The 57,208-nt window shown below is 61.0% G+C and carries 50 protein-coding genes (1 of these 50 running past the window's edge); 28 read left to right on the top strand and 22 right to left on the bottom strand.

Translation table 11 applies throughout. The annotated features are described in order from the left end of the window. A protein-coding gene (locus L2I46_RS03195; RefSeq protein WP_050533039.1) for an aminoimidazole riboside kinase crosses the window boundary here: on the bottom strand, positions 1-892 show its 5' portion. It extends 32 nt beyond the left edge of the window; only the first 892 of its 924 coding nucleotides appear in the window; its start codon is at positions 890-892; the stop codon falls past the left edge of the window. Between the two features lie 237 nt (positions 893-1,129). Between L2I46_RS03195 and L2I46_RS03190 the strand changes: the two genes are divergently transcribed. The 3 genes from L2I46_RS03190 (at position 1,130) to L2I46_RS03180 (ending at position 3,395) form a co-directional block, all read left to right on the top strand. Continuing rightward, positions 1,130-1,771: a Crp/Fnr family transcriptional regulator gene (locus L2I46_RS03190; RefSeq protein WP_072420810.1), complete on the top strand. Its 642-nt coding sequence runs from the start codon at positions 1,130-1,132 to the stop codon at positions 1,769-1,771. A 137-nt stretch (positions 1,772-1,908) separates the two neighbouring features. Further along, complete coding sequence (locus tag L2I46_RS03185) at positions 1,909-2,253, top strand: DUF3302 domain-containing protein (protein WP_044521392.1); 345 nt, start codon at positions 1,909-1,911, stop codon at positions 2,251-2,253. Next, a complete protein-coding gene (locus L2I46_RS03180; protein WP_023288696.1) occupies positions 2,253-3,395 on the top strand; it encodes an HlyD family secretion protein in 1,143 nt (380 codons plus the stop codon). Before L2I46_RS03185 ends, L2I46_RS03180 begins: the two co-directional genes overlap by 1 nt. Before the next feature lie 41 nt (positions 3,396-3,436). Here the strand turns inward: L2I46_RS03180 and L2I46_RS03175 are convergent, their stop codons facing one another. From L2I46_RS03175 to L2I46_RS03165, 3 genes are read right to left on the bottom strand one after another with little or no spacing between them, the layout of a single operon-like run. Beyond that, the gene (locus L2I46_RS03175) at positions 3,437-4,234 is read right to left on the bottom strand and encodes an ABC transporter ATP-binding protein (protein WP_023288697.1); all 798 of its coding nucleotides are present in this window, start codon (positions 4,232-4,234) and stop codon (positions 3,437-3,439) included. Beyond that, a complete protein-coding gene (locus L2I46_RS03170) occupies positions 4,231-5,259 on the bottom strand; it encodes a FecCD family ABC transporter permease (RefSeq protein WP_072096506.1) in 1,029 nt (342 codons plus the stop codon). Before L2I46_RS03170 ends, L2I46_RS03175 begins: the two co-directional genes overlap by 4 nt. Positions 5,260-5,319: 60 nt before the next feature. Further along, on the bottom strand, positions 5,320-6,438 hold the full coding sequence (locus tag L2I46_RS03165) for an ABC transporter substrate-binding protein (RefSeq protein ID WP_236947545.1): 1,119 nt from the start codon (positions 6,436-6,438) through the stop codon (positions 5,320-5,322). A gap of 269 nt (positions 6,439-6,707) precedes the next feature. On the opposite strand from L2I46_RS03165, the gene L2I46_RS03160 reads away from it, so the two are divergent. Both L2I46_RS03160 and L2I46_RS03155 read left to right on the top strand, forming a co-directional pair. Further along, positions 6,708-7,097: a hypothetical protein gene (locus L2I46_RS03160; RefSeq protein ID WP_023288700.1), complete on the top strand. Its 390-nt coding sequence runs from the start codon at positions 6,708-6,710 to the stop codon at positions 7,095-7,097. Positions 7,098-7,275: 178 nt separating this feature from the next. Then, the gene (locus L2I46_RS03155; protein ID WP_023288701.1) at positions 7,276-7,731 is read left to right on the top strand and encodes an RcnB family protein; all 456 of its coding nucleotides are present in this window, start codon (positions 7,276-7,278) and stop codon (positions 7,729-7,731) included. A gap of 60 nt (positions 7,732-7,791) precedes the next feature. Here the strand turns inward: L2I46_RS03155 and L2I46_RS03150 are convergent, their stop codons facing one another. Further along, positions 7,792-8,379, bottom strand: a complete 588-nt coding sequence (locus L2I46_RS03150; RefSeq protein WP_032454772.1) for a YSC84-related protein — start codon at positions 8,377-8,379, stop codon at positions 7,792-7,794. 233 nt (positions 8,380-8,612) lie between these two features. On the opposite strand from L2I46_RS03150, the gene L2I46_RS03145 reads away from it, so the two are divergent. The 3 genes from L2I46_RS03145 to L2I46_RS03135 all read left to right on the top strand — a co-directional run bounded on the left by L2I46_RS03145 (position 8,613) and on the right by L2I46_RS03135 (position 11,669). Next, complete coding sequence (locus L2I46_RS03145; protein ID WP_236947544.1) at positions 8,613-9,791, top strand: M20 aminoacylase family protein; 1,179 nt, start codon at positions 8,613-8,615, stop codon at positions 9,789-9,791. Positions 9,792-9,810: 19 nt separating this feature from the next. Beyond that, positions 9,811-10,587: a lysine/arginine/ornithine ABC transporter substrate-binding protein gene (locus L2I46_RS03140; protein ID WP_023288704.1), complete on the top strand. Its 777-nt coding sequence runs from the start codon at positions 9,811-9,813 to the stop codon at positions 10,585-10,587. A 128-nt stretch (positions 10,588-10,715) separates the two neighbouring features. Next, complete coding sequence (locus tag L2I46_RS03135; protein ID WP_050533033.1) at positions 10,716-11,669, top strand: aldo/keto reductase; 954 nt, start codon at positions 10,716-10,718, stop codon at positions 11,667-11,669. Between the two features lie 1,669 nt (positions 11,670-13,338). Here L2I46_RS03135 and L2I46_RS03130 read toward each other — a convergent pair. From L2I46_RS03130 to L2I46_RS03115, 4 genes are all read right to left on the bottom strand, one after another. Beyond that, the gene (locus L2I46_RS03130; protein WP_236947543.1) at positions 13,339-14,130 is read right to left on the bottom strand and encodes a MoaF C-terminal domain-containing protein; all 792 of its coding nucleotides are present in this window, start codon (positions 14,128-14,130) and stop codon (positions 13,339-13,341) included. Positions 14,131-14,155: 25 nt separating this feature from the next. After that, positions 14,156-14,932: an SDR family NAD(P)-dependent oxidoreductase gene (locus tag L2I46_RS03125; protein WP_165457679.1), complete on the bottom strand. Its 777-nt coding sequence runs from the start codon at positions 14,930-14,932 to the stop codon at positions 14,156-14,158. 87 nt (positions 14,933-15,019) lie between these two features. Next, positions 15,020-16,753 (bottom strand): arylsulfatase, encoded by a 1,734-nt coding sequence (locus tag L2I46_RS03120; RefSeq protein ID WP_023288708.1) that lies wholly within the window; start codon positions 16,751-16,753, stop codon positions 15,020-15,022. A gap of 43 nt (positions 16,754-16,796) precedes the next feature. Further along, the gene (locus L2I46_RS03115; RefSeq protein ID WP_236947542.1) at positions 16,797-17,984 is read right to left on the bottom strand and encodes an anaerobic sulfatase maturase; all 1,188 of its coding nucleotides are present in this window, start codon (positions 17,982-17,984) and stop codon (positions 16,797-16,799) included. A gap of 425 nt (positions 17,985-18,409) precedes the next feature. Between L2I46_RS03115 and L2I46_RS03110 the strand changes: the two genes are divergently transcribed. The 3 genes from L2I46_RS03110 (at position 18,410) to L2I46_RS03100 (ending at position 21,516) form a co-directional block, all read left to right on the top strand. After that, positions 18,410-19,093: a helix-turn-helix transcriptional regulator gene (locus L2I46_RS03110; protein ID WP_032454931.1), complete on the top strand. Its 684-nt coding sequence runs from the start codon at positions 18,410-18,412 to the stop codon at positions 19,091-19,093. A gap of 117 nt (positions 19,094-19,210) precedes the next feature. Further along, entirely contained in the window at positions 19,211-20,404 is a 1,194-nt protein-coding gene (locus L2I46_RS03105) for an MFS transporter (RefSeq protein ID WP_236947541.1), read from the top strand. Continuing rightward, positions 20,401-21,516 carry a class II histone deacetylase gene (locus L2I46_RS03100; RefSeq protein WP_023288712.1) on the top strand — a complete coding sequence of 372 codons (1,116 nt, stop codon included), beginning with the start codon at positions 20,401-20,403 and terminating at the stop codon, positions 21,514-21,516. The genes L2I46_RS03105 and L2I46_RS03100 overlap by 4 nt, the downstream gene beginning before the upstream one ends. 6 nt (positions 21,517-21,522) lie before the next feature. On the opposite strand, the gene L2I46_RS03095 is transcribed toward L2I46_RS03100, so the two are convergent. The 4 genes from L2I46_RS03095 to L2I46_RS03080 form a co-directional block, all read right to left on the bottom strand. Continuing rightward, positions 21,523-22,116: a DUF3156 family protein gene (locus L2I46_RS03095; RefSeq protein WP_085551183.1), complete on the bottom strand. Its 594-nt coding sequence runs from the start codon at positions 22,114-22,116 to the stop codon at positions 21,523-21,525. Further along, entirely contained in the window at positions 22,094-23,593 is a 1,500-nt protein-coding gene (locus tag L2I46_RS03090) for an APC family permease (RefSeq protein ID WP_032454960.1), read from the bottom strand. The genes L2I46_RS03095 and L2I46_RS03090 overlap by 23 nt, the downstream gene beginning before the upstream one ends. Before the next feature lie 306 nt (positions 23,594-23,899). Beyond that, positions 23,900-24,265 carry a cupin domain-containing protein gene (locus L2I46_RS03085; protein ID WP_002892824.1) on the bottom strand — a complete coding sequence of 122 codons (366 nt, stop codon included), beginning with the start codon at positions 24,263-24,265 and terminating at the stop codon, positions 23,900-23,902. A 13-nt stretch (positions 24,266-24,278) separates the two neighbouring features. Next, on the bottom strand, positions 24,279-25,580 hold the full coding sequence (locus L2I46_RS03080) for an NAD(P)/FAD-dependent oxidoreductase (protein ID WP_023288715.1): 1,302 nt from the start codon (positions 25,578-25,580) through the stop codon (positions 24,279-24,281). 159 nt (positions 25,581-25,739) lie between these two features. Between L2I46_RS03080 and L2I46_RS03075 the strand changes: the two genes are divergently transcribed. From L2I46_RS03075 to L2I46_RS03045, 7 genes are all read left to right on the top strand, one after another. Continuing rightward, the gene (locus L2I46_RS03075) at positions 25,740-27,224 is read left to right on the top strand and encodes an aldehyde dehydrogenase family protein (protein ID WP_085551244.1); all 1,485 of its coding nucleotides are present in this window, start codon (positions 25,740-25,742) and stop codon (positions 27,222-27,224) included. A gap of 395 nt (positions 27,225-27,619) precedes the next feature. Beyond that, complete coding sequence (locus tag L2I46_RS03070; protein ID WP_236947540.1) at positions 27,620-28,702, top strand: YncE family protein; 1,083 nt, start codon at positions 27,620-27,622, stop codon at positions 28,700-28,702. Between the two features lie 59 nt (positions 28,703-28,761). Beyond that, positions 28,762-30,960 (top strand): TonB-dependent receptor, encoded by a 2,199-nt coding sequence (locus L2I46_RS03065; protein WP_236947539.1) that lies wholly within the window; start codon positions 28,762-28,764, stop codon positions 30,958-30,960. A gap of 106 nt (positions 30,961-31,066) precedes the next feature. Continuing rightward, a complete protein-coding gene (gene pheP / locus L2I46_RS03060; protein WP_023288717.1) occupies positions 31,067-32,443 on the top strand; it encodes a phenylalanine transporter in 1,377 nt (458 codons plus the stop codon). A gap of 187 nt (positions 32,444-32,630) precedes the next feature. After that, entirely contained in the window at positions 32,631-33,836 is a 1,206-nt protein-coding gene (locus L2I46_RS03055; RefSeq protein WP_072096478.1) for an MFS transporter, read from the top strand. A gap of 16 nt (positions 33,837-33,852) precedes the next feature. After that, positions 33,853-34,875, top strand: a complete 1,023-nt coding sequence (locus L2I46_RS03050) for a sugar phosphate isomerase/epimerase family protein (protein ID WP_023288719.1) — start codon at positions 33,853-33,855, stop codon at positions 34,873-34,875. A 1-nt stretch (position 34,876) separates the two neighbouring features. Further along, entirely contained in the window at positions 34,877-36,028 is a 1,152-nt protein-coding gene (locus L2I46_RS03045) for a Gfo/Idh/MocA family protein (protein ID WP_044521461.1), read from the top strand. 33 nt (positions 36,029-36,061) lie between these two features. Here L2I46_RS03045 and L2I46_RS03040 read toward each other — a convergent pair whose 3' ends face one another. Next, positions 36,062-36,478, bottom strand: a complete 417-nt coding sequence (locus L2I46_RS03040) for an Exc2 family lipoprotein (RefSeq protein WP_023288721.1) — start codon at positions 36,476-36,478, stop codon at positions 36,062-36,064. Between the two features lie 248 nt (positions 36,479-36,726). Between L2I46_RS03040 and L2I46_RS03035 the strand changes: the two genes are divergently transcribed. After that, entirely contained in the window at positions 36,727-37,707 is a 981-nt protein-coding gene (locus L2I46_RS03035; RefSeq protein ID WP_017900840.1) for a LacI family DNA-binding transcriptional regulator, read from the top strand. Positions 37,708-37,709: 2 nt separating this feature from the next. Here the strand turns inward: L2I46_RS03035 and L2I46_RS03030 are convergent, their stop codons facing one another. Next, positions 37,710-38,954: a mechanosensitive ion channel family protein gene (locus L2I46_RS03030; protein ID WP_032454965.1), complete on the bottom strand. Its 1,245-nt coding sequence runs from the start codon at positions 38,952-38,954 to the stop codon at positions 37,710-37,712. A gap of 70 nt (positions 38,955-39,024) precedes the next feature. After that, positions 39,025-40,452 carry an MFS transporter gene (locus tag L2I46_RS03025; RefSeq protein WP_023288724.1) on the bottom strand — a complete coding sequence of 476 codons (1,428 nt, stop codon included), beginning with the start codon at positions 40,450-40,452 and terminating at the stop codon, positions 39,025-39,027. Between the two features lie 108 nt (positions 40,453-40,560). Here L2I46_RS03025 and L2I46_RS03020 point away from each other — a divergent pair, with 108 nt between their 5' ends. The 4 genes from L2I46_RS03020 to L2I46_RS03005 all read left to right on the top strand — a co-directional run bounded on the left by L2I46_RS03020 (position 40,561) and on the right by L2I46_RS03005 (position 43,597). After that, on the top strand, positions 40,561-41,427 hold the full coding sequence (locus L2I46_RS03020; protein WP_032454966.1) for a helix-turn-helix transcriptional regulator: 867 nt from the start codon (positions 40,561-40,563) through the stop codon (positions 41,425-41,427). Between the two features lie 344 nt (positions 41,428-41,771). Next, positions 41,772-42,815 carry a DUF2157 domain-containing protein gene (locus L2I46_RS03015; RefSeq protein WP_117132748.1) on the top strand — a complete coding sequence of 348 codons (1,044 nt, stop codon included), beginning with the start codon at positions 41,772-41,774 and terminating at the stop codon, positions 42,813-42,815. A gap of 184 nt (positions 42,816-42,999) precedes the next feature. Continuing rightward, positions 43,000-43,317, top strand: coding sequence for a type II toxin-antitoxin system RelE/ParE family toxin (locus L2I46_RS03010; protein ID WP_117132747.1), 318 nt, complete (start codon positions 43,000-43,002; stop codon positions 43,315-43,317). Continuing rightward, complete coding sequence (locus L2I46_RS03005) at positions 43,310-43,597, top strand: helix-turn-helix domain-containing protein (RefSeq protein ID WP_049013658.1); 288 nt, start codon at positions 43,310-43,312, stop codon at positions 43,595-43,597. The genes L2I46_RS03010 and L2I46_RS03005 overlap by 8 nt, the downstream gene beginning before the upstream one ends. 156 nt (positions 43,598-43,753) lie before the next feature. Here the strand turns inward: L2I46_RS03005 and nfsB are convergent, their stop codons facing one another. The 3 genes from nfsB to L2I46_RS02990 all read right to left on the bottom strand — a co-directional run bounded on the left by nfsB (position 43,754) and on the right by L2I46_RS02990 (position 45,476). Beyond that, positions 43,754-44,407 (bottom strand): oxygen-insensitive NAD(P)H nitroreductase, encoded by a 654-nt coding sequence (gene nfsB / locus L2I46_RS03000; RefSeq protein ID WP_023288731.1) that lies wholly within the window; start codon positions 44,405-44,407, stop codon positions 43,754-43,756. Positions 44,408-44,526: 119 nt separating this feature from the next. Beyond that, positions 44,527-44,895 carry an MmcQ/YjbR family DNA-binding protein gene (locus L2I46_RS02995; RefSeq protein WP_004202487.1) on the bottom strand — a complete coding sequence of 123 codons (369 nt, stop codon included), beginning with the start codon at positions 44,893-44,895 and terminating at the stop codon, positions 44,527-44,529. Beyond that, positions 44,892-45,476: a TetR/AcrR family transcriptional regulator gene (locus L2I46_RS02990; protein WP_023288732.1), complete on the bottom strand. Its 585-nt coding sequence runs from the start codon at positions 45,474-45,476 to the stop codon at positions 44,892-44,894. Before L2I46_RS02990 ends, L2I46_RS02995 begins: the two co-directional genes overlap by 4 nt. Before the next feature lie 179 nt (positions 45,477-45,655). On the opposite strand from L2I46_RS02990, the gene L2I46_RS02985 reads away from it, so the two are divergent. After that, positions 45,656-46,771, top strand: a complete 1,116-nt coding sequence (locus L2I46_RS02985; RefSeq protein ID WP_236947538.1) for an MBL fold metallo-hydrolase — start codon at positions 45,656-45,658, stop codon at positions 46,769-46,771. Between the two features lie 30 nt (positions 46,772-46,801). Next, a complete protein-coding gene (locus L2I46_RS02980; protein WP_004202492.1) occupies positions 46,802-47,143 on the top strand; it encodes a RamA family antibiotic efflux transcriptional regulator in 342 nt (113 codons plus the stop codon). A 17-nt stretch (positions 47,144-47,160) separates the two neighbouring features. On the opposite strand, the gene L2I46_RS02975 is transcribed toward L2I46_RS02980, so the two are convergent. Beyond that, positions 47,161-47,409, bottom strand: a complete 249-nt coding sequence (locus L2I46_RS02975; RefSeq protein ID WP_002893037.1) for a DUF1158 domain-containing protein — start codon at positions 47,407-47,409, stop codon at positions 47,161-47,163. A 501-nt stretch (positions 47,410-47,910) separates the two neighbouring features. Between L2I46_RS02975 and L2I46_RS02970 the strand changes: the two genes are divergently transcribed. Genes L2I46_RS02970 through L2I46_RS02960 form a run of 3 tightly spaced genes read left to right on the top strand, consistent with a single transcriptional unit; the run spans position 47,911 to position 54,872 of the window. Continuing rightward, complete coding sequence (locus L2I46_RS02970; protein WP_023288734.1) at positions 47,911-50,634, top strand: cation-transporting P-type ATPase; 2,724 nt, start codon at positions 47,911-47,913, stop codon at positions 50,632-50,634. Between the two features lie 52 nt (positions 50,635-50,686). Further along, positions 50,687-51,766, top strand: coding sequence for an efflux RND transporter periplasmic adaptor subunit (locus L2I46_RS02965; protein WP_110212357.1), 1,080 nt, complete (start codon positions 50,687-50,689; stop codon positions 51,764-51,766). Between the two features lie 13 nt (positions 51,767-51,779). Then, positions 51,780-54,872 carry an efflux RND transporter permease subunit gene (locus tag L2I46_RS02960; RefSeq protein WP_236947537.1) on the top strand — a complete coding sequence of 1,031 codons (3,093 nt, stop codon included), beginning with the start codon at positions 51,780-51,782 and terminating at the stop codon, positions 54,870-54,872. A gap of 241 nt (positions 54,873-55,113) precedes the next feature. On the opposite strand, the gene L2I46_RS02955 is transcribed toward L2I46_RS02960, so the two are convergent. Continuing rightward, entirely contained in the window at positions 55,114-55,833 is a 720-nt protein-coding gene (locus tag L2I46_RS02955; protein WP_065882582.1) for a phosphodiester glycosidase family protein, read from the bottom strand. A gap of 47 nt (positions 55,834-55,880) precedes the next feature. After that, on the bottom strand, positions 55,881-56,996 hold the full coding sequence (locus tag L2I46_RS02950) for a YbdK family carboxylate-amine ligase (protein ID WP_023288738.1): 1,116 nt from the start codon (positions 56,994-56,996) through the stop codon (positions 55,881-55,883). Between the last annotated feature and the right edge of the window lie 212 nt (positions 56,997-57,208).

Below are 57,208 nucleotides of genomic sequence, written 5' to 3'. Positions count from 1 at the left end.
GCAGGGCGGTCATGGCGCCTTTGGCGGTGGTGGCCAGCGCGCCGCAGGTTTGCGCCAGCGCGAGGTCCGGCGCCAGGGCGGCGAGGTTGTCAGGGATGCCGTGGGCGGCGAGCCCGGCGAGCAGCCCGGCGACAAAGGCATCGCCGGCGCCGGTGGTATCGACGGCCACTACCGGGCGGGCGGGGAAGTGGCTAACCTGCCCGCGCAGCGCGGCCTGGACTCCCGCTTTGCCCTGGGTGACCAGCAGCAGCGTCGGCTGGAAGCGGGCGTTCAGCCGGGCGATGCCGCTGACGATGTCGTCGCTGCCGCTGATAAAAGCCAGCTCCTCTTCCGACAGTTTTATGGCGTCGGCGAGGGCCAGCGCCCGGTCGAGACAGTCGCGCAGCTCCTGCGGATCCTGCCACAGGTCGCTACGGATATTGGGGTCGAAGCTGACATAGCCCCCGGCGCGCTTTATCGCCTCCATCGCCGCGAATGCCGTGCTGCGGCTCGGTTCCGCGCTGAGGGCGATAGAGCAGACGTGCAGCCACTGGCCGGCGGCGAACGGCGGAAGATCCTCAGGCGCAAGAAACAGGTCGGCGCTCGGGCGGACCATAAAGGTAAAGGTGCGCTCCCCGTGCCGATCGAGATCGACCACCACCGTGGAGGTGCGCTGCGTCGCGTCGAGGCGCATAAAATCCACATCGACCTGCTCCTGCGCCAGGGTGTGGCGCATAAAGCGACCGAACGGATCGTCGCCGACGCGGCCGATAAACCCGCTGTCGCCGCCGAGCCGCGCCACGCCGACCGCGACGTTGGCCGGCGCGCCGCCGGGGCATTGCAGCAGGCGGCCCTCTCCGTCGGGCAGGAGATCGACGACCGCATCGCCGAGTACCCAGATTTTACCATTCATAGGACAGCTCCTCTTAGCTAAACTTTGTTAAACCGGTTTAGCTAATTAAAGCACAGCCTGGCGGCAAGAGGAACGATTGGTGGACGAAAGGGCGGGGCGAGGGTAAAAAATGTGAGCCAGGCGGAATATTTCGCCACTCCAGATCTGGACTTTTCCTTCCTGACCCGCTTAGGTATAGTTCCACAGGCCGCGGTTAACCCCGCCGCGGTGATAAAAGGTGAAGGAGTGCGTAGCGCGATGAACCCCAGTTTTGGCGATATTTACGATCGGTACCAGAAGCTGTCGCTGACCACGCACCTGCCGGCGGTCATCGCCTGCAGTGAAACCCTGAGCCTGAGTAAAGACCAGCCATTTCTGCCGCAGCCGGGCTATCTCTATTTTTTGCTGCAGGGGCAAATGACGTTGGCCTTTGGTGATGAGCAGAACCTGCTCGGGATTGTTATCGCGCATATGCCGTTAGGGCTGCTTGAACATTATTGTCCGTCGGTGGCGCTCTATTATCGGTGTCTGGGCGAATGCCAGCTGGCGAAAATATCCGCCAGCGATTTTGAACGGATATTCTTTCATTCGTCGCCGGGCTATATGCAAGAGCTGACCACGATCCTGGCCTATATGGGCATATTTGCCCTTGATGCCCACTATGAACGTGGCAGCCAGACCAGCTTTCAGACCATTAAATCAATGCTGTCGCGCTATTTATATCGTGGAGGAATCGATGGTGGTCAGCATGAAAGCCTGTCGGCATTTATTATTAAACGAACCAATCTTTCGCGCAGCTATGTTTATCAGGTGCTGGCCGCCCTGCGCGAGGGAGGATATATCACGGTGAAAAAAGGCAAACTGATTTCCATCGACCGTCATATTCCTGAGAAATTCTGATTCAGGTTCGTCGGCTCCCCGACATAACGTCGCTAAAACCCGCCCGAGGAAAGCGCTACGCGCGCGTTTTCCCCCGGCCCCGTTACGCCTGAACCTGGCCGTTTTATTAATTTAACCTTTCACTCTGGAGTTATTTTATGACCCTGGACTATGTGGCGCTGGCCATTCTCATCGCCGTGGCCTTAATACTTTTTTATGGCGTGATTGTTATTCACGATATTCCTTATGAAATCGCCAAAGAGCGGCGCCATCCTCATCAGGATGCGATTCATTATGCCGGCTGGGTCAGCTTATTTACCCTGCATGCCCTGTGGCCCTTGTTGTGGATCTGGGCGACGCTGTGGCGCGAAGATCGCGGATGGGGAATGCGCCGCATCGCCGACGATCAGCAGGCCCTGCATCAGCGTCTGGAGACGGTCGCTCAGCGACTGGAGCAGGTGCAGCGCGAGGTCGAGGAACTTAAAGCGAAGGAGGCAGAATAATGGAAACGTTAATGTTGCTGACCTACGCCGCGCTATGCATCGTGGTGTTTAAAGTATTCCGCATTCCGCTCAATAAGTGGACCGTGCCGACGGCGGTGCTCGGCGGTATCGCCCTGATTGGCGCGGTGATCTTCGGGATGAACTACAACTTCCCCTATACCGACGTCGGTAATCAGGTGTTTCGCACCGTGCCGATTGTGTCGCAGGTACGCGGTCGGGTGCAGACCGTACCGGTGAAGCCTAACCAGAGGCTGCATAAGGGCGATGTGCTGTTTACTCTCGACCCGACGCCGTTCCAGGCAAAGGTGGACGATCTGCAGGCGCAAATTAAAGCGGCCAGTCAGGATGCGCTCTCCCTCAACGCCGCGTTAAGCCAGGCGGAGGCCGAGCTGAGCAGAGCGGTGGCCCAGCGCGACCAGTCGCGGCGGGAGTATGCCCGCTTTCGGGAGGGGCATGCTCAGGGCGCCTTCTCCGATCAAATGGTCGATACCCGTCTGCAGACGTGGAAAGCCGATGAAGCCAGCGTCAGCGCGGCTCAGGCGAACGTGGTTCAGGCGCGTAACGCGCTGGACTCGGTGGTGAAGGGCAAAAATACCACCGTGGCCTCCCTGCTGGCGCAGTTGCAGAAGGCGCAGTTTCAGCTGGATAACACCGTCGTCCGCGCCCCGGAAGACGGCTATGTCAGCACCGTCGGCTTACGGCCAGGCACCATGTCCACCGCCCTGGGGATGCTGCCGGTGATGACCTTTGTGCCGGTGGAGGGCGACGCCTCGCGGGAGTATGTCGCGGCATTTCGCCAGAACGCCCTGCAGCGTCTGCACAAAGGCGAGCCCGCGGAGCTGATGTTTCCGGCCATTCCGGGCACCGTCTTCCGCGGGGAAGTGGCCGACGTGCTGCCGGCGATTGGCGAGAGTCAGTTTCAGGGCCAGGGCAAACTGCTGACCACGGACGCGCTCAATACCCATGGCCGGGCGCTGGTGGTGCTGAAGGTGACCGATCCGCGATTTGCCGAATACGCCCTGCCGCAGGGGGCCACCCTCGAGGCGGCGGTCTACTCGGATCACCTGAAAGAGCTGTCGCTGATCCGGAAGATCCTGATCCGCATGAAGAGCTGGGAAAACTATATCTATCTCGATCACTAAGCCGGCGGGCGCGGGGAGACCGTACCCTCCCCGCGCCGCGGTCAGGCCTCGCTGTCCACCAGCCCGTCAATAATTACCTGCCGCACCCCCTGCGAACAGGGCTCAATACGCCCGCGCACGCCATAGACGGCCGCCAGGGTCTCGGGGGTGATGACCGCGGCCGGGGTGCCGTCGCCGAGCAGCTGGCCCGCTTTGAGCATCAGCACGTGGTCGGCGTGACGCAGGGCAATATTGATATCGTGCACCACCACCAGGGTTACGATGTTGCGCCGTCGGGTCTCCCGGCGCACCAGATCCATCACGTGAAATTGATAGTTGAGATCAAGCGCGCTGAGCGGTTCGTCGAGCAGTAGCAGGCGCGGCTGACGAATCAGCGACTGGGCGAGACCCACCAGCTGTTTTTGCCCGCCGGAGAGCTGATCGAGGTAGCTCATCGCCAGATGGGCAATTCCCAGCTGGCGCAGCAGCGCCATCACCTCCTCCTGGTGCTGCGGACTGTGGCGTCCTCCGGCGGCGCGCTGGGCCACGATAATCGACTCCAGCACATGCAGATGCACGCCGGCGGGCAGCGTCTGCGGAAGATAAACCACCTGTTCCGCGCGACGTGCGAACGGCTGCGTCAGCAGATTTTCCCCCTCCAGCAGCAGCTCGCCGCGGCAGGGGCCCAGACCCGCCATCGCCCGCATTAACGTCGATTTACCGCTGCCGTTTGGCCCCAGCAGCGCGGTGATTTTCCCCCGCGGCAGATGGGGAACCGTCAGGTTCTCGATCACCTTGCGTCTGGGGTAGCCGGCGCTGAAGTGAGACAGCGACAGCCCGGATAACGTCTGGTCGCTCATACCTGCCCCCGGTGACGTAAAATAATGCTTAAAAAGAACGGGACCCCTACCAGGGAAGTGACGATCCCCACCGGAATAATGGCCCCCGGGATCAGGTTCTTCGAGGCGATGGAGGCCAGGGAGAGCACCAGGGCGCCGATCAGCGCGCTGGCGGGCAGGTAAAAGCGATGGTCTTCGCCGAAGAGCATCCGCGCAATATGCGGCGCCACCAGGCCGATAAAGCCGATTGGCCCGACAAAGGCCACCGAAAGCGCCGACAAAATGCTGATCCGCAACAGTGTGGCCAGGCGCAGACGGCGAACGTTAATGCCAAAGCTGATGGCCCGGTCCTCGCCCAGACGCAGGGCGGTCAGCTTCCACGCGCTGCGCAGCGACAGGGGCATCACCAGCGCCAGGGCGACCAGCAGGATGGCGACTTTGCTCCAGGAGGCGCGGTCGATGCTGCCCATGGTCCAGAACACCAGCCCCTGCAGCGTGTCTTCATTGGCGATAAACTGCAGCATCGAGACCAGGGCGTTAAAGGTAAAGACCAGCGCGATGCCGAACAGAATGACGCCAGAGGTGGCCACCTGGGTCCAGCGGGTAATGCCGTCCAGCAGCAGGGCCGCCAGCAGGGCGAAGATAAAGGCGTTGGCCGAGATAAACCACTGGCCGGGAATACCGGGCAGGCCAATGCCCAGCACAATCGCCAGCGCGGCGCCAAACGCCGCAGCCGAGGAGACGCCCAGGGTAAACGGACTGGCCAGCGGGTTATTGAGGATGGTCTGCATTTCGGCACCGGCCAGTCCCAGCGCCAGACCGACGATAATCGCCATCACCGCATAGGGCAGCCGGATGTCCCAGACGATGGCGCGAGTGCCCGGATCGGCGCTGGCCGGATCGGTTAACGTCTGCCACAGGCTCTGCAGCGGCAGTCCGGAGGGGCCGAGCATAAAATCGAGCAGCAGCGAAGCGACAATCAAAAGCGCCAGCAGCAGCATCAGCAGCAGGCGGCGACGCACGATATGGCGATAATGATCCATCACGCCAGGCGTCCCGGCGGGCAGCCCGTCCAGAACGGAGTCGGAAGTTAAACGCATGCCGGATTACTCGCTCTGCTGCCAGGAAAGGACGAACGGCTGGTCCGGCAGGTCGGTGAAATGGCGCACGATATAATGATAAGTCTCATCCGGGTTGAGATCGCGGAAGGCCTGCGGATAGATATCTTTCGCCAGATACTCCATGCCGACAATATTCCACGGGTGATTATAGAAGTGGTGATAGACGCCATAGGCCCGCTTTTCCTGAACCGCCGGGATCTGGCTGACCCCTGGCCGCGCCAGCAGCGTCTGCGCCTGGGCCTTCACCGCCTCCGGCTTGACTTCATAGCCCAGGGGCAGCACCTGGCTGTTGCCACGCTTCGAGCCGGTCATGATCCAGGCGTCGGGCTTCATGCTGATGATTTTCTCCAGCGAGACGAACCCGGAGGCGCCCGGCAGCAGCTGCGAACCGATATTGTTCGCCCCGACCGCCTCCACCAGCCCGCCCCAGCCGCTGTGGCCATGAGTAAAGCAGCAGGCGTCGCTGTTGCCGGCCAGCGCTTCCACGAAGACGTTGGCCTTCGGCGTGATGGCTGCGGTTTTCTGACGAATCGTCTGCAGCTGATGGCGATAGTAATCGGTAAAGGCTTTGGCCTGGCTCTCGCGGTTAAGCACTTTGCCCAGCAGGTCGATGCTGGGGGCGGTATCTTTCGCCGGGTCGATCTCATAGTCGACAAACAGCACCGGAACGTGCAGGGCGCTAAGCTTGTCAATGACCCCGCTCTCCATCAGCGCAGGCCTGGCGCGCAGCTGGGCGATCATCAGATCCGGCTGGCGGGCGATGACGCTTTCAAGATCGACGTTCCCCTTGTCGCTGAAGCCCATGTCCAGAATCGTAGCCGACTGCGGCCACGCCGTTTTCAGCATCTGCCAGGTGGCAACATCCTGCTTTTTCGCCAGATTATTCCATGCCACCAGCCGCTTAAACGGATTGTCCCGGTCCAGCAGGGCGAGGGTCATAATGTCGCGACCATCCTGCAAAATAATACGCTGCGGCTCTTTGACCAGGGTGACCTGCCGGCCGTCAAGGTCGGTAACCGTCAGCGGATATTGGGTCGCATAGCTGAGGAAGGGCGTCGCGATCAGCGCAGTAAGCAACAGCGATCTTACTGATTTTCTTGCCATAAAAGGAGTTCCGTTTGCCAATTTATAAATATAATGATTCTGAGAATTATTCTCGAGTAAACCTCAACGGCAAGTATATCAAGGGCAAATTTCACGAAATGTAACAAACGTGTTGGAAATTATGTGAACGCCGACAGGGCGCGCGGCGGCAGCATTTTCTGCCATGATTGGAGGTCGAAAACGTTTTTCAGGCTAATTCCTAATGTCATCCCCGGTTCGCTGTGCCATCCTGAATGCGACTCATAACATGACATGTGAGAGAGGATATTATGAAAAAAGCAATGATTGCGTTATCGGCTATTCTGGTTGCGGCTCCGGTTTTTGCTGCGACAACACATGCAACAGATGATACCGTCGCGGCGGCCAATGCCAACGCCAACACCGCCAAAGAGAAGCTGCACCAGGCCCAGCACGAGGGCGAAGAGCAGCAGCTGAAGGCGAAACATGCGGCCGAAGGCAAACAGGATAGCGTCGGCAGCCAGGTGAGCGAAGGCGCGCAGAAGACCTGGAACAAGACCAAAGAAGGGACTGAGAAAGGTTGGGATAAGACCAAAGAGGTCAGCGAAAAAGGCTGGAACGCCACCAAATCCGGCGCAGAAAAGGGCTGGGATAAAACCAAATCCGGCGCTGAAGAGTTAAAAAATAAAGTGACTGAGTAAGTCCTGATAGCAGTCTGAATAAAGGTCGCGAGAGCGGCCTTTTTTATTGCTCGTCCTCCCCCATAATGCCTTCCCCGACAGCAGAAACCCCAGGTGCCAGGAATCGTCCTGGTTAAGCGGATACTCACTCTTTCTTCACATTTTCCCGTTACAAAGAACTTCAATCAGGAGGTGTACGATGAAAAAGATGATTTCTCTGGCGGTAATGTTATCCACTGTGCTGAGCGTCCCGGCCTTTGCCGATGGCCCGAACGACGGCCATCGCCCGGGGCAGCCAACGGTGTGGCAGAACGGTCCGGATCATAATGGGCATGCGCCGCAGGGCGGACCTGACGCGCATCATCAGGGTGACCATGATCAGCGTGGCCCGGATCGTGACGGTCATGACAAACGCGATCAGGCACGTCATGAGCAGGACCATTTCGCCTGGCGCGGTAACGATTTCCGCAAAGGCCACCCGGCTCCGGCGCCGTTCCGTGGCGATGAGTATCGCGTCCGTGACTGGAGCGACCGCGGCCTGCCGCCCCCGCCGGAGGGCCATCACTGGTCCTATATCGACGGTAACTATGTGCTGATCGCCGCGGCGACCGGGATCATCACCTCGATTCTGGTGAGCGGCGCCCTCGGCCACTAAATGCGCGTTTCCCAACGCCGGGCAGGGAACACCTGACCCGGCGATGGATCACTGCCGGGGCTACGGGTTCAGTTCGTCATCCGGCCAGTATTTATAGCCATTGACCATCGCCTGGGCGGCCAGCCCCTTGTCGGTGATTTCATAGACGTTCACTTTCGACGGCAGCGAGGAGGTGTCCTTCGCTACGCCGTTCGCGGAGGCGGCGATCGGCGCGATGCCTTTGTCATCATATTTCGCCGCGGCGTTCGCATCGGCGCCGACCATATATCCCTGGCGGATAAAGTGATCCAGGGCCGCTTTATCATGGAAGACCAGCACCGTGCGCTGCTGCTTGATCCCTATTCCCAGACCGGCGCCGCCCTGGGCCATTTTCATATAGGTGTCCTTCCCGGAGGCCGTATCCCGCACCACGCCGTAGCCGCTGCCAAATCCGAACAGCAGGATCTTGCTGCTGTTATTGGCGAATACCGCATAACCCTTCGCATGCTGAATATCGCTGCGGGCCTCGGGCTGCAGGGTGTACAGTTTATTGAGGGTTTCGTTGCGCATCTTCTGAATGCTGGCCCGCTGCTGGCTGGCGGTATCGCCCTGCGCGCTGCAGCCCGCCAGCGCGGTCATGGCGACGAGGAAAAGCGTCTGTAATTTCATAGAAATCTTTTTATTTAAATCTGAATATGGCCGGGGATGGTAGGGTAAATAATGGTTAATTCTCCATAAAATAAACGTTTATTTTTAAACTTCGCTGTTTTTAATGCTTATTGCACTGTTGCGAACGCATTATTAAATAAGATGCCGCCATCGCCGGTATTAGAAATCCTGCTTGCATAAAGTTTTCACCACGATACCGTGTTAAGTCCTTACGATATTTCCCGGAGAGCGGCATGAGTGATTACGTAATTCCAGAAATTAAAGCGACGGAAGCGGAAATGATTTCTCTGCGTCATTATTTACATGCCAATCCGGAATTAAGTCTGGAAGAGTTTAATACCAGCGAACTGGTTGCCGGCAAGCTGACCGAGTGGGGCTACCAGGTGACGCGCGGCCTCGGCAAGACCGGGGTGGTCGGCAGCCTGAGCAAAGGCGACTCGCCGCGCACCATCGGTCTGCGCGCCGATATGGACGCTCTGCCGATTCATGAAACCACTGGTTTACCCTGGGCCAGCACGGTGTCGGGGAAAATGCACGCCTGCGGTCATGACGGTCATACCACCATTCTGCTGGCGGCGGCGAAATATATCGCCTCGCCGGCCTGTCAGTTCAACGGCACGGTGCATCTGATTTTTCAGCCGGCGGAAGAGGCTATCGGCGGCGCCGATTTAATGATTAAAGACGGCCTGTTCGAGCAGTTCCCCTGCGAACGCATTTTCGGTCTGCACAACATGCCGGGGCTGCCGGTGGGCAAGCTGGGCTTCTACGGCGGTAACTTTATGGCCTCGGCGGACACCGTCAAAATCACCCTTACCGGCTACGGCGGCCACGGCGCCCATCCGGAGCGCACCGTCGACCCGATCGTCGCCGGCGCGGCGCTGGTGATGGCTCTGCAGAGCATCGTGGCGCGCAACGTGCCGCCGGGCGAAACGGCGGTGGTCAGCGTCGGCACCTTCCAGGCCGGTATCGCCTCCAACGTTATTCCGGAGAGCGTGGTGATGGAGCTCAGCGTGCGGGCGATGAAGCCGGAAATCCGCGACCTGCTGATCAAACGTATTCACGAGCTCAGCGAATTTACCGCCAAAAGCTATGGCGCCAGCAGCGCAGTAGAGGTTTACGACTCCTACCCGGTATTAACCAACAGCCCCGAAGAGACTGATTTCGCCCGGGCGCTGGCGCTGGAGGTGTTTGGTCGCGAGGGGGTGCTGGAGTCGGTCTCGCCGATGAACGCCAGCGAGGACTTCGCCTTTATGCTGCGCGAACGTCCGGGCTGCTACTTCCTGCTGGGCAACGGCGAGCAGGGGGAGAAGGGCGGCTGCATGGTGCATAACCCCGGCTACGACTTCAACGATGACATTATCACCACCGGCGCGACGCTGTTCGCCCGCCTGGTGGAAAAGCACTGCCGTTAACCTCTGGAGAAGAACTGGAATGAAAAAATCACTGTTGCTATGGCTGGCGTTAATGGCGTCGACGTCGGCGCTGGCCGAAGGGGGAAAGGCGATCCGCTTCGGCGTCGACCCGACCTTCGCGCCGTTTGAATGGAAGGATCCGCAGGGCAAGCTGGCGGGGTTTGATATCGATCTAGGCAACGCCATTTGCCAGCAGCTGCAGGCGAAATGCGTGTGGGTGGAAAGCAATTTCGACGGCATTATCCCGGCGCTGAAGGCGCGGAAATTCGACGCTATCCTTTCCGGGATGTACATGACCGAGAAGCGTAAAGCGCAAATTGCCTTTAGCGACAAGCTGTATAACGGGCCGGTGTTCCTCGTGGCGCGTAAAAATACCCTGCAAGGCAATACGCCGGCGCAGCTGAAGGGCAAAACCATCGGCGTCGAGCAGGGTTCGGCGCAGGAGACTTACGTCAATCAGCACTGGCGTCCGCAGGGGATCAACATTGTGGCCTACCAGGGGGCCGATAGCGTGGTGCGCGATCTGGAGTCCGGGCGCATCGACGGCGCGGTGCTTTCCGGGATGATGGCCGACTACAGCTTCCTGCAGCAGCCGCAGGGTAAGGCATTCACCTTTGTCGGCGGCCATCTGCAGGATGATACGCTGTTTGGCGCCGGGGCGGCGATCGGCTTGCGTAAAGACGATGAGGCGCTGCGTCAGGAAATAAACGGCGCGATTGCGAAGATCCTTGCCGACGGCACCTATAAAAAATTAGCCAGCAAATATTTTAGCTTTGATGTTTATTCCGGGACATAATGTCTGAGTGTACCCGCGGGCAAGGATCGCCCGCCGTAAGATTCCTTTTCTGATTATCCAATCGACCTCCTCTCCTGACCCCTGTGGTTACCTGAGGGAAGCAGAATATAAGCTAAGGAGTACTCGGCATGATGACACGTCCCTTGGGCAAAACCGGATTTTCCATCGCCCCGTTAGTGTTTGGCGGTAACGTCTTTGGCTGGACCATTGATGAAAAAACCAGTTTTGCCCTTCTTGATGCTTTTGTTGACCATGGTTTTGACGCTATCGACACGGCGGATGTTTATTCCCGTTGGGCGGAGGGCAACCAGGGCGGCGAATCCGAAACCATTATCGGCCGCTGGCTGCAGGCGCGTCCCGGCATGCGCGATAAGGTCAAAATCTTCACTAAAGTCGGCTCCGATCTCGGCCTTCCTGGCCATAAGGGACTCAGCAAAGCCTGGATCCAGCAGGCGGTAGACGACTCCCTGCGCCGCCTTAATACCGACTACATCGACCTCTACTTTTCCCACTGGCCGGATCCGCAAACTCCGGTAGCGGAAACGCTGGAGGCTTTCCACAGCCTGCAGCAGGCGGGGAAAATTCGCGCGATGGGGGCCTCTAACCTCGATGCGATGCAGCTGGCGGGGGCGCTGGAGGTGGCGCGTAAGGGCGGCCTGCCTGCCTGGCAGGTGCTGCAGCCGGAATATAACCTCTACCACCGCTCCGCCTTTGAAGGCGCGCTGTGCGATCTCTGCGTCAGCCGTGATATCGGGGTGGTGACCTACTACAGCCTGGCCTCGGGGTTCTTAACCGGTAAGTACCGTCAGCCGTCGGATCTGGCGCAGAGTCAGCGCGGAGGGGGGATTGGTAAGTACCTGAATCCGCGCGGGATGCGGATTATCGATACCCTGGTGGCGGTCGCAGAGGAGCTGGGGGCGAAGCCAGCGGAAGTGGCCCTGGCGTGGCTGATCGGCCGCGAAGGGGTGACCGCGCCGATCGCCAGCGCCACCAGCGTGGCCCAGGTGGAAAGTTTTGCCCGCGCGGCGGCGCTGAGCCTGAGCGCGGAGCAGGTGGCGCGGCTGGACAGCGCCAGCGCCTGAGTCACGCCCTCTTCCCGGCGGGGAGAGGGGGAAGGGCTATAAATGGCGCGGACCGCAGGCCGGGTAAGGCGCAGCCGGCATCCGGCAACATGACGGGTATCGAGCCTGATATCTTGCCCGGTGGCGCTGCGCTTACCGGGCCTACGAGGTATGAGCCTGTGAGTGGAGCCTCCAGGCCGGGTAAGGCGCAGCCGCCACCCGGCATAAAACGGCTCCGTGCCCGCTGTCATCGCCCGGTGGCGCTGCGCTTGCCGGGCCTACGAGGTATGAGCCTGTGAGAGGGAACTGTAGGCCGGGTCAGGCGCAGCCGCCACCCGGCAACATGACGGGTATCGAGCCTGATATCTTGCCCGGCGGCGCTGCGCTTGCCGGGCCTACGAGGTGTCAGCCAGTGAGAGGACCCTGTAGGCCGGGTAAGGCGCAGCCGCCACCCGGCAAAATAACGGCACAACCGGAAATGTCCTTGTTCGCACTGCGCCTGGCAGGGCTACAACTTCTATGTTAATTCCGGGCAGATTGCGCTCCCGGTTAATTTTCTGCGCTATGTCTCTTATGGCGCCGGGAGCGCACAGGGGGCGGCCAGTCGCCGCCGCCCCCTGTACCCCCGGGCTCCGGCCAGCAAAATCGCCGCTGCGCGGTCCCTTCGACTTATCCCTGCAGGCTTCGGGTCGGGCCGAGGCAGCGTCCATGCAAAACACGGCCCTCAGCCCGCATCCATGCGGGCTGCCCCGGCCTTCCGGGAACGTCTCAGCGATTTTGAGGCCGTCAGCACCGGCAGTTTCAGTCGCACAAGTGGGTAAATCAACGACAGGTCGCACGAACCCTCCAGGCCGGGTAAGGCGCAGCCGCCACCCGGCATAAAAGCGGCTCCGTGCCCGCTATCATCGCCCGGCGGCGCTGCGCTTGCCGGGCCTACGAGGTATGAGCCTGTGAGAGGACCCTGTAGGCCGGGTAAGGCGCAGCCGCCACCCGGCATAAAACGGCTCTGTGCCTGCTGTCATCGCCCGGCGGCGCTGCGCTTGCCGGGCCTACGAGGTATGAGCCTGTGAGAGGACCCCGTAGGCGGGTCAGGCGCAGCCGCCACCCGGCAAAATAACGGCACAACCGGAAATGTCCTTGTTCGCACTGCGCCTGGCAGGGCTACAACTTCTATGTTAATTCCGGGCAGATTGCGCTCCCGGCTAATCGTCTGCGTTATGTCAATCATGGCGCAGGGAGCGCACAGGGGGCGGCCAGTCGCCGCCGCCCCCTGTACCCCCGGGCTCCGGCCAGCAAAATCGCCGCTGCGCGGTCCCTTCGACTTATCCCTGCAGGCTTCGGGTCGGGCCGAGGCAGCGTCCGTGCAAAACACGGCCCTCAGCCCGCATCCATGCGGGCTGCCCCGGCCTTCCGGGAACGTCTCAGCGATTTTGAGGCCGTCAGCACCGGCAGTTTCAGCAACAATGGTGAATAAATTAACGACAGGTCGTACGAACGTAGGCCGGGTAAGGCGCAGCCGCCACCCGGCATAAAAACGGCTCTGTGCCTGCTGTCATCGCCCGGTGGCGCTGCGCTTACCGGGCCTACGATGTGTCAGCCTGTGAGAGGGAACTGTAGGCCGGGTCAGGCGCAGCCGCCACCCGGCAATATGACGGGCATGGTGGCTGAAAGCGTGCCCGGCGACGCCCCTTTATTCCTGATGGCGGGTGACGTTGAGGATCTTCGCGCTGGCGCCGACCGGGAAATTGCTGAGGGCGCCGAAGTCGCTGCCCTGATAGCCCATGATCTTGCCGTCGGTGCGCATTTGCTGAAGATCGATCAGGATCACCCCCAGCGTCGGAATGATTTTCTCGCGCCAGACAAACAGATAGAGATCCTCCGCCACCAGTACATAGTGGCAGCGGTCGACATCCGCCAGCCCCTTTTCCACGCCGTCCAGACACTGCCAGGCGTAAAAATTATCGTTGAGATAGATGTGCTCATAGCGCTCGGTCGGGCTGTAGGTGTACTGATTGCGCATGCCGACCAGCGCAGGAGTAAAGCCCGGCAGCGGCCCCGGCTGCGTATCCAGGCGGGCGAAGACAAAGCGCGCTTCTACCGCGGTCAGCGGCAGGCCTCGCTCCACCCGGCTGAAGGCGTCCAGCCGCGCGGCGGCTTCGTCCGGCAGCTGGCCATAGACCAGGGTAGCGTTGCGCTGCGTCAGGTTACATACCGCGCTGATGCTGGCGTTATCCCGCTCCGGGTCAAGGAAGTCGATAAACAGAATATCCGGGCGCAGGGCGGTCGCCCGCCAGGGGGCGCGCGTGCCGTTCCAGCTTAGCGTCTGCTCATCTTCGATGATCAGCTGCTGCGGCTCGCTCCCGGCGACATAAAAGGTAAAGCGCTCGCCTGCGGGCAGGCTGGCGGTGGCGAGTACATTACCGTGTGGCGCAAAACCATCGGCCAGCGCGCCGACCTGGATAAATACGGCTTCTGAAGTCATAGGGGCTCCTGAACAGAGTAGGGCGTTAGGCAAACGCCAGAGTGGGAACATCGACGATACTGGCGCCGCCGTCGGCGACCAGCGTAGCGCCGCTGATGATGGCGGCCTGCGGTGAACAGAGAAACTGACAGACCTCGGCTATCTCCTCGGGGCTGGCGGGTCGGCGCAGCGGAACGTCGCGACAGACCCGCTGATACGCCTCAGTCAGCGACAACCCTTCCGCCTGCATCAGCGGGAGCATCTCTTCATCCGCCATCGGCGTGGTGACCCAGCCGGGGCAGACGGCGTTGGCGCGCACCCCCTGCGGGCCGTAATCGCGGGCGACGGAGCGCATCAGGCCGATTAAGGCGTGTTTGGCGGTGACGTAGCCGCAGGCCTGCGGACCGGCGGCCAGCGAGGCGATGGAGGCGACAAACAGCACGTTGCCGCGGCGGGCAATCAGCGAGGGCAGGCAGGCGCGAACGCTGGCGAAGGCGCTGGTGAGATTGCCGTCCAGCGCCTCGCGCCACTGGCGGTCGCTGGTATCGGCGGCGGGGCTGTTGCCCATCCCGCCGGCGCTGCAGATGAGGACATCAATACCGCCGGCCTGGTCGAGAATGGCCGGCAGCAGCCGCTGGCGCCACGCCTCGCCGTCGGCGGCATCGCCCATCAGCGCCGTGGCGCCGGTCTCATCGGCGACCGCCCGCAATGGCGCCTCGCGCCGTCCGGTAATAAACACCCGGTCGCCCGCGGCGCGCATCAGCCGCGCGCAGGCGGCGCCAATTCCGGTTCCGCCGCCGGTGATCACCACGACTTTCGCCATTCGCTCTCTCCTGTAATAGGGTTTCCGGTTACCTTAAAAAGCGCGCCAGCTCCCGGCTATCGCCCGGAAGAACGATAGCCGGGTCGGTTAATGGAGCTCGCTCACCGGGATCGCCTGCGGCGCCGGAACCGGCTTCATGGTGGCGGGGTCGACCGCCAGATAGCGTCCGGTCTTGCTGTCGATGCCGACGTAATCGATCATTTTGCCCTGCGCCCGGGTGACCATGGTGCGTCTGGCGAACGCCTCGTAGGCTTCGCTCATCGCTTTGACCCGATCGGGGTGTTGGGCCGCGACGTCATGAGTTTCCAGCGGATCGTCGTGCAGATTAAACAGCTGCCACGGCGCGTCGCCGGCGGTGAAGCCCCGCGGCACCAGCCGCCGCAGCTTCCATTCGCCATCGACCCACGCCGCCTGATGATGCAGCTCGACGCCGTAGTTCCCGCGCGGCGGCTGCTGCACTTCGCCGGTGAGATAGCGCTTAAAGCTGACGCCAATCATCGGCAGCACCGGCTTCTTCGCCAGCGATTTGTTCGGGTCGATACCGGCGAATTCATACAGGGTCGGCGCCACGTCATACACCGCCATCGTCGAGGCGTCGATTTTACCGTGGCGGGTAATCCCGGGGCCGGCGATCATAAAGTCGGTGTTAATCCCGCCCTGAGCGCTGGTGGTTTTGTGATAGTTGGCGTAAGGGGCGTTGCTGACGTTGGCCCAGTGCGGGCCGTAGGAGACAAACGAGCCTTTGCGGCCAACGTTGTCATAGCTGTTGTCAAACTGCTTCCAGAATTCCGGGGTGGATTCGTAGTAGAAGCCCTGCGCCGGGTTGGCGCCGTTGTCGGTTAAGAACACCAGCAGGGTGTTTTTATCGCGACCGGTTTGCTTCAGCGTCTCCATCAGGGTGCCGATCTGCGCGTCCATATTGGCGATCATCGCCGCGTAGACCTGCATCACTTTCGCGGTATATTTCTGCTGCTCCGGGGTCAGCGCGTCCCACTCTTTATCCAGCTCAAGGTGCGGGAGCGGGGTGTTGTCATGGATAATCCCCAGCGCTTTCAGGCGGGCGATACGCTGGCGATAGACCTCGGCGTAGCCCTGCTCATACTGGCCTTTGAAGCGCTTGATCCATTCGTCAGGCGCCTGCAGCGGGTCGTGCGGGGCGGTAAAGGCCAGCCAGGCGAAGACCGGTTGTTCCTGCGGCGTGTCTTTAATCCAGCTGTTCATCTGTCGGGCGTAGGCCTCGCTGGAGTAGAAATCGTCCGGCAGGGAGACGCGCTCGCCGTCGCGGGTGTAGTAGGTGTGAAACGCTTCAACGGTACCCAGCGGAATAGCGTCGTTAAAATGGCTGGTGCCGCCGCCCATAAAGGCGAAAGCGTGGTTAAAGCCGCGGTCCTTCGGCGTGGCGCCGGGAACAAAACCGAGGTGCCACTTGCCGGCCATCAGAGTGTTATACCCCGCGTCTTTAAAGCGCTCGGCCATGGTGGTGACGCGGTCGGTCAGCCGCAGCTCGTAGCCCTCCTTGCCAATAGTGCTGTCATACCACCACATGCCGCCCATCCCGGCCTGCTGGTTGCTGTTGCCGGTGAGCAGCATGGAGCGCGCCGGGGCCGACATCGGCGAGGTGTAATACTGGCTCATGCGCATCCCCTGCTCGGCCATCGCCTGCAGGTTGGGGGTGGGGATCTCGCCGCCGAAGGGGCTAATGTCGGAGTAGCCCATATCATCGGCGATAATGACGATGACGTTCGGACGCTCCTGCTGCGCGGCGTGCGCGCCGCCGGCGAGGATGACACTGACCGCCGCGGCCATGGCTGTTTTATTCACAACGGATTCTCCTGTTTCAAAGGGATAGCTTCAGAGCAACGGGCTACGCCGGATGCGCGGCCCCGACAAACGCGGCCCGCCAGGCTTGCAGCCCTTCAAGGTCGCGGGAAAAGGGGCGCACGGGCGCAAGAATTTCGCTAAAGAAGCGGTAGTAGCCGCCGCAGAGGTGGTTGTTGCCCGCGGCGTTGAGATGCGCCGGACAGCCGCCCTGGCAGACCATTTTGACCGCGCAGGTCTGGCATTCGCGGCGCAGGCTTTTCTGCTGACCGAAAGGCAGTTGCACCGAGGCGTCGACCGCGGCGGCGAGCGTCTGCTCATCGAGGCGGCCCAGCCGATGCTCGGCGTTGATCAGATGATCGCAGGCGTAGAGCTCTCCGTCGGGCTCCATCACCAGATTGCTGCCGCAGCGGGCGCTGTGCACGCAGCTGCCGCTGGTGTGGGTGAAGTACTGCGCCCACGCCTGCTCGATATTGATGACAAACACCCGCCCCTTGTCGCAGCGCTTCTGCCACTGCCGCCAGATGCCGACCATAAAACGCCCCCAGTTATCGGCGCTCAGCTGATAGCCCTCGCGCAGCGCTGCGCCTTCGCTCATCAGCGGCTGAAACTGCAGATAGCGCGCGCCGAGGCTGACCACCCGGTCATAAATCGCCGCCGCGTGCGCCGCCATCTCGTTATGCACCACCACCAGCAGGTTAAACTCCACCTGATGCTGGTGGAGAAGGTCGATGCCGCGCAGCGCCGCCGGCCAGGTGGCCCGGCCGCGTTTATCCGGACGATGCTGGTCCTGTAGCGCTTCGCTGCCTTCGAGGCTCAAGCCGATAATAAAGCGATGCTCGCGAAACAGCCGGCACCAGGCGTCGTTGATCAGCGTGCCGTTGGTCTGCAGGCTGTTGCTGATGGTGACGCCGTCGGGGGCATAACGCGCCTGCAGGGCGAGCGCTTTTTTGTAGAAGCTCAGGCCGGCCAGCAGCGGCTCGCCGCCCTGCCAGACAAAGTTGATTTCCCGCGCGCCGGCGGGCTGGGCGGCGATATAGCGGCGGATAAACTGCTCCAGCCGCGCCTCGTCCATCTTGTTGACCGGCGTTTCATCCTGTGGGTAATAGCAGTAGCGGCAGGCGAGATTGCAGGCGGGGCCAATCGGCTTCATCAGAATATGAAACGGCACCGGCGAGCGCGGCTCAGCGGCCAGCGGAATTTGCTGCTGGCGCAGGGCGGCGATATTCAGCATCGGCTTATCCTCGGTTAATGACCGGCGCTGTTGATATTATTTTGGCAACAGCGGGTCAGGCGTAATCACATGATTAAGCCGCGGCGAAAATTAATTGCATCCTGTTAGAGGTATAAGTGAAAAAAAACAGAAATCCATCGTTCTTAAGGATGAGAGAGACGCGTCCGGGATAGGGTTTTTTTATCACCAGGGGCCTGTCCGCCGGGTGTTAATCTTTTTTGTTTATGTTTTAACGCCGCTATCGTAAAGCATGGCAGGTGTGTTTTTTAAATGCTTTATATAACAATGTATTGCTGAAAATTTTGTAACGGCTATCACACTGTTAATATGTTAATGATTGTGTTACTTAAATGTGAAATGTATGCTTCAATAATCGGTAGTCATTCATGTGTCATGTACCAGCACCTCGACGGGGAGGCCCTATCATGTCTGCTTTGTTAAAAGCCAGCCGTAATGATGCGATAATAGCCCGTTGTTTACAGACTATTTCCCAGTTAATTCCACTGTCTTCGGCGGTATTTTATCGAGTAAATAATCGGTTAAAACCCGAAAACTATATATTGCATAATATTTCTGATAATACGCACCAACAATATCTGGAAAACTTCCAGCCGCTGGATCCGTTGCTGCCGTCGCGCTTTAGCCACCAGAACACCACCATGGCGGCGATGACGCCGCGGCTCTGCGACCGCAACCGGCATTATTATCATGAATTTATGTTGCCGAATAATGTGCGCGACATGACCGAGATCTTTATTCGCCGCGAGCGGCGGATCGTCGCCGGTATCTCGCTGATGCGCGACGTGCCTTTCTCCAGCGAAGAGCGTCATCGGGCCCAGGCGGTGCTGCCGCTGGTGGAGCTGGCGATCCGCGACTGCCTGCAGGACGAAGATGACCTGCCCGCCATCCTGACGGCCAAAGAGCGGGAAATCGTCGGCATGGTGCGCGAAGGGGCCAGCAATAAGCTGATTGCCCGCCGGCTGGATATCTCGCTCTCGACGGTGAAAACGCACCTGCGCAATATTTTCGCCAAGACCGAAGTGGTCAATCGTACTGAACTCGTTTCCCGAACCTGGATGCCGGCCGCTCAGCGTACGCTGCATCTGTGATCTGACTATCGCATCCCGCGCGCGCCGTGGCAGCACGGCGTTTTCCTGATGCCTGTGGGTATCACTCCCTGGAGACCCCTCCGGGGGGAGGCTTTTTTGACCGGAGCACGCCCTACGATGTCGAGTACCCCTCTCACTGAACATGCGCTTTCCCGGCCCGCCGGGCTGGTCGTGTCCCTGCGTTTGCTGGCGGCGATTGTGATTTTCGCCGCTATTGCGCCGGGTATTCTGATGACCGCGCCGGCGGTGGCGGCGCAGCTGGCCAGCGAATGGCAGCTAAAACCCGGCCAGATCGGCTGGTTGTTCTCGGCGGAACTGGGGGCGATGAGCCTGGCGACGCTGCCGGCGTGGTGGTGGATGAGTCGCCTCGACTGGCGGCGGGTCGCCCTGACGGCCGGGGTCGTGTTTCTGACAGCCAATCTCGCCTCGGCGGCGGTGACCCAGTATGAGACGCTGCTGGCGGTGCGCTTTCTCGCCTCGCTGGCGGGCGGCACGCTGATGATTCTGTGCATCAGCTGCGCGGCGGGAACCTCGAACCCGTCGCGAGTCTATGCCTTCTGGGTGCTTGGGCAACTGCTGCTGGGGATGCTTGGCCTGCTGGTGCTGCCCGGGCTGTTTGCCAGCTTTGGCCTCAAGGTGGTCTATCTGATCCTCGCCGCCATTATGCTCTGCTGCCTGCCGCTGGTGTCGGCTTTCCCGCCGCGCTTTCAACCGTTGTCCGTCTCGCGCCAGCAGCCGCCGACGGCGCTGTGGCGTCAGGCGCTGGCGGTCCTCGCGGTGCTGACCTTCTATATCAGCCTTAGCGCGGTGTGGACTTTTATCGGCACCCTCGGCGCGGCGGCGGGCCTGAGCACGACGCAGGTCGGCCTGGTGCTGGCGGCGGCGACGGTGTGCGGCATTATCGGCGCGGGGGGCGCGGCCCTGCGCGGCACCCGGCGGGCCGATCGTTTGCCGGTGTGGCTGGGCTACGGCCTGCTGATCCTCAGCGTCGCGCTGCTGATCGGCCAGCCGCTGCTGGCGCGCTACGCCCTCGCGGCGCTGCTGTTTAAGTTCACGTGGACCTTCGTGCTGCCCTTTATTCTCGCCCGCGTCGCCGGGCTCGATAACAACGGCCGGCTGATGAACAGCATTAATCTGGTGATCGGCGGCGGCATGGCGGCCGGTCCGGCATTAGCCGGGGCTTTACTGCAGCATTTTGCCAGCGCCGATCCGCTGCTGCTGGCGGCAGGGGGCTGCGCGCTGCTGTCACTGATTTTGATTGCGGCGGCGTCGGCCGCCGGCAAAGGCTTAGCCAACGGGAGGATAGAGTGAAAAGAAAAACCGGTTTCTTCTTTGATGAACGTTGTTTCTGGCACAGTACTGGTCTGCACGCGGTGACGCTGCCGGTGGGCGGGTGGGTGCAACCGCCCGCCGGCGGCGGTCATGCCGAATCGCCGGAGACCAAACGGCGGATGAAAAACCTGATGGACGTCTCCGGGCTGACGCCGCAGCTGGCGCTGCGCAGCGCGGCGCCGGCAAGCCTTGCGGACCTGCGGCGGATCCATCCCGACAGCTATCTTGAGCGCTTCAAGGCGATAAGCGATAACGGCGGCGGCATGCTGGGCAAAGAGGCACCGTTGGGGCCGGGCAGTTATGAAATCGCCTGTCTCTCCGCCGGACTGGCCTGCGCGGCGGTGGAAGCGGTGCTGAAGGGCGAGCTGGATAATGCCTATTCGCTGTCGCGGCCGCCCGGACACCACTGCCTGCCGGACCAGTCGATGGGCTTCTGTTTCCTCGCCAATATTCCGATTGCCGTCGAGCGGGCGAAAGCGCTGCTGGGGCTCGGCAAGGTGGCGATCATTGACTGGGACGTTCATCACGGCAACGGCACCCAGCATATCTACCTGCAGCGCGACGACGTGCTGACCATCTCCTTGCATCAGGACGGTTGCTTCCCACCCGGTTATGCCGGTGAGGACGATCGCGGCGCGGGCGCGGGCGAAGGTTACAACATCAATATTCCGCTGCTGGCCGGGGCGGGGGACGACAGCTGGCGCTATGCGCTGGAAACCATCGTTATTCCGGCGCTGGCGCGCTTTGAGCCGGAGCTGATTATCATCGCCTGCGGCTATGATGCCAACGCCATGGACCCGCTGGCGCGGATGCAGCTGCACAGCGACAGCTTCCGGGCGATGACCGGGCTGGTGCAGCAGGCGGCGGATCGTCTGTGCGGCGGGAAACTGGTGATGGTGCACGAGGGCGGCTACGCCGAATCCTACGTGCCGTTCTGCGGCCTGGCGGTGATGGAGGCCCTGAGCGGCATTCGCACCGCGGTCCAGGATCCGCTGCTGGAATTTATTCAACAGCAGCAGCCGCGGGCGGAGTTTGCGCAGTTCCAGAGGCAGGCCATCGATCGGCTGGCGCAACGGTTTGGCCTGCAGTAAACCGGCTCAGCTTCCCCGCTGTGATGGCGGGGAAGAAAATGCTTTCTCATCTACGATTTCACCGCGCATCCACTGACTGACTGCCTGATCGATCATCGCCAGCACGCTGAGCAGCAGCATCCGCTGCTGCGCTTCCAGCCGCAGATAGCGGCGCAGCGGCGGCATTTTACAAACCACTTCGCTGGCGGCCCAGGGTTCAATACTGCAGCGCCAGCCGTTATCGTCAAAGGTCAACGAAAAGCGGCGGTAGTCCAGTTCGCTTAGGGTCTGCTGGAGATTAGGAAACCCGTTGAGATAGCCGGCGAGTTCCTCGCTGCCTTTGCCGCCGATAAAGCGGATCGGCTGGCGTTTCCACCAGCCGGATTGATGGGCGCGAATGTGACCGCGCACGGGCCGGGTGACCGGCCCTGCGATGACAAATTCGCAACTGTGAATGCTGGCCATAAACAGCCGCTTCTGACGCACGCTGAAGGTGACGGCGGTGGCGTCGTTCAATCGCAGCAGCGCGCTGCGCTCGCTCAGCTTTTCGCAGGGCCAGCCGGCCAGATCGCGCTGCACCGCGTTCATTAACGGCGTCTCAAACCAGGGGACGGAGGACATCTGGCGTCATCTCCCCGCGGGTCTGTTTTTCGTAGTTGCTGATGGCACGGTCGACCACCTCTTCCACCACCAGCGGCTTGAACGGATTGACGCGCTGTACGCACACCGTCCAGAACAGGGCGTAGGCGGCGGTCAGGCCGAGCATAATGCCGAACGGCACCAGCACCTGGCGGCTGTCCATCCCCGGCGGGGTGATATTGACGATAGCGATGATAATTCCGACGCTGGAGATAATCTGCGGCAGCGGGAACCACGGCGAGCGGTAGGCGCGCGGCAGGTCCGGGCGGCGAATGCGCAGCATCACCACCGACAGAGTAACCAGCAGATAGGCGACGCCCCAGGCGCAGACCGCGGCGAGGATCAGCGGCACGATGCGGTCCAGATCGCCGTTCAGATACCAGGCGTGCAGGCAGGGGATCGCCACCCCGATGGCGATGGCGATCACCGGCGTTTTAAAGCGCGGATGCAGCCAGGTCAGGAAGCGGGGCAGCGCGCCGTCCAGCGCCATACCGTAAATAATGCGCGGTACCGCGGCCATCAGCGTATTAATGGTGGCGCAGCCCGCCAGCAGCAGCCCGACCCCCAGCCAGTACTGGCCGGCGTGGCCCATCACCCGCTCGGCGAAGGCCGGGATCGCCATCGGCGTATCCAGCAGATGGACGTTGTTGGCCGCGTCGAGCACGGTGTTCTCCACCTGGCGGTTGATCGCCGCCCCGTAGATAAACATGCAGCTGGCGACCCCCAGCAGGCCCAGCGCCATCGCCCGCGGAATGGTACGGTGAGCCTGTTTGATCTCCGGCGCCATCGGCGTCACCAGTTCGCAACCGACGAACATAAACATCGCCATGCCGATATAGCCGAACAGGCCATGGATATCGCTGACGTTCAGCGGCGTGCCGAACCAGCCGGAAAGATGGGTGACCGGCGCCATAAAAATGCCGCACAGGCCGAAAATGGTCAGCGTGGTCCACATGCCGAAGGTCAGCACCACTTCGACCTTGCCGAAGATTTCCACGCCGATGGCGTTCAACAGGCCGAAAACCACCACCATGCCGACGCCCACCATCCAGGTGTTCTGGTGAGCGGCCATCTGGGCGTTGATCGATTCGAAGTTCACCAGCGCCATAATGCCGGCCAGGATCGTCTCCGCCGTCCCGGCGAAAATATGCACGATCAGATAGGCGCACAGCGCGCCGGTGATGGCGAAGAAGCGTCCCATGCCGCAGGAGATATAGTCGTACACCGAACCGGTGGTGGGAATGAGCGTCGCCGCCTCGGCAAAGGTGGTGACCTGCGCCTGCATCATAATAAAGGCCAGCAGCACCGCCAGCGCGAAGGTATCACCGCCCATGCCGAAGCCGCTGGTCACCGTCAGGATCACCGGGCTGGCCATAATCAGCCCGACGGAGCTGGCGAGAGTGGTCGGGAAGCCGACGACCCCGCGCTCAAGATGGCTGGCAAGTCTGTTACTAAACATAGTCAACCTCTGCACAATAGTGGGGGAGGGCAGGGAATAGCCAGCGCCACTCCCGGATAGTCATAATTTAGGCGGGCATCCTGCTCAACGAATATCGTCCGGAAGGTGGAGGGCGGCGCATGATTCTGTGACGCCGTCGATGAATGTGAGGGTGGATAAACAACATGACCCCGAAAACCGGGGCCATCCGTCTTGCCACATTGCGCCTGTTTCTGCCGGGTGGCGGCTGGCGCCTGACGCGGCCTGGCGACGGCATTCGTCCCCCAGACCCGGGCAAGCGCAGCGCCGCCGGGCAGTATCAGCACGTTAGCGCGTCTCGACGTTCGCCAGGTAGTGCTTCACAAAGCGCGGCGTCAGGATTTTCCACTCCACTTCGGTACCCTGTTTAACAAACCAGCTGTCGCCCGGCGCAAAGCGCTGCGGCTCGCCGCCGGCGACGGTCAGCTCCACTTCGCCTTCCAGCACGGTGGCGTGTTCGGTAAACGGATAGGTCATGGTAAAGCTCCCCTCAGTGGACGAAAACAGTCCGCAGGTAAAGGCATCCTGCGGCTCGCCGTAGATCATCGCCCCGGCCACCTGCGGGTCGCCGGCGGTCGGCGTCGCGCCGAGCAGGCTGACGCTGCCGATTGGCTGCAGGTCGGGCACCGGGTGTTTAAGTTTAAAAGCGTGCATAGCGTTCTCCTGGTTAACTCCGGCCTTTCCAGAAACCGGCGGTTTGATGCATCAGTTTTCCGGCAGTGACTAATAGCAAGCGCAGGCTGTCACGGCCGTGGATGGTCGCGTGGGGGATGCTGCTCAGCAGACGATAGCGGTCGGAACCGCCGTTGATCCCTTCGGCGAGTATTTTGCACACGATGTGCGACGGGGTGACGCCGAAGCCGGAGTACCCCTGGACGTAAAAGACGTTGTTGTGATCGCGTAGGGTGCCGATCTGCGGGAACAGGTTGGCGCTACAGGCCATCGGCCCGCCCCAGGCGAAATCGATCTTCACATCCTTCAAATAGGGGAAGACCTCCGCCAGCAGCGTGCGGTTCCAGGCGGCGAAATCGTTCGGCGTATACTCCACAAAGCGGGTGGCGCTGCCGAACAGCAGGCGGTTTTCCCGGGTGACGCGGTAGTAGTTAATCACCGGGCGAATATCGCTGAAGGCGCCGCGCAGCGGGCTGATGCGCTCGATCAGTTCATCGGAGAGCGGCTCGGTCGATACCTGGTAGGAGTAGGTGACCAGCGTTTTGTTGTAGATCTCCGGCTCCATATTGTTGAGGAAGCTGTCGCAGGCCCACAGCAGCTTGGCGGCTTTGACGCTGCCCATCGCGGTCCGTACCCGCACCTGTTTGCCGTAATTCACCTCCACCACCGGCGAGGATTCGAAGATCTTCACCCCCAGCGAATGGGCGGCCTGCGCCGAGCCGAGGAGCATATTGAGCGAATGGATCTGCCCGCCGCCCATATGTTTCAGCGCGCCGCAGTAGACCTCGGAGCCGACCACCTGCTGCACCTCTTTCCCGGTATACAGTTCGATATCTTCATCCGGGGTGGCGGCCTTAAACTCTTTCTCCCACTGGCGCAGCGTTTTGAGCTGCCGCTGGTTATAGGCGAGGTAGCCGTAGCCGGGGACGAAATCGGCGTCGATGTTGTATTTGCGGATGCGCTCGCGAATGATGCCTGCGCCGAGGTTGGCGATTTTAAACAGCGTCTCCAGCCCCTCTTTGCCGACGTGCTTTTTTACCGCTTCGATATCGTGACCGATACCGGCCATCACCTGGCCGCCGTTGCGCCCGGTGCCGCCGTAGCCGAGATGGCGCGCTTCCAGCACCACCACGTTAGTGATGCCCTGTTCCGCCAGCTCAAGGGCGGTGTTAATGCCGGAGAAGCCGCCGCCGATAATCACCACGTCGGCTTCAATATCTTCCCGCAGCGCCGGAAAATGGAGGTGGTATTTCTTCGTCGCGCCGTAGTAGTTCAGCGCATCGATTTTGATGTTCATCGCGTTACCCTGTGGTCTTGCCTCGCTCAAGTTCCTCATCACAGCACGCCGCGCGGGCGTTGAATATCGTCCGGAAGAATGACGTTCTTTAGAACGATGGGCGGCGGCGGGAAGCCGTGCTGTGATGGGCCAACGTTGCTGAAAAAACGGGTACTGACGATGAGCGAGATAACCTTACTGGCGGAAGTGACCGCCTTTTTACGCCAGCCGCACGGGCAGTTTATCGCCGGTGAGCGAGAGGCGGGCCGCGGCGCGCCGTTTGCGGTGATCAACCCGGCCACCGGGCGGGCGATCGCCGAGGTCACCGCGGCGGATAGCGACCAGGCGGACCGCGCGGTAGAGAGCGCCCGCCAGGCGTTTAGTCAGTGGCGCGAAATGCCGACGCTGGCGCGCGGAACCTTGCTGCTGAAGCTGGCGGATGCCCTGGCTGAGCATCGCGAAGCGCTGGCGCAGCTGGAAAGTCTCTGCTCCGGTAAGACCATCACCCTGGCGCGGATGTTAGAGCTGGATCAATCGGTCGCGTTCCTGCGCTACTTCGCCGGCTGGGCGGGAAAAGTGACCGGCGAAACGCTGGATGTGTCGCTGCCGTCGATGGCCGGGGAGAAATATACCGCCTTCACCCGCCGCCAGCCGCTGGGGGTGGTGGTGGGCATCGTGCCGTGGAACTTCTCCATTATGATTGCCGTCTGGAAGCTGGCGGCGGCCCTGGTCTGCGGCTGCACCATCGTCCTCAAGCCGAGCGAGTATACGCCGCTGACGCTGCTGCGCGTGGCGGAGCTGGCGAAAGCGGTGGGTATTCCGGACGGGGTGATTAACGTGGTCAACGGCGCCGGCGGCGAGATTGCTCAGCGGCTGATTACCCATCCGGCCTGCGCCAAGGTGAGCTTCACCGGCTCGGTGGCTACCGGCGAGAAAGTCCAGCAGTCGGCTGGCGCTTTCGGTAAACGGGTGACCCTTGAGCTGGGGGGCAAAAACGCCGCGCTGTTTCTTGACGACCTGACGCCGGAGGCGATGGTCAACGGCATTCTTGAAGCCGGCTACCTGAACCAGGGGCAGATTTGCGCCGCCGCGGAGCGCTTTTATCTGCCGCAGGGCAAACTGGATGCGGTGCTGGCGCTGCTGAAAGAAAGACTCAGCGCCTTCACGCCGGGATCGCCGCTGGATGAGCGCACGCTGATGGGGCCGCTGGCCAATCGCCAGCAGCATGAAAAAGTATTGCGGCTCATTCAGACCGCACGCGACGAGGGCGATACCATCGTCTGCGGCGGCGAAGCCCTGCCGGGGGAGGGCTATTTCCTGCAGCCGACGGCGGTCAAAGTGCGCAGTGAAGAGAGCACCCTGATGCGCGAGGAGACCTTCGGCCCGGTGTGCAGCTTTATCGGCTATCACAGTGAAGACGAGGCGCTGGCGCGGATGAATGCCTCGCCGTATGGCCTGGCGGCCAGCGTCTGGTCGGATAATATTCGCCTGGCGCTGCGCTACTCGGAGGCGATAGACGCCGGCATCGTGTGGGTCAATATGCATACCTTCCTCGACCCGGCGGTGCCGTTCGGCGGCATGAAGGGCTCGGGCATCGGTCGCGAATTCGGCAGCGCGTTTATCGATGACTACACGGAGCTGAAGTCGGTGATGGTGCGATATTAACCGCCGCTCAGCGAAATAGCGCCGGCATTTGTCGTTTTGCGCCAGATGGGCGACACATCCTGCGCCTTCTGGCCCTGAAACCGGGAGGGGGCACTGCCTCGCTTCCGGGACTCTTTTTCCCTTCGCGGAGCCTTTCTTCCCCCCGTTATCCGCCATTGCCGTAAAAAATTAGCAGATTATCTTTTTTGCCCGCCAGGGCTTGCCTGACACTAGATAATGCGTATAGTTCTCATTCTCTTTTTTATTTGCATATCGGGCAAGGTTCGAGCTGCGCCAGTGAGTCGTTCACAAAGAGTCGCGAAGGCGTAGGGTGACGTAAAGACAGCAGGCTGGAAACACACAATATCGGCCGCTGCGCGTCCATCGGGTCATTGATTTTTTATAGGGTTGATCCAATGAAATACACACTTCCGGCGTTGACGCTGGCCATCAGCGCGGCGTTAAGCGGCTGCGCGACGCATCCTTCCTCTGCCGTTTCCCAACCGGTTATCGACTCTCCAGCCCCTAACGTGGCGCAACCGCTGCAGCGCCAGCTAGCGGAAGGGCTGTACGAGATGGCGCTAAGCCCGCAGGGTGATGCGCTGTACGTCGCCAGCGCCGAAGGCTTTAAACATGTGCAGGGTGGGGCGGTCTACACACTGGATCCGCAAACCCTCAACACCATCGGCCTGACGCATACCGATCTGAAAAACTTCGCTTTACAGCTCTCTGCGGATGGTAAAACGCTTTATGTCAGCAATTCGCTGGACGGCGGCATCAGCGCTATCGACACCGCTACCGGCAAGGTCAAAAACCGCCTGCTGTTCAGCGAGCGCAATGAAAAAGGACGCCCTTATGGGGCGCGTCAGCTGCTGTTGCTGAACAATACTCTCTACGTTGGCGCGGTTGCCGACCCGGCGCAAATCTGGGTGGTTGATGCCACCTCCCTGAAGCTGAAAACACGCATTACAAATACCGGTAAATGGATGACCGGCCTGCACTACTCCGCACAAACCGGGCGCGTGTACGCCGCTAACGGCAGCGGTGAAATTCTGGTGATCAATCCCCATAACCAGCGCATTGAACAGCGCTGGAAGCCGCTGGGCGACAAGCCAGCGCTGCTCCTTAATATGGCTGAAGATTGCGACACCGGCCGCCTGTTTGTGACCGATAACTCGAAAGCGAAAACCACGCTGGTGTTGGATATCCACAGCGGCAAGCTGCTTAAACAGCTCGACGTCGGCGATTCGCTGGCGGTGCAGTTCAATAAGAAACGCCAGGAAATTTATATTTCACAGCGAGAATCCGGCAAGGTCATCAGCCTTGACGCCAGCCGCTACACGCTGAAGAAAAGCTGGGCGTTACCGGCCAATCCTAACAGTATGCTGCTTTCCGCCGATGGTCAGACGCTGTTTGTCACCGTCAAACAGCCCTTCAATAAAGACCACTCCACAAAAGGCCCGGACAGCGTCGTACGCATTGACCTGAACGCGCAATAAGAATATCGGGTCCGGCGACGGGCCCTTGGATTCATTTATCCTCATCCACGGGGCAAATTATGCACACCACGCTCTATTCATCCTTCCCGCTGCGTAAAACGCTGCTGGCCTTAGCCATCGGCGCCGCCAACCAGGCGGCGGTGGCCGCGGAAGAGACCGCCGCCACGCAGACGGGGGAAGAAACCCTTATCGTCGAGGCTAACGAAACCAGCGATTTTAAATCCGGCGGCGACCTGGTGGTTCCGGCATTCCTCGACGGGCAGATCGCCCACGGCGGTCGTCTGGGGATGCTTGGCGAACAAAAGGCGATGGACGTTCCTTTTAACGTTATCGGCTATACCTCGAAACTGATTCAGGATCAGCAGGCGAAAACCATCGCCGATGTCGTCAGTAACGACGCTGGCGTGCAGGCCGTACAGGGCTACGGCAACTTCGCCGAGACCTATCGAATCCGCGGGTTTAAGCTCGATGGCGACGACATGACCATGGGCGGCCTGGCGGGCGTGGTGCCGCGTCAGGTGATGGACACCCAGATGCTGGAGCGCGTTGAAATCTTCAAAGGGGCCAATAGCCTGCTTAACGGCGCGGCCAGCAGCGGCGTCGGCGGGATGATTAACCTTGAGCCGAAACGGGCGGAAGATCTGCCGACCGCGCGCGTTGGCGTCGACTATACCTCTGATTCTCAGGTGGGCGGCACCCTCGACCTTGGGCGGCGTTTCGGTGACAACAACCAGTTCGGCGCCCGGATCAACCTGGTGCATCGCGAGGGTGAAGGCGCTATCGATAACGATAAACGCCGTACCACGCTGGCTTCGCTGGGACTTGATTACCGTGGCGACCGTTTCCGCTCCTCGCTGGATTTCGGCTACCAGAAGAAAACGTTCCACGGCGGTACGATGGGCGTCAATATCAGCGGCGTGGATTTCGTCCCGGCGCTGCCGGACAACAGCAAAAACTACAGCCAGAAGTGGGGCTATAGCGATATCGAAAGCGAATTCGGCATGGCGAAGGCAGAATATGACCTGACCGATAGCTGGACGGTATACAGCGCCCTTGGCGGCCAGCATTCGCATGAAATTGGCACCTACAGCGCGCCGAAGCTTCTGAATAAAAACGGCGATGCCACGGTTGGCCGCCTGGATACTAACCGCATTATTGACGCCATCAGCGGCATGGGCGGGCTGCGCGGCGATTTTAATACCGGCGCGATTTCGCATCAGGTGAACCTCGGCTATGCGGCGCAGGTGCATACCGATGCCACCGCCTGGCGGATGTCGGCCAGCAACCCGACTACCAATATTTATGACAACCATGATGTGGCCATGCCGGATAACGCCTATTTTGGCGGTAACTACCACGATCCGCTGGTCACCTCACGCAGTCGTACGCAGGGCTGGCTGCTGAGCGATACCCTCGGCTTCTTTAACGATAAAGTGCTGTTGACCGCCGCCGCTCGCCATCAGAAAGTGGTCGTGCGCAACTACAGCAACGCCACCGGACTGGAAGATACTTCCTCGCGTTATACCCAAAGCCGCTGGATGCCGACGTTTGGCCTGGTGTACAAACCGTGGGAGTCGCTGTCGTTGTATGCTAACCATACCGAAGCGCTGCAGCCGGGTTCCGTGGCGCCGACGGCGGCGGCCAATGCCGGTGAGAGCACCGGTATCGCGCACTCGAAGCAGGACGAAGTGGGCGTCAAGATCGACTACGGTACGATCGGCGGATCGCTGGCGCTGTTTGAAATCAAAAAACCGAACGCCATTTCCGATACCGCTGGCAATTACGGCCTCGACGGCGAGCAGCGTAACCGCGGCGTAGAGATGAACGTCTTTGGCGAGCCGATGCTGGGACTGCGTCTTAACGCCAGCACCGTCTGGCTGGATGCAAAACAGACTAAAACCGCTGAAGGCGCAACCGACGGTAAAGATGCCGTCGGGGTGGCAAACTTCTACGCGGTGCTCGGCGCCGAGTATGACATCAAGCCGGTGGAAGGCCTGACCGCGACCGCGCGTGTCAATCATAGCGGTTCGCAGTATGCCGATGCGGCCAACACCAAAAAGCTGGATAGCTACACCACCCTGGATTTAGCCCTGCGCTATCGTATGCGTCTGAACGCCGACCAGAACGAAATGACCTGGCGCGTCGGGGTGACCAACGTGACCAACGAGAAATACTGGTCCGGCATCGACGATACCGGTACCTACCTGTTTGAAGGCGATCCGCGTACCGTTCGCGTCTCGATGAGCTACGACTTCTGAGGGTAAAACGCGGGGACGGGCGGCTGACGCTCGCCCCACGCAACTTGCGACAATCCCCCCTAAGTGATAAAAGGTGCCCCTTCGCAAAAACACACAGGGGAACGACGTGAAAGACGCGTCAACGTCGTCGGATGCCGTAGAAGAGAGCGGCCCGACGCTTCATCGCGGTTTACAGAACCGACACATTCAACTTATCGCCCTTGGCGGCGCGATTGGCACCGGCCTGTTTCTCGGCATTGGTCCGGCGATTCAAATGGCTGGCCCGGCGGTCTTGCTGGGCTACGCGGTGGCCGGGATTGTCGCTTTTCTGATCATGCGCCAGCTGGGCGAAATGGTGGTGGAAGAGCCGGTATCCGGCTCCTTTGCCCACTTTGCCTACAAATACTGGGGCCCATTCGCCGGCTTCCTGTCCGGCTGGAACTACTGGGTGATGTTCGTGCTGGTGGGAATGGCGGAGCTGACCGCCGCCGGGATCTACATGCAGTACTGGCTGCCCGACGTTCCGACCTGGATCTGGGCGGCGGCCTTCTTCCTCATTATTAACGCCGTCAATCTCGTCAACGTGCGCCTGTATGGCGAAGCGGAGTTCTGGTTCGCGCTGATAAAAGTGCTGGCGATTATCGGCATGATTGCCTTTGGCCTGTGGATGCTGTTTGGCGGCCACGGCGGCAGCAAGGCGGGTTTCGACAACCTGTGGAAGCACGGCGGTTTCTTCGCCACCGGCTGGCACGGTCTTATCCTGTCGCTGGCGGTGATCATGTTCTCCTTCGGCGGGCTGGAGCTTATCGGCATCACCGCCGCGGAAGCGCAAAATCCGGAAAAGAGCATTCCGAAAGCGGTCAACCAGGTGGTTTATCGTATCCTGCTGTTTTATATCGGTTCGCTGGTGGTGCTGCTGGCGCTCTACCCGTGGGTGGAGATCAAATCCGACAGCAGCCCGTTTGTGATGATTTTCCATCATCTCGACAGCAACCTGGTGGCGTCCGCGCTGAACTTCGTCATTCTGGTGGCTTCGCTGTCGGTCTATAACAGCGGCGTGTACTCCAACAGCCGGATGCTGTTCGGCCTGTCGGTGCAGGGCAATGCGCCGACGTTCCTCGCTCGCGTCAGCAAGCGCGGCGTGCCGGTGAACTCTCTGCTGCTCTCGGGGATTATCACCTCGCTGGTGGTGGTGCTGAACTACCTGCTGCCGCATGAAGCGCTGGGACTGCTGATGGCCCTGGTGGTGGCGACGCTGCTGCTGAACTGGATCATGATCTGTATGGCGCACCTGAAGTTCCGCGCCGCCCAGCGTCGCAAAGGGCGTGAGTCGAAGTTTAAAGCGCTGCTGGCGCCCGCCAGCAACTACTTCTGCATTGCTTTCCTTGGGCTGATTCTGGCGCTGATGTGCACGATCGACGGGATGCGCCTGTCGGCGATCCTACTGCCGGTGTGGATCCTGTTCCTGTTTATCGCCTTCAAACTGCTGCGCCGCCCGGCGTAAGCGAGATGCCCCGCCGTCCGGCGGGGCTGCCTGCCTTTTTATTGTGATCCTCTTCGCAGGTGGCGCATTTGCCTGGCGATCTTATTTTTGTAATCGATTACTTTTGTTTTGTGCGATTTTGTAATCGATTACTTTTCTGAGGGCGAGCAACATGGTCACAACAACAGAAGGTCGGGAAAGTGTCCGCGTGAGCCACCGTTTTCTGGTGCCGCGGCTGTCGTTAATGATGTTTATGCAGTTCTTTATCTGGGGCAGCTGGTCGGTGACCCTGGGGCTGGTCATGACCCGCTATGAGATGTCATTGCTGATCGGCGACGCGTTCTCCGCCGGGCCGATCGCCTCCATCCTGTCTCCCTTTGTGCTGGGGATGCTGGTGGATCGCTTTTTCGCCTCGCAGAAGGTGATGGCGGTGATGCACCTGGCCGGGGCAGCGATCCTGTGGTTTGTCCCCCAGGCGCTGGTGGCGCAGAACGGCGCGCTGCTGATTGGCCTGCTGTTCGGCTATACGCTGTGCTACATGCCGACCCTGGCGCTGACCAACAATATCGCCTTCCACAGCCTGGCTAACGTCGATAAAACCTTTCCTGTGGTCCGCGTGTTCGGCACCATCGGCTGGATTATCGCCGGGATCTGCATCGGGGTGACCGGCATCTCTGACACCACCGGCATCTTCACCCTGGCGGCGCTCTGTTCGGTGGCGCTGGCGATCTACAGCCTGACGCTGCCCCACACCCCGGCGCCGGCCAAAGGCATGCCGGTTCAGTTTCGCGATCTGCTGTGCGCGGACGCCTTCGCGCTGCTGAAAACGCGCCATTTCCTGATTTTCTCTCTCTGCGCCACCTTAATTTCCGTGCCGTTAGGCACCTATTACGCCTATACCGCGTCGTATCTGGCGGATGCCGGCGTTAAGGATGTCAGCACCGCGATGTCCTTCGGCCAGATGTCAGAGATCGTCTTTATGCTGGTGATCCCGCTGCTGTTCCGTCGCCTCGGGGTGAAATACATGCTGCTTATCGGCATGGCGGCGTGGTTTGTGCGCTATGCCTTTTTCGCCCTCGGCGTCAGCGAAGAGGGGCGCTTCCTGCTCTATCTCGGCATTTTGCTGCACGGCGTGTGCTATGACTTTTTCTTTGTCGTCGGCTTTATCTACACCGACCGCGTGGCGGGCGAGAAGGTCAAAGGCCAGGCGCAGAGCATGATTGTGATGTTCACCTACGGGATCGGCATGCTGCTGGGCTCGCAGATCTCCGGCGCGCTGTATAACCATCTGGTGGCCGGGCAGAGCGTACCGCAGGCCTGGGTGACCTTCTGGTGGATCCCGGCGGTGGCCGCCGCGGTTATCGCGCTGATTTTCCTTTTCTCTTTCCAGTACAACGAGAAAGAGCCGCACTAATTTTTCAGGAGGGGGTATGAAAACGATTAAGGGACCGGGCATTTTTCTGGCGCAGTTTATCGGCCCGCAGGCGCCGTTTAACACGCTGGAGGGGGTGGCGCAGTGGGCCGCCGGCCTCGGGTACAAGGCATTGCAGATCCCCTGCAACCACCCGGCGATTTTCGATGTCGAGCGGGCGGCGGCGAGCCAGACCTACTGCGACGAGGTCAGCGGTGTCCTGGCGGAGCATGGGCTGGCGATCAGCGAGCTGTCCACCCACCTGGAAGGACAGCTGGTGGCGGTGCATCCGGCGTATGACGCAGCGTTTGACGCCTTTGCTCCGGCGGCGCTGCATGGCGATCCGCAGGCGCGCCAGCGCTGGGCGGTGGAGAAGGTCAAGCAGGCGGCGGTGGCCTCCGGTCGCCTGGGGCTGAAGGCCCATGCGACCTTTTCCGGGGCGCTGGCATGGCCCTTTTTTTATCCATGGCCGCCGCATAATCAGCCGCTTCTGGATGAGGCCTTTGCCGAGCTGGCCCGGCGCTGGCGGCCGCTGCTGGACCTCTTCGACGAGCAGGGCGTTGATGTCTGCTATGAGATCCACCCCGGCGAAGACCTGCATGATGGCGTGACCTTTGAGCGTTTTCTCGCGCGGGTGGATAACCATCCGCGCTGCAATATGCTCTATGACCCGAGCCACCTGCATCTGCAGCAGATGGACTACCTGACCTATATCGATATCTATCATTCGCGTATTAAAGCGTTTCACGTCAAGGACGCCGAATTTCGCCGCAACGGGCGCAATGGCGTCTACGGCGGCTATCAGCCCTGGCAGCAGCGGGCTGGCCGTTTCCGCTCTCCCGGCGACGGGCAGATCGACTTCAAAGGGGTGTTCAGTAAGCTGACCGAATATGATTTTGACGGCTGGGCGGTGCTGGAGTGGGAGTGCTGCCTGAAGGACGCCGAGACCGGCGCGCGCGAGGGCAGCGAGTTTATTCGTCGCCATATCATTCCCGTTGCCGGGCGGGCCTTCGATGACTTTGCCGCCGGCGGGAGGGAATAATATGATTCAGGTCGCGATTATTGGGGCAGGGTTTATTGGTCCGGCGCATCTGGAGGCGCTGCGGCGGCTGGGGGATATCGAGGTGGTGGCGCTGTGCGACAGCAGCCTTGAGGCGGCGCAGCGCAAGGCGCGAGCGCTGAATATTGCCCATGCCTATGACAGCGTGGAGGCGCTGCTGGCCCATCCGGGGCTGCAGGTGGTGCATAACTGTACGCCGAACCATCTGCATGCCCAGATTAACCGGCAGATCCTCGCCGCCGGGCTGCACGTCTTCTCCGAAAAACCGCTGTGTATGACGGCGGAGGAGGCGCGGGAACTGGTGACGCTTGCCGCCCGGGCCGGCGTGGTGCACGGCGTCAGCTTCGTCTATCGCCAGTTCGCCATGGTCCAGCAGGCGGCGGCGATGATCCGCCATGGCGATGTCGGCAGAATCTTCGCGGCGCACGGCGGTTATTTACAGGACTGGATGCTGCTGGAGACCGACTACAACTGGCGGGTTGATGCGGCGCAGGGCGGCGCGTCGCGGACGGTGGCCGACATCGGCTCCCACTGGTGCGATACCGTGCAGTTTATGACCGGTCGGCGGATTGTCGAGGTGATGGCGGATCTGTCTATCGTCTGGCCGACGCGTAAAGCGCCAGTGAATGGCAAAGCGACCTTCAGCGCCGTTCACGAGGCGCAGGGATATGAAACCCGGCCTGTCGATACCGAGGACTTTGGCTCGGTGCTGTTGCGTTTTGACGATGGCAGCAAAGGCAGCTTTATGGTCTCTCAGGTGAGCGCCGGGCGGAAAAACCGTCTGGCGGTGGAGATTAACGGCAGCCGCTGTTCTCTGGCCTGGGATCAGGAAGTGCCCCAGCGGCTGTGGATTGGCCACCGCGAGCAGCCGGATCGGCGGCTCAGCGACGACCCCAGCCTGCTGCGGCCGGAGATCGCTGACAGCGCCCATTACCCCGGCGGCCATATTGAGGGCTGGCCGGACGCCTTTAAGAATATGATGGGCCATTTTTATCAGGCGGTGCGCGCCGGGAAGATGCCGGAGGCCGGGGCCCGGCGCTTCGCCGCTTTCGACGACGGCGCCGATGTGATGTACATCATCGAGGCGATCGTCAAAAGCCATCAGCAGCAGCGCTGGGTGAGCGTCGAACGCTGAATTCTGGCGGGGCGCAGGACGCGCGCCGCCGGGTTATTTCACCCCAAGATAGCCGTCGAGATAGGCCCCGGAGAGCTCATTGCCGAACAGGACGGCATCTTTATTTTCCATCGCATTATCCCATTTGTCGCTGGCGTTGCCGGTAAAGGCGTGCTCGGTGCGGGTGCCCTGCGCCGCCTGCTGTTTGATGGCCTCGGCGGTGCGACGGGCGTCGCTTTCGCTCATGCCAGCGGCTTTATCCTGCTGGCCGCGGGCGTACATCGCCGTGAAGGTCGGCAGGTTTAAACGGTAATTTTCCTGACGGTTGACGGTGAAGTTGCCGCCGACAAAATCGGAGCGGTGGGCGACGAACGCATAGGCGTGGCGTTCCGGTGACGATTTTGACGAGGTGCAGCCGGTGATCGTTACCAGGGCACAGCTGAGGGCGAGAATCGCGGTGGAGAGCCTCATGGGGATATCATCCTTAATCATAAAAGCACAAATGGGGCGCAGGCGGTCTGTTGCGCCTCCTGCGCTAATAAGCATATGAAACGGCAAAAGGATGCGCGTTAACGGGGCGGGAGAGAAGCCCTGATTATTAATAGTTTCCCGTGACACCGTCTTACTGAGCCGCGCTTGCGCGCCAGGCTGGCAGGCCAACCAGAGGTCATTTATGATAGCCTGCAGGATCCACCTCTATCGCAGGAAGTGCAGGGTTTATGTCTATTCAGAAAATTGCTCGTCTGGCCGGCGTTTCGGTGGCCACGGTGTCGCGGGTGCTGAACAACAGCGATACGGTAAAAGCCAAAAACCGTGAGCGCGTGCTGCAGGCGATCAAAGAGAGCAACTATCAGCCGAACCTGCTGGCGCGACAGCTGCGAACCGCCCGCAGCAATATGATCCTGGTGATGGTCTCCAATATCGCTAACCCCTTTTGCGCCGAGGTGGTGAAAGGGATAGAAGAAGAGGCGGAAAAGAACGGCTACCGCATTCTGCTGTGTAACTCCGGGTCGGATCTGGCCCGCTCGACCTCGGGCCTGCAGCTGCTCTCCGGCAAAATGGTCGATGGCATTATCACCATGAACGCGCTCTCCAGCCTGCCGGAACTGACCACCATGATTGGCGATGCGCCCTGGGTGCAGTGTGCGGAGTATGCCGACACCGGCAGCATCTCCTGCGTCGGGATTAACGACGTCGAGGCGGCCCAGGGGGCGGTGTCCCGGCTGGCCGACGGCGGCCGCCGGCGCATCGCGCTCATTAATCACGACCTCAGCTATCGCTACGCTCGTCTGCGCGAGCGCGGCTATAAAAGCGTGCTGCACGTGCACGGTCTGGCGTATCAGCAGGTAACCTACGCGCAGGATCTTAGCGCGGCGGCCGGTAAACGGGCGATGGAGCAGCTGCTGTCGCAAGATGAGAAGCCCGACGCGGTATTTGCCGTATCGGACTCCCTTGCCGCCGGGGCGCTGCGGGCGATTGACCAGGCCGGGCTGCGGGTGCCGGAGGATATCGCGGTGATCGGCTTCGACGGCACCGAGCTGGCGGAAGTGGTCTCCCCGCAGCTGACCACCGTTGAACAGCCCTCCCGGGCGATCGGCCGCACGGCGGTGGATCTGTTAATGAAACGCATCGACGATCCCGACGCCGCCGTCGAGCGAGTGATGATGGACTGGCGCGTGATCGCCCGCGCCAGCGCCTGAGGTTAGCGGGGGAAGGCCCCCGTCAGCGCGCGAATGTCGTTGCCGGTGGGCGTTTGATGAATGCGTAAGCCAAACTCCTCCACCACGGCGAAGACATGGTCGAAAATATCCGCCTGGATCCCCTCATATTCCGCCCACACCACGGTGTTGGTGAAGCAGTAGATCTCGATCGGCAAGCCGTTGGCATCCGGCGCCAGCTGGCGCACCATCAGGGTCATATCCTGGCGGATGCGCGGATGATGACGTAAATACTCCTGCAGATAGGCGCGGAAGGTGCCGACATTGGTCATTCGGCGCTCGTTGAGGACCGATTGCTCCCCGGCATACTGCTGGTTCCAGGCGCTAATCTCCTCGTGGCGCGAATCCATATAGGGTTTAAGCAACTTCGCCCGGATCAAGCGCTGCTGCTCCTGTTCATCGAGGAAATGAATGCTGGTGGTGTCGATGTTGAGGCTGCGCTTAATGCGGCGGCCGCCGGAGGCCGACATCCCGCTCCAGTTTTTAAATGAGTCGGAGACCAGCGACCAGGTCGGAATGGTGGTGATGGTGTTGTCCCAGTTGCGTACCTTGACCGTGGTGAGACCGATATCGATCACCGCGCCGTCGGCGCCGTACTTCGGCATCTCCAGCCAGTCGCCAAGCTTGAGCATATCGTTGGCCGAGAGCTGGATACCGGCCACCAGACCAAGGATCGGATCTTTAAATACCAGCATCAGTACCGCGGCCATCGCGCCGAGCCCGCTAATCAGGATCGCTGGCGACTGGCCTATCAGCAGGGAAATAATCAGGATGCCGATAATAATCGCCGTCACCAGCTTAATTCCCTGGAATATCCCCTTCAGCGGTAGCTGAGAGGCGGCGGGAAATTTCTGCGCCAGCTTTAAGATCACATCCAGCAGCGAGAAGAAGGACAGCATGGCATATATCATCACCCATAGCTGAGCCACGGTGGTTAATATTTCTGCGGCCTCGCTGCCTTTTTGCAGCCACAGCACCGCCTGCACGTTAACGATGATCCCCTGCAGGGTAAAGGCCAGTCGGTGAAAGAGTTTATTCTGCGTGATTATTTGCAACCACAGATGGCTGCTGGCCAACGCCCGTTTTTCAAAAGCGCGCAGGACCACTTTGTGCAATATCAGATGCACGACGACGGCGGTGAACAAGATAATGCCGAAGATAATCATCAGCGAGCGGGTAGGGGTTATTTCGATTCCTAAGGCGGCAATTTGCGATATTAATTCCTGCATAACGTCTCCTGAATATCCAGCGGGTATGATGACCGCTGGATAACGATTATGCAAATTACCGCCGCCGGTATTACGACGCCGCCGTCACCGGCTGTCGGTTGAGATGATGGCGCAGCCACAGCGCGATGGCCCCCAGCAACAGCATCATGGCCACCTCGACCAGCAGAAAATCAATCAGCGCCTGCGGATAGTTTCCGCCGCCGCGGCGGGCCAGCGCCAGAAACAGCGAACCGAGGATAGCCGGCCCGAGACCGAGGGTCGCCTGCTGCAGGGTGCTGAGGATGGCGCTCCCGGCCCCGGCGTCGCTGGCGCTGATATCGCGCATGCCAATCCGGTAAAAGCTGTTGACGATCAGCGCCTGACCGTAGCCGATCAGCGCCGTGGCGGGGACCAGCGTCAGGGCGGTGGTGGCGACGCCGAAGCGGGAGAAGGTGGCGCACAGCAGCAGTAGCCCGGCGATCTGCACCGTCAGACCGGTCAACAGGATCCGCCCCATGCTGTAGCGGGCGATAAGCCGCGGGGCATACAGCGCCGAAATAAAATAGGCCACGCCGAGGGCGATAAAGCTATTGCCGGACTGCCACGGCGCCATCCCCAGCCCCTCCTGCATGGTCAGCGCCATGCAGAACATAAAGCCGGACCAGGCGCTGAAGAACAGCAGAGCGATGGCCATCCCGAAGCGGATGCTGGTCAACTGCAGCAGACGCGGCGGCAGCAGGGGATGGTCGCCGCGCTGCTGCTGGCGCAGGGCGCTCTGACGCATGGCGAACAGCAGCGGCAGGACCGCCACCAGCATCAGCTGCAGCCACAGCGGCCAGTGCAGCTCCGGACCGAGGGCCATCGGGAACAGCAGGCAGCAGAGGATGAGGGCGAGGTACAGGGTACCCTGCCAGTCAATCCGCGACGGCGTCTCACGACGGGTTTCCGGCACATAGCGGCGGCTCAGGGCCAGCACCAGCAGGCAGATCGGCACATTGATAAAAAAGGCGTTGCGCCAGCCCAGCCCGGCGATATCCGCCGATACCAGCCAGCCGCCGCCCATCTGACCGACGATAAACGCGATCCCGCCGATCCCGCCATACAGGCTGATGGCCCGGGCGTGGGCCGGGCCTTTGAGGGTGACGTGCAGGGTGGCGAGGATCTGCGGCACAATCAGCGCCGCCCCGGCGCCCTGCAGGGTGCGGGCGGCCAGCAGGGCGCTGATGCTGTTCGCCATGCCGCACAGCAGGGAAGCGATGCCAAAGAGAGCGACGCCCCACATAAACAGGCGACGGCGGCCATAGTTATCGCCAAGCTTACTGCCCATCGCCAGGCAGACGGCAAAGGCGACGCCGTAGAGCGCGACGATAAGCTCCAGCTGCGTGGCGCTGGCCGCCAGGGTGTGGGTGATGGCGTCCAGCGCCACATTGGTGATCGAGGTATCAATAAGCGGCAGCATCTGGCCGCCCAGCAGCAGCCACAGACCGGCGCGGCCGGGTGAAACAGCAGACGTTTTCATGGGGTTCTCCATTGCGTCATTCAGCAGACCGACGTAGCATTACCGATAAATTAAACGGGTACCAGTTCCTGTCTATACTGGTACTGGAACTACCATGCTGGAGGGGTGATGACCACGATGCCGCAACGAGAGTCGACGTTCGCCGTGCCGGACGATCGGCGCAAACAGCTGGGGGCGTTTCTGCGCGCCCGGCGTGAGAGCCTCGATCCGCAGCGCCTGGGGTTGCCCCGGGTGGGCCGCCGGCGCACGCCGGGTCTGCGTCGGGAGGAGGTGGCGATGCTTGCCGACGTCGGCGTCACCTGGTACACCTGGCTGGAGCAGGGGCGGGAGGTGAATCCGTCGGAAGCGGTGCTGGTGGGGGTAGCGAATGCCCTGCAGTGCAGCCCGCTGGAGACCCGGCACCTGTTCGTACTCGCCGGGCTGACCCCGCCGGAAGCGACCCAGGTGACGGTATGTGAAGGCATCAGCCCCGGCACCCGGCGAATGCTCGACAGCCTGATGCCGCAGCCGGCCAGTATTCAGAAACCGAACTTTGATATTGTGGCCTGGAACGACAGCTTCTGCCGCCTGATGGGCATCGATTTCGCCACCCTCCCGGAAGAAGATCGTAACTGCATTTATCTGTATCTGACCCATGAGACCTGGCGCAGCCGGATCGAAAATCGCGATGTGCTGCCGACCTTCGTCTCCTATTTCCGCGCCGCGATGGCCGAGCACCGCGGCGATCCGGCATGGGAAAACAAACTGGCGCGCTTTTTCGCCGCCTCGCCGGAGTTTGAAGCGCTGTGGCATCAGCGCTACGAGGTGCGCGGCGTGGAAAACCAGATTAAACATTTTAACCACCCGCAGCTCGGACGCTTCAGCCTGCAGCAGATGTACTGGTATTCGGCGCCGCGCAACGGTTCGCGCCTGCTGGTCTACCTGCCGATGGACGAGGCGGGCGAGCAGGCGCTGGCGTGGCTGGACCAACATTAATCACAAGGAATCAGATGGCTGACAATGTGCCATCTTCTGGTATTGCCCGGCCTGCCGGGAACGTCTCAGCGATGTTGAGGCCGCAACACCGGCAGTTTCAGCAGCCCCAGGCCCGGCGGTGATTTGGGACCGTAGGCCGGGTCAGGCGCAGCCGCCACCCGGCAATATGACGGGTATCGAGCCTGATATCATGCCCGGCGGCGCTGCGCTTACGCGGGCCCAGGTTGCGGAGTAACAATCTGATATATAAATGGTTAGGTAGGCCGGGTCAGGCGCAACTGCCACCCGCAGAAAGGCGAGCACATTAGCGAAAACAGGTTTGTCATCAGTCTCAAGGAATGCCTATGAACGTAACCCGAAAAGAGCAGCGCATTATTCAGCGCGCGCTGAACGCCTGGCAGGCCAGCGGGGAGTTAACCCCGGCAGACAGCCAGCGGCTGGCGCAAACGCTGCGCGTCTCCCCCTTCGACTGGCGGCGTCTGAGCCGCTATGCCTTCTGGACCGCGCTGGCCTGCGTGCTGATTGCTCTGGGTAGTCTGTTCGCCGACAATGAACTGGTGGCGTGGCTGCTGAGCCTGTTCAGCCGCTCGGCGCTGACGCGGATCCTGCTGCCTGCGCTGCTGGCGGTGGCCTGCTACGCCTGGGGTTTTCGCCGCCAGCGGCGGGAAACGCAGTGGCACTACAGCATCGAGGCGATTTTGTTTCTGGGCGTTGTCTTTACCGCGGTGGCGCTATGGCAGCTTGGCGAACGGCTGGATAACGGCAGCGGCCATATCGCGCCGCTGTTTCTGGCCGGATGCGTGATTTACGGCGCTATCGGCTATGCTGCCCGCTCCGGGCTGGTGTGGCTCTTTTTTCTGCTGGCGCTGGGCAACTGGTTTGGCGCGGAAACCGGCTATATCTCGGGGTGGGGCGCCTACTGGCTGGGCATGAACTACCCGATTCGCTTCGTCCTGTTCGGCGGCGCGCTGCTGGCGCTCTGCTACGGCGCGCAGTCCCTGCTTCGCCAGCGGCAGTTGTTTACCGTCAGCAAGGCGATGGGTCTCACGTATCTGTTTATTGCGCTGTGGATCCTGTCGATTTTCGGTAATTACGACGCTGACAGCTGGTACAACGTAAGCCAGGCGCGACTCCTGCCGTGGGGGCTGCTGTTTGCCGCGGCGGCCGGCGTCTGCATTTTTATCAGTCTGAAAACCGATGACGCAATGCTGCGCGGCTTTGGGTTAACCTTCCTGGCGATCAATCTCTATACCCGCTTCTATGAGTTTTTCTGGAACGGGATGCACAAGGTGCTGTTTTTCCTGATCCTTGCCGTCTCGCTGGCGGTAATTGGCCGTTATGCCGAGCGCATCTGGCATGCGGGTGAAAGGCAGGTGGAGAACAACTAACCTCGCTTTGAGAACACTAATCACTCAGGCCGCGCTAAGTCGCGGCTTTTTTTCGTCCATGATTCCAGTTTCAGCACGTTTTTCTGCGATTGGCAGCAAATGCGCATACGCTTGCCGGGCATTGGTAAAATTAGCCTTTAAGGCAATTTGTCTTATATGCTAACATTTAGAGGAAGGGAGTCTGATGTTCAGAATGGTTGTGCACGTGGACGTTAAAAAGGAATTGCAGGCGCTTCCGGCCATTGTCCAGGCGAAGATGATCAGGCAATTAGACAAGTTACGCCAAAATCCCACCGCGCTGAGAGAACCTGATAGTAACCCGCTGGGGCAGGGGCTATTTGAAATTCGGGCGTTAGGTTCGGTACAGGGGCGAGGGATTTACGTTTTTCAGCAAGGCAAGACGCTCTTTCTGCTACGGGTTTTTGTCAAGAAAACGCAAAAAACCCCGTCATCGGAAATTCGCCTGGCGCTGAAGCGATTAGAGGAGATGCGCAATGAGTAAAAAGATCATTGACTGGGATACGTTAAAAACGGAACTGCTCAGCCAGCCTGAGGTTCAGGCTGCGTTCGATGCGCAAGAACGTCAACATCGATTACGTACTATGCTGGCGCAATGGCGCGAGCAGGCGGGGCTGACCCGAGCCCAGGTGGCGCAGAGGATGGGGGTGAGTGCGCCAACGGTCTCCAGAATGGAAGCCAATATCACCCGCGCCAGTCTGGATACCTTAACGCGATACGCGTTAGCCTGCGGTATAAAGCACCCACAAGTTTTACTGTATTAAATTAACGCGCCCGGCGGCGCTGCGCTTGCGCGGGCCTACGGTGAGGGCTAACCAGCTGATATAGAGAGGGTTATGTAGGCCGGGTCAGGCGTAGCCGCCACCCGGCACTGACAAGCGACACCACAGGCGCCCGGTTAAAGGCGCCTTGTGGGGAGATTAAATCTCGGTAATCGTCGTCGACTGCGGCAGACGCGACTTCGGCAGGGAGGCGTTAAAGTCTTCAACGCTATGATGGCCGACCGGGACCACCACCAGGCTGGTGTAGCCCTGGGCTTTCAGGTCAAATTCCTCATCAAGGATCGCAAAATCAACCCCTTCAATCGGCACGGCGTCGAGACCCATCGCCGCTACGCCCAGCAGGAAATTGCCGACGTTGAGATACACCTGCTTCGCCATCCACTGATCGTCATCCTTCAGCTCTTTGCGGTGCATATCGGCAAAGAAAGTGCGACCCTTGTGGTTAGCGGCTTTTGCGTCCGGGGTGGCGAAACGGCCATCGGCCTCTTCCTGATCCACGACGCGCTGCAGCCAGGCGTCGTCCATCGCGGTTTTCGCGCAGAACACCACCACATGCGAGGCGTCGAGAATTTTACGTTCGTTGAACACGTAGGTACCGCTGGCGGCTTTCGCCACGCGGGCTTTCCCTTCATCGGTGCTGGCGACGATAAAGTGCCACGGCTGGGAGTTGGTGCTAGACGGGCTGTACTGCAGCAGCGTTTTCAGCTGTTCCGCTTCCCCGGCAGTCAGCTTTTTCGTGGCGTCAAAGGCCTTGGTGGAATAGCGCTTCAAAGCGACCGATACGATATCCATAACTCTTCATCACAGTTTACAGCACCTTACCGGTGCGTTCAGGAGAGGAAGAGTACAGCGAAGATCGCCAAATGATAAGGGTGAAAAATGCGATAACACTTATCGCGTTTGGCTGAAAATCAGCGCGGACGCAGGCGCTGCTGGGCCTTTTTGCTCAGCTTGTTCACCACCTGATGCCATGAGTCGTCAATCAGCTCGGCCAGCAGATCCTCGCTGATATCGTCCCCCGGCACCACCGTGATCCAGTGTTTCTTGTTCATATGGTAGCCCGGTTCGATACTGCGATAAATTTCCTGATTGAGCAGCGACTTCTGCGGCTCGGCCTTGAGGTTGACCAGCGCCCGGCCGCGAATGGTCATGGTGATCATAAAGATGCGGCCGTCGACCTTAAACACGTCGTACTCCGGCCCAAAGGGCCAGCAGTGCTCGGTAAACGGGTAGGTCAGGGCGATACGGTGGGCGCAGGGGTGCAGCGTTTCCGGCGTCATTTGGCGTCCGCCTCATGCAGGGCGTTCCACATGGCTTCAAAGCCGAGGGCGATAATCTCCCGGGCGCGCTGCGGATCGTGGCTGGCGAATTCGATAGTGGTTTCCGCCAGCGACAGAAACAGGGCATCGCCAAAGGCGCGATACGCTTCGCTGAGGAATATCTCTTTCACCGACAGCTGGCACATTTCGTTGAGCTCCGGAAAGCTCTCTTTCACCTGGCGGCGGGTTTCGTCCGTGATGCGCTCGCTGAGTGCCATCCGGCGGATCGCCTTGTGCTCCATCGGGTTGCGCACGCCCCAGTCGATATAGCTGTTCCAGATATTGCGCGCGTTCTCTTTCGGGCGCTTTTCGTCCGGATCCAGCCCGGCGATCATCATCCGCACCAGGCGCAGCTTAATGGCGAGGTACAGTTCGTTGAGCAACTCATCCTTGGTGGCGAAATAGCGAAACAGCGTCCCCTCGGCAACCCCGGCGCTGCGGGCGATAGCCGACGTCGAGGCGGCGATGCCGGACTGGGCGAAAGCCGCGGCGGCAGCTTCCAGTAACGCTTGCTTTTTATCTTCACTCTTTGGACGAGCCACTACATTTTTCCTCACGCAGGTTTAAACAAACCGCCGATCTTTGCACGTCTGACCAGGTCGCTGCAACGGCGGAACGCAAAAATTGAAAATCGTCTTGACGACTTTCATCACATTCCTAATAATGAGTGCGTACTCACTCATAATCAAGTTATATCATAAAGCCTCCGGGATGGGGGCTTTTGTCTGGTCAGGATATGAACCGTGTCACTTTCAGCGTGGTCGCCATCATGTTACTCGCAGCAGCAACGACATTGCCGTTTGTCCTCAATGCCGGTTTTGGTAAGGCGCCGCAGGGGGCACAGCTTAGCCAGGTGGAAGCGTCTCCCCACTATCGGGACGGCCAGTTCCATAACCAACTGCCCACGCCGGGATTCACCGGGCAGAAAAATATGCTGGCGGCGTGGTGGGATTTTTTGATGACCAAACGGGAAAACGCCCGTCCCGCGCAGCCGCTGCCGCTGGTGAAAACCGATCTGGCGACGCTGCCCCTCGGGCAGGAGGTAATGGTCTGGCTCGGCCACTCTTCCTGGTATCTGCAGCTGGCGGGAAAACGCATCCTGATCGACCCGGTGTTCAGCGATTACGCGGCGCCGTTCTCCTTTATCAATAAAGCCTTCCCCGGCGATTATCCGTGGCGAGCGGAAGGGATGCCGGAGATCGATCTGCTGATCGTCTCCCACGATCACTACGACCATCTGGATTACGCCACCATCCGCGCTCTGCTGCCGAAAATTAAGCGGGTCATTACGCCGCTGGGGGTTGGTTCACACCTGCGCTACTGGGGAATGGACGGGGCGCTGATTACCGAAGCGGACTGGCAGCAGGCGATTCCGGTTAGCGACGAGCTCAGCGTCCACGTCCTGCCGGCGCGGCACTTTTCCGGCCGTGGGCTGAAGCGCAACCAGACGCTGTGGGCCAGTTTTCTGTTCGTTACCCCGCAGCAAAAGATTTATTACAGCGGCGACAGCGGGTATGGGCCGCACTTTAAAGCGATAGGCGATGAGTTCGGTCCGATCGATCTGGCGATCATGGAGAACGGACAGTATGACCAGGACTGGAAATATATCCACATGATGCCGGATGAAACGGCTCAGGCTGCTGACGACCTGCGCGCTCGCGCGGTGCTGCCTGGGCATGCAGGACGATTCGTTTTGGCGAAACATAGCTGGGATGAACCGTATCAACGGCTGGCAGCTGCCAGCGAAGGAAGGGCCTGGCGTCTGCTGACGCCTGTGCAGGGCGAGCCGGTGTGGGTCGCCGATAAGACGCAATCATTTAACGCCTGGTGGCGCTAAGCGCCAGTGCAGTATCAGAGGAGAGAGCATATGACGATTTCCGCTCAGGTGATTGACACTATCGTCGAGTGGATTGATGACAACCTGCATCAACCGCTGCGTATTGATGATATCGCTCGCCATGCCGGGTATTCGAAATGGCATCTGCAACGGCTGTTTTTACAGTATAAAGGGGAGAGCCTGGGGCGCTATATACGCGAAAGGAAGCTGCTGCTGGCCGCCCGCGATCTGCGCGACACCGATCAGCGGGTCTACGATATCTGCCTGAAGTATGGCTTCGATTCACAGCAGACCTTTACCCGCGTCTTCACCCGGACCTTCAATCTGCCGCCGGGCGCCTACCGTAAAGAGAACCACAGCCGCGCCCACTGAGGCGCGCCCTTCCTGATTTAGCGTTCGAGAGAAAACCAGCGACGCCACACCCAGCGCAGCACCAGATACTCAATGGCGCCCAGCGCCAGGAACCACAGACAAAACAGCACGGTATAAAGCTGGTTGAGATCCATCATATGGAATGTCTCAACCAGCTTTTGCGCCAGCGTCAGGCCCAGCGACGGCGCGGGCAACAGCAGGCAAGAGAGCAGGGCCAGCAGTAAGATCCCGGCGGCGGAGAGGAGCGTTTCCAGCGGATGTTTCATGTCATGTTAATCATCAGTTAAAAAACATATTGTCCGGCAAAATAACACCTAACGCAATATGCTTTGTATTTTACTCGCCTTAATGCGCCTCTTTTTAATATTATTGCCTGCGTTGTCTTCGCATGTTAATTAATCTGAAATAATTTGTAATTAAATTAAATCACGTTGCTTGTAAATTAACGTCATTATTATGCCAGCGCTTTTACAAAACTATAAGTGCTATACCCCACAAGCGTGGCAGCGATGATGGCCAGCAGGATGTACAGCGCCAGACGGCGTCCGCGGTAGATTCCAAACATATTTGACCTCGTTTAGTTTTGGTTTATTAATATTCTGTAATAGTTGGTTCGTGGAATTAACTTACCACATATTTTTTATTTTGCGAAAAATTTAGGCTTGTAATAGTTCACATTTTTATCGGCTTTTTCGCCACCTTTTATTGCATTGGCCAGGAATGATTTCAGGCTTTCCGACTCACGGAATTTATAAGGAAAATGTAATTTGACCAAGATGAATAACCCAAAGTTTACGACGCCCTCGGGCGACACCGCGCCACGGCAGGTCTGGCAGCAGACCGTTGACGCAGTGCTGGCGCAGACCAAAAGCCAGGCCGCTGGGTTAAGTTCCGCAGACGCCGCCGAGCGCCTGAATACCTGCGGGCCGAACGCGCTGCCGGAAAAGAAGGGAAAACCGGCCTGGCTGCGCTTTCTCGCCCACTTTAACGACGTACTGATTTATGTGCTGCTGGCCGCTGCGGCGCTCACCGCCATCATGGGTCACTGGGTCGATACCCTGGTGATCCTTGGCGTGACGGTGATTAACGCCCTGATCGGCCATATCCAGGAGAGCAACGCCGAAAAATCCCTGCAGGGGATCCGCAACATGCTCTCCAGCGATGCCCGCGTCCAGCGTAACGGCAAACATGAGACTATCCCGACGCGCGACCTGGTGCCGGGGGATATCGTTATCCTGCGCGCCGGCGACCGCGTGCCGGCGGACATGCGGCTGATTGAAACGCACAACCTGCGGGTGGAAGAGGCGATCCTCACCGGCGAGTCGACGGTGGTGGATAAAATCACCGACGCGCTGGAGGGCGACCTGCCGCTGGGCGACCGGGTGAACATGGTCTTCTCCGGGACCACCGTCAGCGCCGGCGGCGGCGTCGGCGTGGTGACCGCCACCGGCGCGCAGACCGAACTCGGCCATATCAACCAGATGATGGCGGGCATTGAGAAGCACCGCACCCCGCTGCTGGTGCAGATGGATAAGCTCGGCAAAGCGATTTTCGTCATTATCCTCGCCATGATGGTGGCGCTGTTTATTTTCAGCCTCGCGTTGCGGGACATCCCGATGGGCGAACTGCTGCTGTCGCTGATTAGCCTGGCGGTGGCTGCGGTACCGGAGGGGCTGCCGGCGATCATCTCGATTATTCTGTCGCTCGGCGTCCAGACGATGGCGCGCAAGCGGGCGATTATCCGTAAGCTGCCGACCGTGGAAACCCTCGGCGCCATGACCGTGGTCTGCTCGGATAAAACCGGCACCCTGACGATGAACGAAATGACCGTCAAGGCGATCATCACCGCCGACTGCTGCTACCGGGTGGAAGGCGACAGCTATGAGCCGCAGGGGCGGATCTTCCTTGAGGGGAGCGATGAGCCCGTGCAGGTTCAGCCGGGTACCGTGCTGGAGACCTGGCTGCGCACCATCGACCTGTGCAACGACAGCCAGCTTACCCAGGATGAGCGCGGCCTGTGGGGGATCACCGGCGGGCCAACCGAAGGGGCGCTGAAGGTGCTGGCGGCGAAAGCGCAGCTCCCGGCGGTGGAGGCCCGTCTGGTGGCCAAGATCCCCTTTGACTCGCAGTACAAATATATGTCGACGCTGCAGCACATCGATGGCGACGCCCGGGTGCTGATCACCGGTGCGCCGGACGTCATCTTCGCCATGTGCCGCGAGCAGATGACCCGCCAGGGCGCGGTGCCCTTCGAGGCGCAGTACTGGGAAGAGGAGATGGCGCGCTTCGCCCGTCAGGGGCTGCGCATGGTGGCGGCGGCCTGTAAGCCGGCCAGCGTTGATGCCACCACGCTGAACCATGAGGACCTGCAGGAGGGACTGATTTTCCTCGGCATCGCCGGGATGATGGATCCCCCGCGTCCGGAAGCGATTGACGCTATCCACGCCTGCCAGACCGCCGGCATCCGCGTGAAGATGATCACCGGCGACCACCCGCAGACGGCGATGAGCATCGGCCAGATGCTGGGGATCACCAACAGCAGCCAGGCCATGACCGGCTACCAGCTGGAGCACATGGACGATGCGGCGCTGGCGAAGGCGGCGGTGGAGTACGACATCTTTGCCCGCACCAGCCCGGAGCATAAGCTGCGCCTGGTGAAAGCCCTGCAGGATAACGGCGAAGTGGTCGGCATGACCGGCGACGGCGTCAACGACGCGCCGGCGCTGCGCCAGGCCGACGTGGGTATCGCCATGGGCATCAAAGGCACCGAAGTCACCAAAGAGGCGGCTGACATGGTGCTGACCGATGATAACTTCGCCACCATCGCCAGCTCGGTGAAAGAGGGCCGTCGGGTCTATGACAACCTGAAGAAGACCATCCTCTTCATCATGCCGACCAACCTGGCGCAGGGGCTGCTGATCATCATCGCCCTGCTGGCGGGGAACATGATTCCGTTGACCCCGGTGCTGATCCTGTGGATGAACATGGCGACGTCGGCGACCCTCTCCTTCGGCCTGGCCTTTGAGGCCGCGGAGCGCAACGTAATGAACCGCCCGCCGCGTAAAACCGGCCAGCACGTGATGGATGGTTTCGCCGTGTGGCGGGTGGCTTTCGTCGGGTCGATGATCGCGATTGCCGCCTTTATCCTTGAGGCCTGGCTGGCGCCGCGCGGCCACAGTCCGGAGTTTATCCGCACCGTGCTGCTGCAGATGCTGGTGACGGCGCAGTGGGTCTACATGATCAACTGCCGCAGCAGCGACAGCTTCTCCCTGAGCATGGGCCTGCTGCGCAATAAAGGCATCTGGCTGGTGACCGGTGTCCTGCTGCTGATGCAGCTGGTGATTATCTATGTCCCGCTGATGCAGAGCATGTTTGGCACGGAAGCGCTGCCGCTGCGCTACTGGTTTGTCACCCTGGTCATCGGCATCGCCATGTTCCTGGTGGTGGAAGTCGAGAAGCGTCTGACGCGCCGGTTCCGCAAAACGGCCTGATCGATCTCGCGCGCCTGGCTGCAGGCGCGCGTTACTTTCGCAAGGATCCTCTATGATTAACACCTTTCGCTTTGCGCTGCTGGCCTGCGTCCTGGGCGGCAGCGCCCTGACGGCGACCGCCGCGCCGGCGGTGCCGGTCCGCGTCGCCACGGTAGAACGGGCTCCTCACGCTGAAGAACGCGCCATCCCCGGGCGGGTCGAGGCGATCCGCGCCGTCGACATTCGCGCACGCACCGAAGGGGTGATTGTTCAGCGCCACTTCCAGGACGGGCAGTATGTGACCGAGGGCGACCTGCTGTTTACCCTCGACGACGCGCAGCCCCGCGCGGCGCTGGCCCTGGCGCAGGCCGAGCTGAAAAGCGCCAAAGCCTCGCTACGCCAGTCGCAGCAGCTGCTCACTCGCTATGAGCGGCTCATCAACAACCACTCCATCAGCCGCAACGACCTCGACACGGCCCGGATGCAGCGCGACGTCGCCGCCGCCGCCGTGCAGCAGGCGAAAGCCCGCGTCGAGGCTCAGCAGATTGTGCTCGGTTATACCCGGATTGCGGCGCCGGTGACCGGGCGGGTGGGCCACAGCGCCTTTCACGTCGGGACGCTGGTCAACCCGTCCAGCGGGGTGCTGGCGGACATCGTGCAGCTCGATCCGGTACGGGTGTCGTTTGCCCTCGACGAAGCCGCTTTTTTCAGCAAAACCGGCCAGCATGCCGACATCCACGCCCTGAAGCAGGCATGGCTGGCGCAAATTGACGTGGATGGCAAACGGCGCGACGGCGTGTTGACCTCCATCGATAACCGGATCGACGCCCGCACCGGCAGCGTGGCGGTGCGGGCGGAGTTTGCCAATCCGCAGCACCGTCTGCTGCCGGGCGGCAGCGTGACGATCCTGTTCCGTCCGCAAGCGCTGTCGTCGCGGGTGATGATCCCGGCTGCCGCCGTGCAGCAGGATCCGCAGGGCTTTTTCAGCTGGGTGCTGAAGCCGGACCACACCGCCGGGCAGCGTCGTCTGACCCTTGCGGGGCAACAGGGGCAGCAGTTTGCGGTCGAGAAAGGGCTGCAGGCGGGCGAGCAGGTGATCACTGACGGCGCGCAGCGGCTGCGCGAAGGCGCCGCGGTGCAGGTGCTGAACTAGCTAAGGAGAGGGGATGCTGACCTTTTTTATCCGTCGTCCGCGATTTGCGATGGTGATCGCGCTGCTGCTGACCTTTGTCGGCGCGGTATCGCTGAAGCTGATCCCGGTGGAGCAATACCCGGCGATCACGCCCCCGGTGGTGAACATCACCGCCAGCTGGCCGGGCGCCAGCGCGTCAGACGTGGCGGAGGCCATCGCCGCCCCGCTGGAGACCCAGCTCAACGGCGTCGATCATATGCTGTATATGGAGTCCACCAGCTCGGACGAGGGGACGTACCGCCTGAGTATCACCTTCGCGGCAGGCACCGATGCCGATCTGGCGGCGATCGACGTGCAAAACCGGGTGGCGCAGGCGCTGGCGCAGCTCCCGGCGGAAGTGCAGCAGAATGGCGTCCAGGTGCGCAAGCGCGCCAGCAACCTGCTGATGGGGGTAAGCCTTTACTCGCCGCTGGGCACGCTGTCGCCGCTGTTTGTCAGCAATTACGCCAGCACCCAGGTGCGCGAGGCGCTGGCCCGCCTGCCCGGCGTCGGCGAGGTGCAGATGTTTGGCGCCCGGGATTACAGCATGCGCATCTGGCTGCGCCCGGACCGCATGAACGCCCTCAACATCACCACGGATGACGTTGCCCAGGCGCTGCGCGAGCAGAATGTGCAGGGGGCGGCGGGGCAGGTGGGCACCCCGCCGGTGTTCAACGGCCAGCAGCAGACGCTGACCATCAACGGACTGGGGCGTCTGAACGAGGCGGCCAGCTTTGGCGAGATTATCCTCCGTCGCGGCGCGCAGGGGCAGCTGGTGCGCCTCGCCGACGTGGCGACCATCGAGCTGGGCGCCCGCAGCTACAGCTCCGGCGCGCAGCTGAACGGTAAAGCGTCGGCCTATCTGGGGATCTATCCGACGCCAACCGCCAACGCCCTGCAGGTCGCCAGCGCGGTGCGCGCGGAGCTTAACCGCCTGCACACTCGCTTTCCGGCGGATCTCACCTGGGAGGTGAAGTTCGATACCACCCGCTTTGTGGCGGCGACGATCAAAGAGATCGGCGTCTCGCTGGCGCTGACCCTGCTGGCGGTGGTGGTGGTGGTGTCGCTGTTCCTGCAGAGCTGGCGGGCGACGCTGATCGTGGCCCTGGCGATCCCGGTGTCACTGATCGGCACCTTTGCGGTGCTCTATCTGCTGGGCTACAGCGCCAACACCCTCAGCCTGTTCGCGATTATTCTCGCCCTGACGATGGTGGTGGATGACGCCATTGTGGTGGTGGAGAATGTCGAAACCAAAATGGCGGAAGGACTGGATCGCCTGCAGGCCACCGCCCAGGCGCTGCGGCAGATCGCCGGGCCGGTGATCGCCACGACCCTGGTGCTGTTGGCGGTGTTTGTGCCGGTGGCGCTGCTCCCGGGGATCGTCGGCGAGCTGTATCGGCAGTTTGCCGTGACGCTCTCCACCGCGGTGGCCCTGTCGAGCCTGGTGGCGTTAACCCTGACCCCGGCCCTCTGCGCGCTGCTGCTGCGCCCGCGACCCGCCCGGCCGGCGGCAGTGTGGCGGGCGTTTAACCGTCTTCTCGACGGCACCCGCGACGGCTATGGCCGGCTGGTGGGCTGGATGAACCGCCGCCCGTGGCTGGCGCTGGCGGCGACGGTAGCGGCGGGCGCGCTGGTGGCGTTCAGCTTCACCTCGATGCCGAAAGGCTTCCTGCCGCAGGAAGATCAGGGCTACCTGTTTGCCAGTGTGCAGCTGCCGGAGGCGGCGTCGCTGGAGCGCACCGAAGCGGTGATGGCCCAGGCGCGCAAGCTGCTGGCGGCTAACCCGGCGGTGGAGGATGTGATTCAGGTGTCCGGCTTTAACATTCTCAACGGCACCAGCGCCGCTAACGGCGGGTTTATCTCGGTGATGCTCAAGGACTGGCATCAGCGGCCGCCGCTGGATACGGTGATGGCGGATATTCAGCGCCAGCTGCTGTCGCTGCCGGAGGCGACGATCATGACCTTCGCGCCGCCGACCCTGCCGGGCCTGGGCAATGCCTCGGGGTTTGATCTGCGCATTCTGGCGCAGGCCGGTCAGTCGTCGGCGGAGCTGGAGCAGGTGACGCGGGAGATCCTTCAGCTGGCGAACCAGCATCCTCAGCTGAGCCGGGTATTTACCACCTGGAGCAGCAACGTGCCGCAGCTGACCCTGACGGTCGACCGCGATCGGGCGGCGCTGCTGGATGTGCCGGTGGCGCAGATCTTCAGCAGCCTGCAGACGGCGTTTGGCGGCACGCGCGCCGGCGATTTCAGTCTTAACAACCGTGTCTATCATGTGGTGATGCAAAATGAGATGCAGTGGCGCGAGCGGGCTGAGCAGATTAGTGAGCAGTACGTCCGCAGCCGCGACGGCGAGCGGGTGCGGCTGAGCAATCTGGTCACCATTACGCCGACGGTGGGGGCGCCGTTTATTCAGCAGTACAACCAGTTCCCGTCCGTGTCGGTGAGCGGTTCAGCGGCCGAGGGGGTCAGCAGCCGCACGGCGATGGCGGCCATGGAGCAGATTTTGCAGGCCCATCTGCCGCCGGGGTATGACTATGCCTGGAGCGGGATCTCCTGGCAGGAGCAGCAGACCGGCAATCAGGCGGTGTGGATCGTGCTGGCAGCGGTGGCGATGGCGTGGCTGTTCCTGGTGGCGCAGTATGAAAGCTGGACGCTGCCGGCGAGCGTCATGCTCTCGGTGCTGTTCGCCATCGGCGGAGCGCTGGTCTGGCTGTGGACGGCGGGCTATGCCAACGATGTGTATGTCCAGATAGGGCTGGTGCTGCTGATCGCCCTGGCGGCGAAGAATGCGATTCTGATCGTTGAGTTCGCCCGCAGCCGGCGCGAGGAGGGGCTGTCGATAGTCGACGCCGCGCGCGAGGGCGCCACCCGCCGCTTCCGCGCGGTGATGATGACCGCGGTGTCGTTTATTATCGGCATCATGCCGATGATGCTCGCCACCGGCGCCGGGGCGCAGAGCCGGCGGATCATCGGCACCACGGTGTTCAGCGGGATGCTGGTGGCGACGATGGTTGGCATCCTGTTTATTCCTTCGCTGTATGTGCTGTTTCAGCGTATGCGCGAGTGGGCGCATCGGCGGGGGTAAGCGCGGCGCCACAACGACTACCGGGCGCTCCCCTCCTTTTGGGGGGAGCCGGGGTCAGGGGGAATCGGCCCCGCTGCACGCCCGTAGCTTTCAGGGGCCATACCATAGCGAGCAGACTTTGTAGGCCCGGTAAGCGCAGCGCCACCGGGCAAGGACATCGGGCACGGCGGCAATCCCTTGCCCGGCCTGTCGTTAATTTATTCACTCTCCTGGCTGGAATGGCCGCCCCCAAACGCGCCCGCTATTTCCTCTCCACCGTTATCATGGTCACGAACGGATGATATTGCCACGGCACGCTGCCGCCTTTGCGGTACATCTTCGACAGGGTGCCGTCGAGATAAAGCATCTGCCGCACCCCAAGCTTTGACTGCGCATAGCAGGCAAAATCATAGAAGTTGGTTTCCCGATCGCTGAGCATAAACACCACCCGGCCCTGCTTATCGATGCCAACGCCGTTGCGCAGTTTGCGCGAGCTGGCGGAGGGCTTCAGCCGCCAGTTGATAGCGCCATTTTCAATCAGCATCGGGCCGGACTGCACCGCATAGCGGATGGCGGGAGAGCGTTTAAACGCCGGCAGCGGCACGATTTTCGCCCGGCCGTTCTCCACCAGGAATACGCCGCCGGGGCGGATAAAGAAGTTCCCGCCGCCGGCGGAGCGGTTTACCGGCGTCAGGCGCTTGCCGTCTTCGATATACAGCCCCAGCGGCGCGTAGGCCTTATCGTAAATGCCGCCGTTCATCGCCATCTGCACCCGGCCATCGCCATCGATACCCGCCAGCAGCGAACGCAGGGAACCCCAGGCTTTGCCGTGCCGATCCTGCCAGTACATCGCAATGCGCTCTTTCTGCGCATCCACCCGATAGCTCTGCAGGGTCAGCGTCGGGTCGGTGAGGGTACAGGCGGCGCTGGCGAGGGTGGCCAGGGGCAGCAGCGCCAGGGGGAGCAGGCAGCGTAATAACATGGGCGGTCCTTTCTATGGTCTGCGCCGAGTATACCCGCCTCGCTGTCTTATGCCGCCCAAATCTCACAGTGTTTTTGCACCAGCCCGGAAAGCGAACCGCCGTTGGCGATAAACTCGCGCATCTGCTGCGCTTCGCTGTGCGACGATTTCGCCTGGCGAACCACCGCCTCCAGCGCCGCCGTCGCCTTCAGCTGATGGGCGAAAGGGGCCAGCCGGTCGGCGAGCTGCAGGATCTCCTGGCGGATGCTGCGCTGCTCCCCGCCGCGCACATCGGTGAGAGTCCCGTCCAGCCCGTAGCGACAGGCCTGATAGCGGTTAAAAGGGTACAGCAGATAATCGTCAGGCTGGTGCTTAAAAGGACGCTCCGTCAACAGCCAGCAGGCCAGGGTCTGAATAAAGCCGGCGATGTGGATCGCCTGGGCAAGGGTCAGGGGGGTGTCCATCACCCGCACCTCGACGGTCCCAAACTGCGGGCTGGGGCGAATATCCCAGTGCAGATCCTTCATGCTGTCGATCATGCTGGTGTAGCTCAGCTGGCGGAACAGGCGACGAAACCCCTGCCAGTCGGCCACCCACGGCATCGGGCCGTTGTCGGGATAAGAGGAGAAGCGGTTGAGGCGCGAACAGGCGAAGCGGCTGTCGGTGCTGTCGAACCACGGCGAGGCGGCGTTAAGGGCGATGAAATGCGGCACAAAGCGCGACAGGCCGTGCAGCAGATAGATGGCGTCGTCGCCGCTCTGGCAGCCGACGTGCACATGCTGGCCAAAGACCGTCGCCTGCTGCGCCAGATAGCCAAAATGCTCGACGGTTTTGACATAGCGCGGATTGTCGCTGATCTGCTGGCGCTGCCAGGCATGAAAGGGGTGCGAACCGCCGCCGCAGATCTGCAGATGATGATGCAGCGCCGCGCGCTGGACCGCCTGCTGGATGGCGCTGAGCTGGGCTTGCGCATGGCTGATGTCGCGACACACCCCGGTGGCGATCTCCAGCATGCTCTCGGTGATATCGTGCTTGGCTTCTCCCACGGTCAGTTCATGCTGGACGTCGGCAATCAGAGTCGAGGCATCCTGGCTGAGGTCGTAACCCGGCGGGTTCACCACCTGCAGCTCCAGTTCGATACCGAGGGTAAACGGATCGGAGCGGTGAAAATCGGCTAAAGGCATAATCTCTCCCGGTCGATGTGTTCTCTGAAGTATAGAAGGGATTGTTCCCGGCGGAGAATACGCCGCGGCGGGGGAGGGGGAAGCATAAAAAAGTGACGCGACGTGATTATTTAAATTTTGCGATATAGCGACTGGTGCAATTCTGCAACATATTTCCCGCTGGCGGTGCGGCAGAATAAGGTTGAATTATTTTCCCATAATTATCATGGTGA

Source organism: Klebsiella sp. 2019SCSN059, from assembly GCF_021739525.1.
Taxonomy (GTDB): domain Bacteria; phylum Pseudomonadota; class Gammaproteobacteria; order Enterobacterales; family Enterobacteriaceae; genus Klebsiella; species Klebsiella quasipneumoniae.
Note: the sequence above shows the minus strand (reverse complement) of the source record. Positions and strands in the feature narration are given on the sequence as shown.

Excerpts from the sequence above, each read along its gene's own strand:
- L2I46_RS03190 (WP_072420810.1), top strand. The coding sequence starts at position 1,130 with ATGAACCCCAGTTTTGGCGATATTTACGATCGGTACCAGAAGCTGTCG.
- L2I46_RS03185 (WP_044521392.1), top strand. The coding sequence starts at position 1,909 with ATGACCCTGGACTATGTGGCGCTGGCCATTCTCATCGCCGTGGCCTTA.
- L2I46_RS03180 (WP_023288696.1), top strand. The coding sequence starts at position 2,253 with ATGGAAACGTTAATGTTGCTGACCTACGCCGCGCTATGCATCGTGGTG.
- L2I46_RS03175 (WP_023288697.1), bottom strand. The coding sequence starts at position 4,234 with ATGAGCGACCAGACGTTATCCGGGCTGTCGCTGTCTCACTTCAGCGCC.
- L2I46_RS03165 (WP_236947545.1), bottom strand. The coding sequence starts at position 6,438 with ATGGCAAGAAAATCAGTAAGATCGCTGTTGCTTACTGCGCTGATCGCG.
- L2I46_RS03160 (WP_023288700.1), top strand. The coding sequence starts at position 6,708 with ATGAAAAAAGCAATGATTGCGTTATCGGCTATTCTGGTTGCGGCTCCG.
- L2I46_RS03155 (WP_023288701.1), top strand. The coding sequence starts at position 7,276 with ATGAAAAAGATGATTTCTCTGGCGGTAATGTTATCCACTGTGCTGAGC.
- L2I46_RS03150 (WP_032454772.1), bottom strand. The coding sequence starts at position 8,379 with ATGAAATTACAGACGCTTTTCCTCGTCGCCATGACCGCGCTGGCGGGC.
- L2I46_RS03145 (WP_236947544.1), top strand. The coding sequence starts at position 8,613 with ATGAGTGATTACGTAATTCCAGAAATTAAAGCGACGGAAGCGGAAATG.
- L2I46_RS03140 (WP_023288704.1), top strand. The coding sequence starts at position 9,811 with ATGAAAAAATCACTGTTGCTATGGCTGGCGTTAATGGCGTCGACGTCG.
- L2I46_RS03135 (WP_050533033.1), top strand. The coding sequence starts at position 10,716 with ATGATGACACGTCCCTTGGGCAAAACCGGATTTTCCATCGCCCCGTTA.
- L2I46_RS03130 (WP_236947543.1), bottom strand. The coding sequence starts at position 14,130 with ATGACTTCAGAAGCCGTATTTATCCAGGTCGGCGCGCTGGCCGATGGT.
- L2I46_RS03125 (WP_165457679.1), bottom strand. The coding sequence starts at position 14,932 with ATGGCGAAAGTCGTGGTGATCACCGGCGGCGGAACCGGAATTGGCGCC.
- L2I46_RS03115 (WP_236947542.1), bottom strand. The coding sequence starts at position 17,984 with ATGCTGAATATCGCCGCCCTGCGCCAGCAGCAAATTCCGCTGGCCGCT.
- L2I46_RS03110 (WP_032454931.1), top strand. The coding sequence starts at position 18,410 with ATGTCTGCTTTGTTAAAAGCCAGCCGTAATGATGCGATAATAGCCCGT.
- L2I46_RS03105 (WP_236947541.1), top strand. The coding sequence starts at position 19,211 with ATGTCGAGTACCCCTCTCACTGAACATGCGCTTTCCCGGCCCGCCGGG.
- L2I46_RS03095 (WP_085551183.1), bottom strand. The coding sequence starts at position 22,116 with ATGTCCTCCGTCCCCTGGTTTGAGACGCCGTTAATGAACGCGGTGCAG.
- L2I46_RS03090 (WP_032454960.1), bottom strand. The coding sequence starts at position 23,593 with ATGTTTAGTAACAGACTTGCCAGCCATCTTGAGCGCGGGGTCGTCGGC.
- L2I46_RS03085 (WP_002892824.1), bottom strand. The coding sequence starts at position 24,265 with ATGCACGCTTTTAAACTTAAACACCCGGTGCCCGACCTGCAGCCAATC.
- L2I46_RS03080 (WP_023288715.1), bottom strand. The coding sequence starts at position 25,580 with ATGAACATCAAAATCGATGCGCTGAACTACTACGGCGCGACGAAGAAA.
- L2I46_RS03075 (WP_085551244.1), top strand. The coding sequence starts at position 25,740 with ATGAGCGAGATAACCTTACTGGCGGAAGTGACCGCCTTTTTACGCCAG.
- L2I46_RS03070 (WP_236947540.1), top strand. The coding sequence starts at position 27,620 with ATGAAATACACACTTCCGGCGTTGACGCTGGCCATCAGCGCGGCGTTA.
- L2I46_RS03065 (WP_236947539.1), top strand. The coding sequence starts at position 28,762 with ATGCACACCACGCTCTATTCATCCTTCCCGCTGCGTAAAACGCTGCTG.
- L2I46_RS03050 (WP_023288719.1), top strand. The coding sequence starts at position 33,853 with ATGAAAACGATTAAGGGACCGGGCATTTTTCTGGCGCAGTTTATCGGC.
- L2I46_RS03045 (WP_044521461.1), top strand. The coding sequence starts at position 34,877 with ATGATTCAGGTCGCGATTATTGGGGCAGGGTTTATTGGTCCGGCGCAT.
- L2I46_RS03040 (WP_023288721.1), bottom strand. The coding sequence starts at position 36,478 with ATGAGGCTCTCCACCGCGATTCTCGCCCTCAGCTGTGCCCTGGTAACG.
- L2I46_RS03035 (WP_017900840.1), top strand. The coding sequence starts at position 36,727 with ATGTCTATTCAGAAAATTGCTCGTCTGGCCGGCGTTTCGGTGGCCACG.
- L2I46_RS03030 (WP_032454965.1), bottom strand. The coding sequence starts at position 38,954 with ATGCAGGAATTAATATCGCAAATTGCCGCCTTAGGAATCGAAATAACC.
- L2I46_RS03025 (WP_023288724.1), bottom strand. The coding sequence starts at position 40,452 with ATGAAAACGTCTGCTGTTTCACCCGGCCGCGCCGGTCTGTGGCTGCTG.
- L2I46_RS03020 (WP_032454966.1), top strand. The coding sequence starts at position 40,561 with ATGACCACGATGCCGCAACGAGAGTCGACGTTCGCCGTGCCGGACGAT.
- L2I46_RS03015 (WP_117132748.1), top strand. The coding sequence starts at position 41,772 with ATGAACGTAACCCGAAAAGAGCAGCGCATTATTCAGCGCGCGCTGAAC.
- L2I46_RS03010 (WP_117132747.1), top strand. The coding sequence starts at position 43,000 with ATGTTCAGAATGGTTGTGCACGTGGACGTTAAAAAGGAATTGCAGGCG.
- L2I46_RS03005 (WP_049013658.1), top strand. The coding sequence starts at position 43,310 with ATGAGTAAAAAGATCATTGACTGGGATACGTTAAAAACGGAACTGCTC.
- nfsB (WP_023288731.1), bottom strand. The coding sequence starts at position 44,407 with ATGGATATCGTATCGGTCGCTTTGAAGCGCTATTCCACCAAGGCCTTT.
- L2I46_RS02995 (WP_004202487.1), bottom strand. The coding sequence starts at position 44,895 with ATGACGCCGGAAACGCTGCACCCCTGCGCCCACCGTATCGCCCTGACC.
- L2I46_RS02980 (WP_004202492.1), top strand. The coding sequence starts at position 46,802 with ATGACGATTTCCGCTCAGGTGATTGACACTATCGTCGAGTGGATTGAT.
- L2I46_RS02975 (WP_002893037.1), bottom strand. The coding sequence starts at position 47,409 with ATGAAACATCCGCTGGAAACGCTCCTCTCCGCCGCCGGGATCTTACTG.
- L2I46_RS02965 (WP_110212357.1), top strand. The coding sequence starts at position 50,687 with ATGATTAACACCTTTCGCTTTGCGCTGCTGGCCTGCGTCCTGGGCGGC.
- L2I46_RS02960 (WP_236947537.1), top strand. The coding sequence starts at position 51,780 with ATGCTGACCTTTTTTATCCGTCGTCCGCGATTTGCGATGGTGATCGCG.
- L2I46_RS02955 (WP_065882582.1), bottom strand. The coding sequence starts at position 55,833 with ATGTTATTACGCTGCCTGCTCCCCCTGGCGCTGCTGCCCCTGGCCACC.
- L2I46_RS02950 (WP_023288738.1), bottom strand. The coding sequence starts at position 56,996 with ATGCCTTTAGCCGATTTTCACCGCTCCGATCCGTTTACCCTCGGTATC.